Genomic DNA, 57,671 nt, shown 5'->3' on the forward strand with positions numbered 1-57,671 from the left:
AAATCATGTATCTTAGGATACATGATTTTTTTGTAAATTAGGTTCAGCACAATTTTGCACACTTAAGTGTGTACTTCTTGGTCTTTTTTAAAACGCTTACAAAAAATATAATAAAGATACAAAAAAACATTACTTAAATAAAGAGAGGTCTTTAGTTATGGAAAACTTCCTAGCTCCCCTTAATTGGTTCTCGCAAAATATCTTGCAGAATCCAGCCTTCTTCGTAGGTCTATTGGTACTCATTGGGTATCTTTTATTGAAGAAACCACTTCATGATGTCTTTGCTGGTTTTATCAAAGCGACCGTTGGATATTTGATTTTGAACGTAGGTGCAGGAGGATTGGTTAATACATTCCGTCCAATCTTAGTTGCTCTTGCTAAAAAATTTAATTTAGAAGCTGCTGTTATTGATCCTTACTTTGGTTTAGCATCAGCAAATGCTAAGTTAGAAACAATGGGCTTTATCAGTGTTGCAACAACAGCACTCTTGATTGGTTTTGGGATTAACATCCTCTTGGTTGCTCTTCGTAAAGTAACTAAAGTCCGTACTCTTTTTATTACTGGTCATATCATGGTACAACAAGCTGCAACAATTTCAGTATTTGTACTGCTCTTGATTCCACAACTTCGTAATGGTTTTGGTGCATGGGCTGTTGGTATCATTTGTGGTCTATATTGGGCGGTAAGTTCTAATATGACCGTTGAAGCAACTCAACGCCTTACAGGTGGTGGCGGATTTGCCATCGGACACCAACAACAATTTGCAATTTGGTTTGTTGATAAAGTTGCGCCATTCTTCGGTAAAAAAGAAGAAAATCTTGATAATTTAAAATTACCAACATTCTTAAATATTTTCCATGATACAGTTGTTGCATCAGCAACATTGATGCTAGTTTTCTTTGGAGGAATCTTAGCTGTCCTTGGTCCAGACATTATGTCTAATGTTAAATTAATTGGACCTGGTGCATTTGTACCAACTAAGCAAGCTTTCTTCATGTACATCCTTCAAACATCATTGACATTCTCAGTTTACCTTTTCATTTTGATGCAAGGTGTACGCATGTTCGTTACAGAATTGACAAATGCTTTCCAAGGTATCTCAAACAAACTTCTTCCAGGATCATTCCCAGCGGTTGACGTTGCAGCTTCATATGGTTTTGGTTCTTCAAATGCAGTTCTTTCAGGATTTGCTTTTGGTTTGATTGGTCAATTAATTACAATCGCTCTACTTGTTGTCTTCAAAAATCCAATCTTGATTATCACAGGATTCGTTCCAGTATTCTTTGATAATGCGGCAATCGCCGTTTATGCAGATAAACGTGGTGGCTGGAAAGCAGCAGTAGCTCTATCATTTATCTCAGGTATTATTCAGGTGGCACTTGGTGCTGTTGCTGTAGGTCTTTTAGGACTTGCAGGTGGTTATCATGGAAATATCGACTTTGAATTCCCATGGTTAGCATTTGGTTACATCTTCAAGTATTTAGGTATCGCTGGTTACGTGATTGTATGTCTCTTCTTCTTAGCTATTCCACAACTTCAATTTATGAAATCTAAAGATAAAGAAGCATACTATCGTGGTGATGCGCCTGCAGAATAATAGAAATTTATAACGGAGGAAATAAAAATGGTTAAAGTTCTTACAGCATGCGGAAACGGCATGGGATCATCAATGGTTATCAAAATGAAAGTCGAAAATGCGCTTCGTCAATTAGGCGTTAGCAACTTTGAGTCAGCATCTTGTTCAGTCGGAGAAGCAAAAGGTTTAGCTGCAAACTACGATATCGTGGTTGCTTCAAACCACCTTATCCATGAATTAGACGGACGTACAAAAGGTCATTTAGTAGGTCTTGATAACCTTATGGATGACAATGAAATAAAAACAAAACTACAAGAAATTTTGTAAGTTAATAGACAAAGGGAGTGAGACAAAAGTTTCTCTCCCATATCTTTAGACTTTTAAGGAGAAATCATGAATTTAAAACAAGCCTTTATCGAAAATGACTCAATTCGTCTTAAATTATCTGCAAGCGATTGGAAAGAAGCAATCAAATTATCAATTGATCCATTGATTGAAAGTGGTGCTGTTGATGCAGAATATTACGATGCCATTATTGAATCTACAGAGGAATTTGGTCCGTACTACATTCTTATGCCGGGTATGGCGATGCCTCATGCACGTCCAGAAGCAGGCGTAAAACGTGATGCATTTTCATTAATTACATTAACAGAGCCAGTAGTCTTTCCAGATGGCAAAGAAGTCTCAGTATTGTTAGCACTTGCTGCAACAAGTTCAGCTATTCATACTTCTGTTGCTATCCCTCAAATTATTGCCCTTTTTGAATTTGAAAATTCAATTCAGCGCTTGACGGAATGCCAAGAAGCAAAAGAAGTCCTTGCAATGGTAGAGGAATCAAAAAACAGCCCATATTTAGAAGGTTTAGATTTAGAAAGCTAATCAATAAACTGATATTAATAGAAAGGATAGGACCTATAAAAAATCTCTGTGATAAGAAACTCTTTGCCACAAATAAAATGAGTATTTTTATCAGGTCCTTAGAATAAACAACATGACAAAACGTTTACCAAATTTACAAGTTGCACTTGACCACTCAGATTTACAAGGAGCTATCAAAGCTGCCGTATCAGTAGGACATGAAGTTGATGTTATTGAAGCTGGAACTGTTTGCCTTCTTCAAGTAGGTAGTGAATTAGTTGAGGTCCTTCGCAGTCTCTTCCCTGATAAAATAATTGTTGCTGATACAAAATGTGCTGATGCTGGTGGGACTGTTGCTAAAAATAATGCTGTTCGCGGTGCAGACTGGATGACTTGTATCTGTTGTGCTACTATTCCAACAATGGAAGCAGCCTTAAAAGCTATCAAAGAAGAACGCGGCGATCGTGGAGAAATTCAAATCGAACTATATGGTGATTGGACTTATGAGCAAGCTCAACAATGGTTGGATGCAGGTATTTCACAAGCCATTTATCACCAATCTCGTGATGCGCTTCTTGCTGGCGAAACATGGGGAGAAAAAGACCTTAATAAGGTTAAAAAATTGATTGATATGGGCTTCCGAGTTTCTGTAACTGGTGGTTTATCAACTGATACTCTTCAATTATTTGAAGGTGTTGATGTTTTTACTTTTATTGCGGGTCGTGGTATTACAGAGGCAGATGATCCAGCCGCAGCAGCACGTGCATTTAAGGATGAAATTAAACGTATTTGGGGGTAATGTATGACACGTCCAATAGGAATTTACGAGAAGGCAACACCAAAACATTTTAACTGGTTAGAACGCCTACAATTTGCTAAAGAATTGGGATTTGATTTTGTAGAATTATCCATTGATGAGTCAGATGAACGTTTGGCACGTTTGGAGTGGTCAAAAGAAGAACGCCTTGAGTTGGTCAAAGCTATTTTTGAGACAGGAGTTCGTGTTCCAACAATTACATTTAGTGGTCATCGTCGTTTCCCAATGGGATCTAATGATCCTGAGAAAGAAGTGCGTGCGATGGATATGATGAAAAAATGTATCGTCTTTGCTCAAGATATTGGTATTCGTAATATTCAATTAGCAGGATATGATGTGTACTATGAAGAAAAATCTCCAGAGACACGTGCTCGCTTTATTAAGAATCTTCGTCAAGCTTGTACTTGGGCCGAAGAAGCACAAGTTATTCTGTCTATTGAGATTATGGATGACCCATTTATGAATTCCATTGAGAAATATTTGGCTGTGGAAAAAGAGATTGATTCTCCTTATCTCTTTGTCTACCCAGATACTGGAAATGTATCAGCATGGCATAATGATCTTTGGAGTGAATTTTATAATGGACATCGCTCAATTGCAGCGCTTCATATTAAAGATACCTATGCTGTTACCGAAACGTCTAAAGGTCAATTCCGTGATGTTCCATTTGGTCAAGGGTGTGTTGATTGGGAAGAAATGTTTGCTGTCATTAAGAAAACAAATTATAATGGTCCATTCTTGATTGAAATGTGGTCGGAGAACTGTGAGACTGTAGAGGAAACACGTGCAGCCATTAAAGAGGCGCAAGATTTTCTTTACCCATTAATGGAGAAAGCAGGAGTGAAATAATATGGCAAAATCATTGCAAGAAATGCGTGAACGTGTGTGTGAAGCTAATAAATCACTACCAGTTCATGGTTTAGTTAAATTTACTTGGGGTAACGTTTCTGAAGTTGACCGCGAAGCAGGATTGATTGTTATCAAACCTTCAGGAGTTGACTATGACCAATTGACACCTGAAAATATGGTTGTCACAGACTTAGAGGGAAATATAGTGGATGGGGATTTGAATCCATCATCTGATCTTCCAACTCATGTTCAACTTTATAAAGCATGGCCAGAAGTCGGTGGTATTGTTCATACTCATTCAACAGAAGCAGTTGGCTGGGCACAAGCGGGTCGCGATATTCCATTTTATGGAACAACACATGCAGATTATTTTTATGGGCCAGTACCATGTGCTAGGTCACTTAGTGAAGATGAAGTTAACACTGCTTATGAAAAAGAAACAGGTAGTGTTATTATAGAGGAATTTGAACGTCGGAATTTAGATCCAATGGCTGTTCCTGGTATTGTTGTACGTAATCATGGACCATTTACTTGGGGGAAAGATCCAGCACAAGCAGTTTATCACTCAGTCGTTCTTGAAGAAGTTGCCAAGATGAATCGTTTCACTGAACAAATTAATCCACGTGTTGAACCAGCTCCAAAATATATTATGGATAAACACTATTTACGTAAGCATGGACCAAATGCTTATTATGGTCAAAAAGGACAAGAACATTAAGGAGAATAATATGAAATACTTTTTAGATACTGCCGATGTTTCTGAAATTCGTCGTCTTAATCGTTTAGGAATCGTTGATGGTGTTACTACCAATCCTACTATTATTTCACGTGAGGGGCGTGACTTTAAAGAAGTTATTAACGAAATTTGCCAAATCGTTGATGGTCCAGTTAGTGCAGAAGTGACAGGTTTAACTTGTGATGAAATGGTTACCGAAGCTAGAGAAATCGCTAAGTGGTCACCAAATGTTGTTGTTAAAATTCCAATGACTGAAGAAGGTTTAGCAGCAGTTTCACAATTATCAAAAGAAGGTATAAAGACAAATGTGACATTAATATTTACTGTGGCTCAAGGGCTTTCGGCAATGAAAGCTGGTGCAACCTTTATTAGTCCTTTTGTGGGTCGTCTTGAAGATATTGGAACAGATGCTTATGCTTTGATTCGTGACCTTCGTCACATTATTGATTTTTATGGTTTCCAATCTGAGATTATTGCTGCTAGCATTCGTGGATTGGCGCATGTGGAGGGCGTCGCTAAATGCGGTGCGCACATTGCCACTATTCCAGATAAAACATTTGCATCACTATTTACTCACCCGCTTACTGATAAAGGGATTGAAACTTTCTTAAAAGATTGGGATAGTTTCAAGAAGAAGTAGTGTTACGATAAAGCAAACTCTTAATTATACTAGTGAAAGACAAACTTTGATAATGGGTTTGTCTTTTTTTTATAATCTTCTCCAATAAGAACACTTATTTTCATTTTTCTTATTAAATGATATAATACGGATAAATTAAGTCTAATTAGAATAAGGAAATAGAGATGTTTGAGAAGGTAACCATTAGTGATATTGCAAATTTAGTAGGTGTGTCAAAAGCTACAGTTTCCTATTATCTCAATGGGAACTATAAGAAAATGTCTCTGCAAACGAAAGAAAAAATCCGTTTAGCTATTAAGGAGACTGGTTATCAACCAAGTAAGATTGCTCAAAGTTTAGTTACAAAAAATACCCGTACTATTGGGGTCGTTATTGCTGATATTACTAATCCCTTTATTTCGTCTGTGATGAAGGGAATACATGATACTTGTCAACAATTTGGTTACTCGGTTAACTTTACTAACTCGGATAATGATATTGACATTGAGTTGGAAAATTTAAACCGTTTAAATCAGCAAAACGTTTCAGGAATTATTTTAGATTCTGTAGATCCTAATCATTCATTTATAGAAACTTTGAGTAATGATCGTCTTGTCATGGTTGATAGACAAGCTAAAGATATTAAGGTAGATACTGTAGTATCCGACAATAAAGAATCGACTCAAATATTTCTTGAAAAAATGCAAGAAGCTGGGTATCATGACATCTATTTTGTCACTTATCCCATTGAAGGGATTTCAACCCGTGAGCTTCGTTACGAAGGTTTTAAAGAAGTGGTCAGTTCAAATCCTGATAAGTTGATTATTATCACTGAAGATGGTAGTACACAGAGAATTCTTGATATTATTGAACATTCAGAGCAAAAACCAGGGTTCTTAATGATGAACGGTCCAACTCTTTTGAATTTTATGAAAAAATTAAATCAATCAACGGTCAGCTACCCTGAGGATTATGGTCTTGGGAGTTATGAAGATTTAGAATGGATGCAGGTACTTACACCAAACGTTTCCTGTATAAAACAGGATTCATATGGCATTGGTTGCCTGGCTGCCCAATGTTTAATTGAAAAAATTAGTCAAGGAAACGAACCAACTACTGCAAGGTTACTAGAAGTAAAAAATCAAATCGTTATTCGTCAATCTTTTTAAAAATGTTTGCGAGAGCAAGCATTTTTTTATAAAAAAGCAAAAAACACTATGTAAACGCTTGCTTTTATAAAAAATGATAGTATAATAGAATTATAAATGAGTTAACCGTTTAACTTAAGAATAGGTAAGCTTTTAACGAACCATCTCTAACTCTCTTAACTCAAATGTTTTTATTTTTTTGAACCATTAGTTAAACGGTTAACTCAAGTTTTATCTTCACCAAAGGAGGATAGAATGAAGATTAATAAACTATTGTCAGACAGACTTGAAGCTTGTTATTCAGTTTGTCGTTTGCAAAATCAAGACTATGATTTTTTATTAGTAGCTTCAGAGGTTGATCAAGCCTGCTTTGCTTATGATTTGAATAGCGATTTAGCAAAAATTGTTGTTTGGGAAGATGTGGGAGGTACCATGAGTATTATTCCAATTCCCGGAACCATGGATTTTTTGGCAACCCAGAAATTTTACCCAGGGTTTAAGGCCAAAGATTGTCAGGTTGTTTATGCAAGTTTTCAAGGAGATCATTGGGACATTTGTAACGCATTTGATTTTCCGTATTTACATCGCTTTGATCTCATTAAAGGTAAAGAAAATCAACTTTACTTTATAGGTTGTACAATTGCTAACAGTAAAGCCTACACTGAGGATTGGAGTGATAAAGGCCGAATTTTTGTTGCTCGTTTTAATACTCAAAACCATACATTGGAAGGATTGCAACAATTGCCTCAAACTTTATTAAAAAATCATGGATACTATGCCATTCAGGATGAAGGATATTCATTGATTACTTCAGTAGAAGGGGTATTCAAACTCACTTATCCAGAATTTTCTACTACAGGCGACTGGCAATTAGAACGGCTTTTCGATGAGGAGACAAGCGATGTGGTGAAAGTGGATATTAATCAGAATGGCAAGGATGAGTATATGATTATCCAAGGTTTTCATGGAGATCGTTTACGTATCTTCACAGAAGATTTCGGTCGAGAATTATTCCATTATCCAGAAAAAACCCCATTTGGTCACGCTATTTGGAGTGGTCGTTTACTTAATCAGACTTGTTTTGTATTCGGGTGGCGATCAGAAAAAGCAGAATTAAGGCTTTTTCACTTTGTAGATGGGCACTTGGTTTCAGAATTAGTAGATGCAAAAGCAGCTTCTAGTAATGTCTTAGCTTTTGAAAAAGATGGAAATGCTTATCTTTTCTCAGCCAATAACGGACGTGGCGAAGTTGCTCTTTATCAATTAGTAAAATAAATTTAAGAAGGAGACAATATGGACAAGAAAAAAATCTTAGTAACGGGTATTGTGCCTAAAGAAGGTCTAAGAAAGCTTATGGACCGATTTGATGTTACTTATTCAGAAGATCGCCCATTTTCACGTGACTATGTGTTAGAGCATTTATCTGAATATGACGGATGGTTACTCATGGGACAAAAAGGCGATAAAGAGATGATTGATGCAGGTGAAAACTTACAAATTATTTCTTTAAATGCGGTTGGTTTTGATCATGTAGATACTGCGTATGCTAAAGAAAAAGGAATTGTAGTCTCTAATTCCCCTCAAGCAGTACGAGTTCCGACAGCGGAAATGACTTTTGCTTTAATTTTAGCTGTCAGTAAGCGCCTTGCATTTTATGATAGTATTGTAAGAAGTGGAGAGTGGATTGATCCGAGCGAACAACGTTATCAAGGTTTGACTTTGCAAGGTTCAACATTAGGTATTTACGGAATGGGACGCATCGGTTTGACAGTCGCAAATTTTGCTAAAGCATTTGGGATGACTGTTGTTTACAATGATGTTTATCGACTTCCTGAAGATAAGGAAAAAGAGCTTGGTGTAACCTATCTCGAATTTGATCAGCTTATTGAAACAGCTGATGTCATAACCATCCACGCCCCAGCATTACCATCAACAATCCACAAATTCAATAAAGATGTTTTTGCTAAGATGAAAAGTCGAAGCTACTTAATCAACGCTGCTAGAGGCCCAATCGTTTCTGAAGAAGCACTTATTGAAGCTCTGAAAGAAGGTGAAATCGCGGGTGCGGGATTAGATGTTTTTGAGAATGAACCACAGGTATCTGAAGGCTTGAGAAGTCTTGATAATGTTATTATGAGTCCACATGCTGGGACAGGTACTATTGAGGGACGTAGAACTTTGGCTGAAGAAGCAGCTGACAACATCATTGCCTTCTTTGATGGCAAGCCACAAAATATTGTCAATAAATAATTGGCTAGTGAGCGCAGAGCCATCTTTTGAAAAAATGGGACCTCCCATTTTTTTACGGGTAAATGTAAGCGCTTAATAATTTAATAAAGGTGAACTTATGCTAGAAGCTTTACATAAATTCTTTGAAGTTTTTGGTGCAGCAACTGTTGTACCCGCTATGATTTTTATTGTCAGCCTTTTTCTAAAGGTCAATCCAAGGCGAGCTTTCTTTAGCGCCTTACGAGCTGGTGTTGGACTCACAGGCTTTGGTTGGATTATATCAGCTTTTGCTCCTATGGTGACTAAGTATATCCAGCAGATGGTTAAAACTACTGGGCTCCATTTACCAATTGTAGATATTGGTTGGCAGGCTGGTTCTCTCACCGCCTTTTCTTCTGAGATTGGCCTCTCTTTCTTTGTTTTTGGCTTGCTAATTGAATTGGGGCTTTTCTTGCTCGGGATTACCCGAGTATTTGTCCCATCTAATCTTTGGAATAACTTTGGCTATATGATTTGGGGTACAATGGCCTATGCAGCAACAGGTAATTTTATATTGTCTTTCGCATTTATGGTTTTTGTCTTACTCTATTCATTAGTGATGTCAGAAGTATTGGCAGATCGATGGTCGGAGTATTACGGTGTTAAAAATGCAACGATCAACTCGATTCATAATATTGAAACCCTTATTCCAGCTCTTATTCTTGATCCTCTTTGGAACCTACTTGGTGTCAATAAGGTAAAGTTGAACCCAGAATCATTAAAGACTAAGTTAGGGTTATTTGGTGAGCCAATGACACTTGGTTTTATACTTGGTGTGATTATTGGTGTATTAGGTAGTTTACGTAACCTTGCAAGTATTGATACTTGGGGAGGTATACTTGGTTTTGCAGTTGCTCTTGCAGCGGTTATGACTATTTTTCCTTTGATTACGGGGGTATTTGCTAGTGCTTTTGCTCCTCTTGCTGAAGCAGTTGAACGCAATAAGAAAAAAGAAAGTCAAGCTGAGCAAGGAGCACTGGATAAAAAACGTTGGTTTATTGCAGTTGATGACGGTGTTGGTTTTGGTGAACCAGCAACTATTATCGCAGGTCTCATTTTAGTACCAATAATGGTTGTTATTTCCTTGATTTTACCTGGAAATGAAGCTTTACCAGTCGTTGATCTTATTGCTATTCCTTTTATGATTGAAGCTATGATAGCTGTGTCAAAAGGAAATATTCTTAAAGCTATTTTGAATGGAATCATATGGTTTTCACTAGGTCTTTATGCTGCTAGTGCCCTAGGTCCAATCTACACAGAAGCTGTTAAGCATTTTGGAACTGCTTTACCAGCAGGGGTAACTTTGATTATGAGCTTTAATCTCCTAGCTCATCCTTTGACAGCTCTAGTCTTCTTTGCTTGGATATCTGGGAATCCACTCTATATTGGTGTGACAGTTATTATCTATCTTGCTTTCTTGTTCTTGCTTCGTACTCGTCGTGAATCTATTTACGCATACCTTAAAACTATGGCTGATAAGAATAGCGGATATGAAGGTAGTTGTGAAAAAATCTTTATTGCTGAAGATTAAAAATCTGTTGGAGGAATACTCATGAAAAAAATTGATGGACATGCTCATATTGTTGATACAATTGCAGGATTTAATGGTAAAGGACGTCTTAATGCCCTTGGAAACGGTTATGCTATTTGGGATGATGGTGATTTAATTAAGCTCATCCCAGACGAATACGGTGACAAAGCATTTACAGCTGAAGCTTTTTTGAAGTATATGGACGCTAATGGTGTAGATAAAGCAGTCATTTTGCAAGGTCATCTTAATGGTTATCAAAATTATTATACGCATTTAGCTATTAAACGTTATCCAGAACGTTTTACAGGCGCATTCTCTGTTGATCCATTTGCAGATAATGCAATGCAAATTGTAAAACGTCATGTTGAAGTCCTTGGTTTTCGAGCTATTAAGTTTGAAATTAGTCAAGGAGGGGGTATCCATGGATACCGTGGACAAAAAACGCCTTTCCGTCTTGATACAGACCCACATGTGAGTCGTATTTTGACTTATCTGTTAGACTATCCAGGATTTGTAGTTACAGTTGATTATGGCAATTGGGATCAAATTAGTCACCAACCTGATGCTATTGCTAATTTAGCTCGCCTTTATACGAGTCTCGATTTTGTTGTTTGTCACCTCTCTTTTCCGCATGTTGAGCATTCAAATCGATTGCGTGCTGAACTTAATATGTGGAAAAACTTCAACAATATCTATACTGATATTTCAGCTATTCAAGATATTGATGCCCCAGATAGTTTTCCTTTTCCAAAATCAGAACAAAATGTACGTATTGCTAAAGAAGTTCTTGGGGCTAAGCGTATCATTTGGGGAACTGATTCTCCATGGTCAGCGACCTTCAATACTTACGAAGAATTAGCTACTTGGCTAGAGAATGTTGATATTTTCAGTCAAGAGGAACTAGAAGATGTTATGTACAATAATGCTGAGCGTGTTTACTTTAAAGAAGACCATGTAAAGGCTAACAGAGCAGGTATAGATGATACAACCAAAGAGCTCAATCTCTATTAGAAGAGTTTTCAAGGTACAAGAGTTTCTTGTACCTCCTTTTTAAATCAACAATGAGGAGACAAATTATGACTTATTACCTTAGTATTGACTACGGTGGTACAAATACCAAGGCGCTTATTTTTGACAAATTAGGACACCAAATCGCTGTTTCGAGTTTTGAAACTTTAAAAAATGAGGCTCAATCTGGTCATCGTCAAGTAAACCTTGTTAAAACGTGGAATGCTATAACTTCTGCTATTAGGGAAGTTATTCAAATCTCAAAACTCAGCCCTAAGCAGATTAGTGCAGTAGCATGTATTGGACATGGGAAAGGTCTTTATCTGCTAGATAATAAGTTGGAGCCACTTGAACAAGGAATTTTATCTACAGATAATCGTGCCAAAGATTTGGCGCAATATTTCGAATCTAAACTTGATAATATTTGGGAGTTGACTCGGCAACATATTTTCCCTTCACAAAGTCCAGTTATTTTACGTTGGCTTAAAGATTATCAGTCCGAAACCTATAAATCAATAGGGGCGGTCCTTTCTGCAAAGGACTTTATTCGGTATAAGCTTACAGGAAAAGTACAGCAAGAATATGGTGACGCTTCAGGTAATCATTGGATAAATTTCCAAACAGGAACTTATGATCCAGCTATTTTAGATTTTTTTGGCATTAGAGAGATAGAAAACTCACTTCCTGAACTTATAGATAGTGCAGATTTAGTTCCTGGGGGAATTAGTTCTCAAGCAGCAAAAGAGACTGGTCTTGTAGAAGGGACCCCCGTTATTGGAGGGCTTTTTGACATCGATGCTTGTGCTCTTGGATCAGGTGTTTTAGAGTCAGATACTTTTAGTGTTATTTCGGGAACTTGGAATATTAATACTTATCCAAGTTTAAAACCAGCAAAGCAAGATAGTGGTCTTATGACTTCCTATTTTCCAGATCGTCGTTATCTCTTAGAGGCAAGTAGCCCTACTTCTGCAGGGAATCTTGATTTTATGTTAAAAATGCTCATGCATCAAGAAATTGATAACGCTAAATCTAGTGGAGGTTCTATCTATGATAATTTAGAAGAATTTCTCACTCATACTGATGCTACACATCATGGACTTATTTTCTTTCCGTTTCTTTACGGTAGTAACACATCACAAGATGCTAGCGCTTGCTTTTTTGGGCTAACAACTAAATCGACGAAATCTCAGATGATACGTGCGGTATATGAAGGTATTGCGTTTGCACATAAGCAGCATATCACTGATTTAATAAAAAGTAGGGGCAGTGTGCCAAAAATAATTCGTTTCTCTGGCGGAGCTACCAACTCACCAGCATGGATGCAAATGTTTTCTGATATCTTAAACCTTCCTATTGAAACAGTAGAAGGCACAGAATTAGGAGGGTTAGGAGGAGCTATTTTAGCACGTCATGCTTTAGATAAGATTTCGTTAAAGGAAGCAGTCCAAGATATGGTTCGTGTAAAAGCTATTTATAAACCTCAATTATCCGAAGTAAAGGGGTACGAAAAAAAATATCACGCTTACCAAAAATTATTGGAAACACTGGATCCTATTTGGTCGGAACTCGGTCATCTGAATAAGTAGGGATATCAAAGGAGTTGTTATGAAACAAGAAGATATTATTATCAATAGTATTGTATTCAAAAAACAGTTAGACAAAGGCTTTACACAAGTTCAGCTCATTAAGTTAGTAAAGGATTTAGGATTTTCACGATTTGAGATACGTCAAGAATTGCTTCAAGATCCAGATAGAGAGCTACCCGCTTTAAAAGCAGAGGCTGACTTTTATGATATCAATCTTTACTATAGTGCTAATGAAGACCTTATCAAAGGAGGGAAAGTTAATCCTTATCTTAATAAAGGCCTTAAAGAAGCATCACAGTTAGGAGCTCCTTTCATTAAGCTAAATGTTGGACAAACCAGAAACTTAAGTAAAGAAGAGTTAGAACCTCTTAAAGAGATATTGAAAAGCCAAGCTATTGGTATAAAGGTGGAAAATAATCAAGACCCTAAAGCAGCTACAGTGGAGAATTGCCAATATTTTATGACTCTAGTGAAAGAATTACAAATACCAATAAGTTTTGTTTTTGATACTGCTAATTGGGCCTTTATCAACCAAGACCTATACCAAGCGGTAAATAACTTAGCTTGTGATACCACCTACCTTCACTGTAAAAATTTTATACAGGTAGCTGGAAAGCCCCACCTCTCGAAGAGCCTCTTCGAAGGAGAGATTAATCTGACTGATTTGTTAAAGAGTTTCTCTAATTGTGAGTATCTAGCTCTAGAATACCCCACAGAGTTGGAGATATTAAAAAGGGATGTTCAACGTTTAATCTCTATCAGTAATAGTCAAAACTTTTAATGAAAAGGCTTTAAAAAGATGTTATAATAAGTCTGTATGAATTCGAGTAGAAAAGAGGTATATTCTTGATTATTCTCGATAAAAAAAGTTATGACCTCCTCTTTTACCTATTGAAATTAGAGGAACCTGAAACAGTTATGGCAATTGCCAACGCACTTAATCAGTCTAGACGTAAAGTGTATTATCACTTAGAGAAGATAAACGATGCACTGCCTAGCGATGTGCCTCAGATTGTTAGTTATCCACGTGTAGGAATCTTGCTAACAGAAAAACAAAAAGCAGCCTGTCGTCTTTTATTAGATGAAGTGACTGATTATAGTTACGTCATGAAAAGTAGTGAGAGGTTGCAGCTGTCTTTAGTATCTATCGTAGTAGCTAAGGACCGCATAACGATTGATAGGTTGATGCAACTAAACGATGTTTCTCGAAATACTATCTTAAACGATTTAAACGAATTAAGAAGTGAGTTAGCAGAGAAAGAATATAATTTACAGTTACAATCAACAAAATGTCGTGGTTATTTTTTAGATGGTCACCCATTGTCCATTATTCAGTACTTATATAAGCTCTTAGATGATATCTACCATAATGGAAGTAGTAGTTTTATAGACCTTTTTAATCATAAACTGTCTCAAGCTTTTGGTGCCAGCGCTTATTTTTCTAAAGAGGTTCTTGATTATTTTCACCATTATCTCTTCATTTCTCAACGAAGTCTAGGTAAGAAAATCAACAGTCAAGATGGTCAGTTTATGATTCAGATTTTGCCTTTTATACTAATGGCTTATCGAAAGATGCGATTAAGTCCTGAAGTACAGACCTCTCTTAATAGTGATTTTAGCTTGGTTTGGCAACGTAAGGAATATGAGATTGCTAAAGAGTTGGCTGATGAGCTGGAAGAAAATTTTCAGTTATCACTGGATGAGATTGAAGTGGGACTAGTGGCCATGCTTATGCTTAGTTTCCGCAAGGACCGTGACAATCATTTAGAGAGTCAAGATTATGATGATATGCGAGCTACTCTAACCAGTTTTTTGAAAGAATTGGAAGAACGATATCACCTTCACTTTGTTCATAAAAAGGACTTACTAAGACAACTTCTCACTCACTGTAAGGCACTCTTATATCGTAAACGTTATGGTATTTTTTCTGTTAATCCTTTAACAGAGCATATTAAAGACAAATATGAAGAACTTTTTGCCATAACCTCGTCTTCTGTAAAGCTTTTAGAGAAAGCTTGGCAAATCAAATTGACCGATGATGATGTAGCATATCTAACGATTCATTTAGGAGGGGAACTTCGTAATAGTCAACAATCTCCTAATAAACTTAAGTTAGTTATTGTATCTGATGAAGGAATAGCGATTCAGAAACTTCTTTTAAAGCAATGTCAACGCTACTTAACAAACAGTGATATAGAAGCTGTTTTTACAACCGAACAGTATCAAAGTGTGAGTGATCTTATGCATGTAGATATGGTTGTCTCTACTAGTGACGCTTTAGAATCTCGTTTTCCGATGTTAGTAGTTCACCCTGTTTTGACAGATGATGATATTATTCGCTTGATTCGCTTTTCTAAAAAAGGTAACTGTGCAAATAGTAATCAATTTACCAATGAACTTGAAAAAACGATTGCTCAATATGTCAAGGAAGATAGTGAACGCTACGTGCTGAAATCTAAGATTGAGAAACTTATTCATCAAGAATTGCTCCAAGACGTCCTTCCCCTTCAAAGTACAGTTTGTTAAAATATAATTTTATGGTAGCCTCTCAGCTTTTCTGAAGACAGAAAAAGAAGCTGGGGCTTTTTTGGTGCTTTTAAACAATGTGCTAGATATTTAATCGCAATGAGTTCCTCTATGATATGATAATTAAAGTTGAGAAAGCTAGTACTTTTAATGGTAGTACTTTTTATTTGTGCTTATTTTAATTAAAATTATGAGTCTAATTTGGAACAGACAGCCCAGTTTTGAACACATAAATGTGTGACACTTGGTCTTTTTTTCAAAAGTATTTGAACTTATACTAGTAGATGTAAGAAACAATTAATCAGGAGGAAATAAAATGCCTAACGTTAAAGATATTACTAGAGAATCATGGATTTTATCAACATTCCCAGAATGGGGAACATGGTTAAACGAAGAAATTGAAGAAGAAGTTGTTGCTGAGGGCAACTTTGCAATGTGGTGGTTAGGAAACTGTGGTGTTTGGATTAAAACACCAGGTGGTGCTAATGTTGTTATGGACCTATGGTCAAACCGCGGTAAATCAACAAAAAAAGTAAAAGATATGGTTCGTGGACACCAAATGGCTAATATGGCAGGTGTTCGTAAACTCCAACCAAACTTACGCGCACAACCAATGGTTATTGATCCATTTGCTATTAATGAATTGGATTACTATCTTGTTTCACATTTCCACAGTGACCACATTGATATCAACACTGCGGCAGCCATTATTAATAATCATAACTTAGACCATGTTAAATTTGTTGGGCCATATGAATGTGGTGAAATTTGGAAAAAATGGGGAGTTCCAGAAGAACGAATCATCGTGATTAAACCAGGTGAATCATTTGAGTTTAAAGACATCAAAGTTACTGCTGTTGAATCATTTGACCGTACTTGCTTGGTGACACTTCCAGTAGATGGTGCAGAAGAACATGATGGAGAACTTGCTGGTTTAGCCGTGACTGATGAAGAAATGGCTCGTAAAGCAGTTAACTATATTTTTGAAACACCAGGTGGAACAATCTACCATGGAGCTGACTCACATTTTTCAAATTATTTTGCTAAACATGGTAAAGACTACAAGATTGACGTAGCTATTAACAACTATGGTGATAACCCAGTTGGTATTCAGGATAAAATGACTTCAATCGATGTTCTTCGTATGGCAGAAAATCTCCGTGCCAAAGTCATTATTCCTGTACACTACGATATCTGGTCTAACTTCATGGCTTCTACAGACGAAATCTTACAATTGTGGAAAATGCGTAAAGAACGCCTTCAATATGACTTCCATCCATTTATTTGGGAAGTTGGAGGTAAATACACTTATCCACAAGATAAAGATAGAATTGAATACCATCACCCACGTGGTTTTGATGATTGCTTCGAACAAGAATCAAATATTCAATTTAAAGCACTTCTATAATGGCTAATGAGAGACTGTATGTCGCATGATATGCAGTTTTTCAATTTTAAAATATGTTACTAAAATCACAATTAAGATTAGGAGAAATAATGTCAGAATTTGATACAAAATCATATTTAGAAAAACTTGATGCATGGTGGAGAGCAGCTAATTATATTTCTGCAGCACAAATGTATCTAAAGGATAATCCTCTCTTGAGACGAGAGCTGGTTGAAAACGACTTAAAGGTTCATCCAATTGGTCACTGGGGCACTGTACCTGGACAAAACTTTATCTATGCTCACTTAAATCGCGCTATTAATAAATACGATTTAGACATGTTCTATATTGAAGGTCCAGGTCATGGTGGTCAAGTTATGGTATCTAATTCATATTTAGATGGTTCATATACTGAATTAAACCCAAATATTGAGCAAACAGAGGATGGCTTTAAGCAGTTATGTAAAATCTTCTCTTTCCCAGGTGGAATTGCATCCCATGCTGCACCAGAAACACCAGGGTCAATTCATGAAGGCGGTGAACTTGGTTACGCACTTTCTCATGCGACAGGTGCCATCCTAGACAATCCAGATGTTATTGCTGCGACTGTTATTGGTGATGGTGAAGGTGAAACAGGACCACTTATGGCTGGTTGGCTATCTAATACCTTTATCAATCCAGTAAATGATGGTGCTGTTCTACCAATCTTCTATTTAAATGGTGGTAAAATCCATAACCCAACTATCTTTGAACGTAAGACAGATGAAGAATTATCTCAGTTTTTTGAAGGATTAGGTTGGAAACCTATTTTTGCAGATGTTGTTGAACTCTCTGAGGATCATGCGGCTGCTCATGCTTTGTTTGCAGAAAAATTAGATCAAGCTATTCAAGAGATTAAAACCATTCAATCAGAAGCACGACAAAAACCGGCAGAAGAAGCTATCCAAGCAAAATTCCCTGTCTTGGTTGCACGTATTCCTAAGGGTTGGACTGGTCCAAAGGCTTGGGAAGGAACACCAATTGAAGGTGGCTTCCGCGCTCACCAAGTACCAATTCCAGTAGATGCCCACCATATGGAACATGTTGATTCTCTTTTGTCATGGCTTCAATCATACCGTCCAGAAGAATTATTTGATGAAAGTGGTAAAATCGTTGATGAGATTGCTGCTATTTCACCAAAAGGTGATCGTCGCATGTCCATGAATCCAATAACCAATGCTGGTATTGTTAAAGCAATGGATACAGCAGATTGGAAGAAGTTTGCTCTTGATATTAATGTTCCAGGTCAAATTATGGCACAAGATATGATTGAATTTGGAAAATATGCAGCAGATTTGGTAGATGCTAATCCAGATAATTTCCGTATTTTTGGTCCAGATGAAACGAAATCAAATCGTCTTCAAGAAGTGTTTACACGTACTAGCCGTCAATGGCTTGGTCGTCGTAAACCAGATTATGACGAAGCTTTAAGTCCAGCTGGACGTGTTATTGATTCCCAATTGTCTGAACATCAAGCAGAAGGTTTCTTAGAAGGTTATGTTTTAACTGGTCGTCACGGCTTCTTTGCTTCATACGAATCATTCCTTCGCGTTGTAGATTCAATGGTAACACAACATTTCAAATGGTTACGTAAATCAAAAACACACACAACATGGCGTAAAAATTATCCAGCGCTTAACCTAATTGCAGCTTCAACTGTTTTCCAACAAGATCATAATGGTTACACTCACCAAGATCCAGGTATTTTAACTCATTTAGCTGAAAAAACACCTGAATACATTCGTGAATATTTACCAGCAGATACTAACTCACTTCTAGCTGTTATGGATAAAGCGTTTAAAGCTGAAGATAAAATTAATTTAATTGTGACATCTAAGCACCCTCGTCCACAATTTTACTCTATTGCTGAAGCAGAAGAGTTAGTGGCAGAAGGATATAAGGTGATTGACTGGGCTTCAAATGTGTCGCTTAATCAAGAGCCAGATGTTGTCTTTGCTGCGGCGGGAACAGAACCTAACTTAGAAGCTTTGGCAGCAATTAGCATTCTTCATAAGGCTTTCCCAGAACTTAAGATTAGATTTGTTAATGTATTAGACATCCTAAAACTTCGTCATCCTTCACAAGATGCTCGCGGTTTATCAGATGAAGAGTTTAACAAAGTCTTTACCACAGATAAACCTGTTATTTTTGCTTTCCATGGTTATGAAGATATGATTCGAGATATTTTCTTTAGTCGTCACAATCATAATTTGCATACGCATGGTTACCGTGAAAATGGTGACATCACAACACCATTTGATATGCGCGTGATGTCAGAATTGGACCGATTCCATCTGGCACAGGATGCAGCTCTTGCTTCTTTAGGACATGAAGCGCAAGCCTTCAGTGATGAAATGAATCAAATGGTTGCTTATCACAAAGACTATATTCGTGAACACGGAGACGATATTCCAGAAGTACAAAATTGGAAATGGAAAAATATCAAGTAGTCACTTTTTTCAGGCCTATACTTACAAACAAAAACACTTTTAGATTTTTTCTAAGGGTGTTTTGTTATTTCATAGAAGAATGACCGCTTTTTCAAAAGCGTTAAGTGGTCACTTTTAAAGTTGTAATATTAATACTAATAAGTCTTTAAATAATTCAATAATGCCATAACAATAATGGTGTGGGCTAATTAAAATATCTCTAAGCAAAGGTGTTGACATAAAGAGACCATACATGATATTATAGTTATGTTCTGTTTCGGCAGTTTATTTTTTTGAGTAAAAAAGTGACTACCCTTTTACGATAACTTAACGTCACTTTATAGATAAGACACATAACCTTAAAAATAAGATACGAAATTTTTAGTAGGAGATAAGAATGACAAATATTTTAGAAGTGAAGAATTTAACCAAAATTTTTGGGAAAAAGCAAAAAGCTGCTCTTGAAATGGTTAAGCAAGGAAAAAGTAAGACAGAAATTCTTGAAAAAACAGGAGCGACTGTAGGTGTCTATGATGCGAGTTTTGAAATAAAAGAAGGCGAAATTTTCGTTATCATGGGACTTTCTGGTTCAGGAAAATCAACTTTAGTTCGGATGTTAAACCGTTTGATTGACCCATCATCAGGAAATATCTATTTAGATGGTAAAGATATTGCAAAGATGAATGTAGAAGATTTACGTAACATTCGTCGTCACGATATCAACATGGTTTTCCAAAATTTTGGTCTTTTCCCACATCGTACAATTTTAGAAAATACAGAGTTTGGGTTAGAGATGCGTGGTGTTTCTAAGGAAGAACGTACAACGTTAGCTGAAAAAGCTTTGGACAATGCAGGTCTATTACCGTTTAAAGATCAGTACCCCAGTCAATTATCAGGAGGAATGCAACAGCGTGTTGGTTTAGCACGTGCCCTTGCTAACAGCCCTAAAATCCTTCTGATGGATGAGGCCTTCTCAGCTTTAGACCCATTAATTCGTCGTGAAATGCAAGATGAGCTTCTTGACCTTCAAGACACGAATAAACAAACTATTATTTTTATCAGCCATGATTTGAATGAAGCGTTACGTATTGGTGATCGTATTGCTCTGATGAAAGATGGAGAAATCATGCAGATTGGTACAGGAGAAGAGATTTTGACTAATCCGGCTAATGATTTTGTTCGTGAGTTTGTTGAAGACGTTGATCGCTCAAAAGTGTTAACTGCTCAAAATATTATGATAAAACCTTTAACAACTGTTTTAGAAATTGATGGCCCACAAGTTGCTTTAACAAGAATGCATCGTGAGGAAGTCTCAATGTTAATGGCAACGAATCGTCGTCGCCAACTTTTGGGATCCCTAACTGCAGATGCTGCAATTGAAGCTCGTAAGAAAGGTTTGCCGCTTTCTGAAGTGATTGATAAAGATGTTGTAACGGTCTCAAAAGATACAGTTATTACAGATATCATGCCTTTAATTTATGATTCATCTGCTCCGATAGCCGTTACTGATGATAATGATAGACTCCTAGGGGTTATCATTAGAGGACGTGTGATCGAAGCACTTGCTAACGTTCAAGATGAAACAGTAGTAGAATCGCCAAAAGAAACGGTAGAAGCTTAATAGAGAGGACAAATCATTTTGGAAAATTTATTACAACATAAGTTACCGGTCGCACCATTTGTAGAGTCAACGACCAATTGGATTACGAAAACTTTTTCTGGTTTATTTGACTTTATCCAGACAATCGGTAATGCATTGATGGATTGGATGACAAAAACATTACTATTCATTAATCCTTTACTTTTTATTGTACTAATTACAATTGCTGTATTTTTCTTAGCTAAGAAAAAATGGCAATTACCGACATTTACTTTCATTGGTTTGCTATTTATCTATAACCAAGGGCTGTGGGAGCAGTTGATTAACACTTTTAACTTGGTTTTAGTAGCAAGTTTAATTTCTATTATTATTGGTGTACCACTAGGTATTTGGATGGCAAAAAGTGATAAAGTTAAACAAGTTGTTAATCCAATCCTTGACTTTATGCAAACTATGCCAGCATTCGTTTACCTTATTCCTGCAGTAGCTTTTTTTGGTATCGGTATGGTACCAGGTGTCTTCGCCTCTGTTGTATTTGCTTTGCCTCCAACAGTGCGCTTTACTAACTTGGCTATTCGTGAAATCCCACTTGAGTTAATAGAAGCATCTGATTCATTTGGTTCAACAGCTAAGCAAAAATTATTCAAAGTTGAACTACCACTTGCTAAGAACACTATTATGGCAGGAATCAATCAAACTATGATGTTGGCTCTTTCTATGGTGGTTACAGGATCTATGATCGGTGCACCTGGACTTGGTCGTGAGGTGTTATCGGCGCTTCAACATGCTGATATTGGTACAGGATTTGTTAGTGGTCTATCGCTAGTTATTTTAGCAATCGTGTTAGACCGTGTTAGTCAATTCTTTAATTCCAAACCGGGTGAGAAGCAAGCTAAAACATCAAAAGTTAAAAAATGGGTAGGTTTAGGGGCCCTGGCTCTCTTCATTCTAGCAGCTCTTGGTCGCATTGTTGTTAATATGACTTCAGGAAATGAAGCCAAAGGTCAAAAAGTGAAAATAGCTTATGTCCAATGGGATTCAGAAGTTGCTTCAACCAACGTTATTTCTGAAGTTTTAAAATCTAAAGGATATGATGTTGAATTGACACCACTTGACAATGCGGTCATGTGGCAAACAGTCGCCAATGGGAATGCTGATTTTACAACAAGTGCTTGGTTACCAAAGACCCACGGGCAATATTTTAATAAATACAAAAATAGTTTAGATGACTTAGGTCCTCACGTTGAGAACGTCAAAATAGGTTTAGTTGTTCCTAAATACATGAACGTAAATAGTATTGAAGAATTATCAAATCAAGCAGATAAACAAATTACAGGTATCGAACCAGGTGCAGGTATTATGAAGTCTGCTAAACAATCCCTTAAAGATTATCCAAATCTTTCAAGTTGGAAGTTGTTATCAGCATCAACAGGAGCTATGACAACAACCTTAGGGAAGGCTATCAAAAACAAAGATCAAGTGGTCATTACAGGTTGGTCACCTCACTGGATGTTTGCTAAGTATGATTTAAAATACCTTAAAGATCCTAAGAAATCATTTGGTGGTGAAGAACATATCAATACAATAGCACGCAAGAATTTGAAAAAAGATATGCCAAAAGTATATAAAATTATCGATAAGTTCAAGTGGACTAAAGAAGATATGGAATCTATCATGTTAGATATGGATAAAGGTATGGAGCCTGCTAAAGCAGCTCAAAAATGGATTAAAAACCACAAAAAAGAAGTTTCAGAGTGGACTAAATAGTATAGAAAAGAAACACGTCTCTTTTAGAGCGTGTTTTTTAATGTGACTTCAGTCGTTTTAGCTATTTAATATAAGTTTTATATTATTTTAATATATCAAAAGTGAGAGAATGAAAGAAATGGCAGGTTATAAAGTATTACTAAGTAAAATTTTCTTTAATTCAAGGTTGTTTTTTTTATTATAAAATTTTACAATGGAAGTTATGAGTATATTTAGAAACAATTCCATATTATCCAGGAGGATTGTATGAAAAAAGAAAGTATATCTATTAAAGATATCTTGTGGTTTATTATTCCGTCGTTATTTGGAGTATTATTATTAATGACCCCATTTAAATATAATGGTATGACAACAGTAGCTGTCTCTGTAATCTCTAAGACAATTAATCAATGGATTAACGCTGTTTTTCCTATACATTATATTATTTTACTAATCATTTTTATTTCATGTGTGTTAGCACTTTGTTATCGTCTGTTTAGACCTAGCTTTATTGAAAAAAATGACTTGCTAAAAGAAATTTCTGACATTACCATTTTCTGGCTGATTATTCGTTTGATCGGTTTGGCACTTGGTCTGATGACGGTTTTACATATTGGTCCTGAAATGGTATGGGGGAAAGAGACAGGCGGCCTTATCCTTTTTGATTTGATTGGTGGTTTGTTTACCATTTTCCTTGCTGCGGGTTTTATTCTTCCATTTTTGACAGAATTTGGTCTACTGGAGTTTGTTGGTGTCTTCTTAACCCCCATTATGCGTCCATTCTTTCAGCTACCTGGTCGGTCAGCAGTTAATTGTGTAGCCTCATTTGTAGGTGATGGTACTATTGGAATTGCTTTGACCGATAAGCAGTATGTTGAGGGTTATTATACCAGTAGAGAAGCTGCAACGATTTCCACTACTTTTTCAGCAGTATCAATCACTTTTTGTCTTGTTGTTTTGCAGAATGTTGGCTTAACTGATTATTTTGGCCATTTTTATCTAACAGTCATCATTAGCAGTGTTGTCTGTGCATTCATTATCCCTTATATCCCTCCCTTATCTCGTCAATCAAATAGTTATTACACTAAACCAAAGAAAGAAACATCTGAGGTAATTCCGGATGGTTATAACAAGATAGAGTGGGGACTTAAGCTTGCCATCGATAAATCAAAAGCAAATGGAAACATGAAGACTTTTGTCAATAATGCCTCTAAGACAGTACTTAGTTTATGGTTTGGCGTTATGCCAACAATTATGACTGTCGGAACAATAGCTTTGATTATTTCAGTATCAACACCTATTTTTAAAATTTTAGGTACACCATTCCTTCCATTCCTTGAACTTTTAGGGATTCCAGAAGCAGATATTGCGAGTCAAACCATGATTGTTGGTTTTTCAGATATGGTTGTTCCTTCGATAATGGCGGCTGAAATTCACAGTGAGATGACAAGGTTTATCGTCGCAACAGTTTCTATTGTGCAATTAATTTATATGTCTGAGACTGGTGCAGTGATATTAGGTTCCAAGATCCCTATCAACATTCTAGAATTATTTATCATTTTTATAGAGAGAACAATTATTTCATTACCTATTATTGTTTTGATGGCACATCTTTTCTTTTAGTTGGAGAAAATAGAGAAGCATTTCTTGCTAACAAATGGAACTATTTACTGAAAAAAGACAAATGAACTTGAAAGTATTTCTTGACAAGAGCCCTAAAATTGTTATAAAATAGTATGGTATGTTTAGTAACTGATCAAAATAGCCGGCTAAACGAATACGAAAATCTATCAGGAGGTATTCAACGTGAAACGTACTTATCAACCAAGTAAAATCCGTCGCCAACGTAAACACGGATTCCGTCACCGTATGTCAACTAAAAACGGACGTCGCGTGCTTGCTAGCCGCCGTCGTAAAGGACGTAAAGTGTTATCAGCTTAATATAGATAGCAAAATAATATCAAGCCAACAGGTACTCGAGTCTGGTGGCTTTTTTGGTACCTTCATAACGATAAAGGTTTTTGTGAGAGTAGTTTGAGTATATTATAGATAAAGTTAATGAAAAGTGAGTTTATAATGCGGAAATTCGTAGACAAATAGCCCCTATTTTTGTTAAAATATGAGGAGATTTCTTATTGAGAAATATCTTTATAGCGAGTGATATTTTATTTTTTAGACGCTTGTATTATTGAAGTAGTTTAGTGACTTAGGAAATACTTTCATTAATATCGTTTTTTCAAGGTTATTTCAATTTTGCTAGTTTATACTATAATATATAAGGTAAGGTGACTAGAAAATGAGACTTCTTGTAGTTGAGGATGAAAAAAGTATAGCAGAGGCTATTCAGGCTTTATTGGCAGATAAAGGTTATTCTGTTGATTTAGTATTTGATGGAGATGACGGGTTAGAATACATTTTGACAGGTCTCTATGATTTAGTCTTGTTGGATATTATGTTACCCAAACGCTCAGGATTATCTGTTTTAAAAAGAGTGAGGGAAGCTGGTTTAGAAACCCCAATAATCTTTTTAACTGCAAAATCACAGACTTATGATAAAGTTAATGGTTTAGATTTAGGGGCAGATGATTATATCACAAAACCCTTTGAAGCAGATGAATTGCTAGCTAGAATTAGGTTGAGAACCAGACAATCTTCTCTGATCAGAACAAATCAATTGCGGCTTGGAAATATAAGGCTTAACACAGATTCACATGAGCTAGAATCTAAAGAAAGTAGTGTAAAATTATCCAATAAAGAATTTCTCTTGATGGAAGTTTTTATGCGAAATGCAAAGCAGATTATTCCTAAAAATCAGTTGATTTCTAAGGTTTGGGGACCTTCAGACAATTCAGAATATAACCAGTTAGAAGTATTTATTTCTTTTTTGCGAAAAAAATTGCGCTTTTTAAAAGCAGACATTGAAATAATAACCACTAAGGGCTTTGGATATTCCTTGGAGGAGATGACATAATGTTTAGTGATTTACGCAAAAAATTTGTCTTTTTGACCATGTCAATCCTCATTGTCGTTGTTCTCTTTCTCTTTGCAGTGAGTAATCGCTACAATCAATATTGGGATGAATATGATGCATATAGGATTGTTAAATTAGTTGCCAAAAATGATTATTTAGGAATACCAGGCGATGAACCGATTGCTTTGGTGACTATAGATAACCAAAAGATGGTTAAGATTCAAAGCAATAATACTGATTTGACAAATGATGTTATCGAAAAATCTAGTTTGAAGCTCCTTGAGCAAGGAAAGAAGTCACGAAAATGGAAGTCTTTTATATATTCCATAAAAGAATATAAAGATAAAACTTACACCATAGCTATTATGGATTTGGCTAGTTATGAAGTCCCTTATGCAAGGCGTTTTCTAATTCTTGTTTTTACTATTTTTGGATTTTGTTTATTAGCAGCTGTAAGTCTTTATCTTTCTCGATTTATCGTAGGGCCTGTAGAGACAGAAATGACTCGCGAAAAACAGTTCGTTTCAGATGCGAGTCATGAGCTGAAGACCCCTATTGCAGCTATACGAGCCAACGTTCAGGTTCTGGAACAGCAAATTCCAGGAAATCGTTATCTGGATCATGTTGTTTCGGAGACTAAGCGGATGGAGTTTTTAATTGAAGATTTGCTTAATTTGTCTAGACTTGATGAAAAACGCTCCAAGGTAAATTTCAAAAAGTTAAACTTATCTGTCTTATGTCAAGAAGTACTTCTAACATATGAAAGTTTGGCATATGAAGAAGAAAAGTGTTTAAATGATACGATTGAAGATGATGTCTGGATTGTTGGAGAAGAGAGTCAAATTAAGCAAATTTTAATAATTCTTTTGGATAATGCTATTAGGCATTCTTTGTCAAAATCAGAAATCCAGTTTAGTCTTAAACAGGCTCGAAGAAAAGCTATTCTGACAATATCAAATCCAAGTGCTATCTATTCCAAAGAGGTTATGGATAATCTCTTTGAGCGTTTTTATCAAGCTAAAGATGATCATGCAGATTCTCTCAGTTTTGGTCTAGGCTTATCTATTGCTAAGGCAATCGTGGAACGCCATAAGGGGAGAATTAGAGCATATCAAGAAAAAGACCAATTACGTCTTGAAGTCCAGTTACCAATTGATGGATTTTGGACCAATACCATGATTAATTAAAGGAAGAATGATGAAACCATATTTATCTTTTATTGGTAGAACGTTATTATACTTCGGTATTTTATTGTTACTAATTTACTTTTTTGCATACCTTGGTCGCGGACAAGGCAGTTTTATTTATAATGAATTCTAGGAGATGGTACAAATGATACATGATATGATTAAAACAATTGAGCATTTTGCTGAGACACAAGCTGATTTTCCAGTGTATGATATTTTAGGGGAAGTCCATACTTATGGACAACTTAAAGTAGACTCTGACTCTCTAGCTGCTCATATTGATAGCCTAGGTCTTGTTGAAAAATCACCTGTCTTAGTATTCGGTGGTCAAGAATATGAAATGTTGGCGACATTTGTTGCTTTAACAAAGTCAGGACATGCTTATATACCGGTTGACCAACACTCTGCTTTGGATAGAATACAGGCTATTATGACAGTTGCTCAACCAAGCCTTATCATTTCAATTGGTGAATTTCCTCTTGAAGTTGATAATGTCCCAATTCTAGACGTTTCTCAAGTTTCAGCTATTTTTGAAGAAAAGACTCCTTATGAGGTAACACATTCTGTTAAAGGTGATGATAATTACTATATTATTTTCACTTCAGGGACTACTGGTTTACCAAAAGGTGTGCAAATTTCACATGACAATTTATTGAGCTTTACAAATTGGATGATTTCTGATGATGAGTTTTCAGTTCCTGAAAGACCGCAAATGTTGGCGCAACCGCCATATTCATTTGACTTATCAGTTATGTATTGGGCACCAACACTAGCTATGGGAGGCACCCTGTTTGCCCTACCAAAAACAGTGGTTAATGATTTCAAAAAACTATTCGCTACCATTAATGAATTGCCAATACAGGTTTGGACTTCGACACCATCATTTGCTGATATGGCGCTACTATCTAACGATTTCAATTCAGAGACCTTGCCACAGTTAACACATTTTTATTTTGATGGGGAAGAGTTAACTGTCAAGACTGCACAAAAACTTCGTCAACGTTTTCCAAAAGCTCGTATCGTTAATGCATATGGGCCAACAGAAGCAACAGTTGCTCTATCCGCAGTAGCAATTACTGATGAAATGTTAGAAACATGCAAACGCCTTCCAATTGGTTACACTAAAGATGACTCACCAACGTATGTAATTGATGAAGAAGGTCATAAATTACCAAACGGAGAGCAAGGTGAAATCATTATTGCTGGACCAGCAGTATCAAAAGGCTATCTTAACAATCCAGAAAAGACAGCTGAGGCATTTTTCCAATTCGAAGGTCTACCTGCTTACCATACCGGTGACTTAGGAAGCATGACCGATGAAGGTCTTCTGCTTTACGGTGGGCGTATGGATTTCCAAATTAAATTTAACGGCTATCGTATTGAATTAGAAGATGTTTCTCAAAACTTAAACAAATCGCAGTATGTAAAATCAGCAGTAGCAGTGCCACGTTATAACAAGGATCATAAAGTTCAAAACTTATTAGCCTATATTGTCTTAAAAGAAGGTGTAAGAGATGATTTTGAACGTGATTTGGATTTGACAAAAGCAATTAAGGAAGACTTAAAGGACATTATGATGGATTACATGATGCCATCTAAATTTATCTATCGAGAAGATTTACCTTTGACACCAAATGGGAAAATTGATATCAAAGGTCTTATGAGCGAGGTAAACAAGTGATACAGGCATTTTTAGAAAAACTTCCTCACTTGGATGTTTATGGGAATCCACAATATTTCTTCTACCTTATCTTAGCTGTTCTACCAATTTACATCGGCTTATTCTTTAAGAAGCGTTTTGCCTTATATGAGATTATTTTTAGTCTAAGTTTTATTGTAATGATGTTGACTGGTAGTACTTTTAATCAATTGAAGTCACTATTGGCATACGTTGTCGGACAATCTCTGCTAGTTTTTATCTATAAAGCTTACCGGAAACGATTTAATCATACTTTGGTCTTTTATGTAACGGTTTGTTTATCTATTTTTCCGCTATTTTTGGTAAAATTAATTCCAGCTATATCTGAGGATGGGCATCAGTCGCTTTTTGGGTTTCTAGGAATTTCTTACCTTACTTTTAGAGCTGTTGCTATGATTATTGAAATGAGAGACGGTGTCTTGAAAGAATTTACTTTATGGGAATTCTTAAGATTTTTACTCTTCTTTCCAACTTTCTCAAGTGGACCAATTGATCGTTTTAAACGATTCAATGAGGATTACATTAATATCCCAGATCGAAATGAACTCCTAGATATGTTAGGTCAAGCGATTCATTATTTGATGTTAGGTTTTCTCTATAAGTTTATTTTAGCCTATATTTTTGGAAGTCTGATTATGCCTCCTCTAAAAGAATTAGCGCTAGAACAGGGTGGTGTGTTTAATTGGCCAACACTTGGGGTTATGTATGCCTTTGGTTTTGATTTGTTCTTTGATTTTGCAGGTTACACAATGTTTGCGTTGGCTATTTCTAACCTAATGGGGATTAAGTCTCCGATTAACTTTGACAAACCTTTCAAATCACGCGACCTAAAAGAATTTTGGAATAGATGGCATATGAGCCTTTCTTTCTGGTTTAGAGACTTTGTTTTCATGAGGCTTGTTAAGCTTTTAGTTAAAAATAAAGTTTTTAAAAACCGTAATGTTACTTCAAGTGTAGCTTATATTATCAATATGCTTCTTATGGGATTCTGGCATGGGTTAACTTGGTACTATATAGCCTATGGTCTCTTTCATGGGATTGGCCTAGTTATTAATGACGCTTGGGTACGTAAGAAGAAAAATATTAATAAAGAAAGAAGATTGGCTAAAAAACCACTTTTACCAGAAAACAAATGGACTTATGCTTTGGGTGTCTTCATCACCTTTAATGTAGTTATGTTTTCTTTCTTGATTTTTTCAGGATTTTTAGATCTTTTGTGGTTCCCACAACCGCATAACAAATAATAAGGAGTATTATAATGGATATTAAATCAGAAGTATTAGCAATTATTGATGACCTATTTATGGAGGATGTTTCTTCTATGATGGATGAAGACTTATTTGACGCAGGAGTTCTAGACAGCATGGGTACTGTTGAACTAATTGTTGAGTTGGAAAGCCACTTTAATATTGATATTCCGATTGCGGAATTTGGTCGTAATGACTGGAACACAGCTAATAAAATTGTTGCTGGAGTAACGGAGCTCTGCAATGCTTAAACGTCTAGGTAAAGTATTTGGACCTCTAGTTTGTGCTTTACTATTGTTGGTAGGATTATATCTTGTTTTTCCTGTTTCTCAGCCTCATCATTTAGGTAAGGAAAAAAACAGTGCAGTAGCGTTGACGAAGGCAGGTTTTAAAAGCAGAGTTCAAAAAGTTAGAGCTTTCAGTGATCCTAAAGCCAATTTTGTCCCTTTCTTTGGTTCAAGTGAGTGGCTAAGATTTGATGCAATGCATCCATCAGTTTTAGCAGAGGCTTACAATAGACCTTATATCCCATATCTTTTAGGTCAAAAAGGGGCGGCTTCTCTGACACAATACTATGGCATTCAACAGATTAAAGGGCAAATCAAAAATAAAAAAGCTATCTATGTTATTTCTCCGCAATGGTTTGTTCGCAAGGGAGCCAACAAAGGTGCTTTTCAAAACTATTTCAGCAACGATCAAACCATTCGATTTTTGCAAAATCAAACAGGGACAACCTACGATAGGTATGCTGCTCGTCGATTGTTAAAATTATATCCTGAAGCTTCTATGTCAGATTTGATAGAAAAAGTTGCAGATGGCCAAAAACTATCAAATAAAGACAAACAAAGACTAAAGTTTAATGATTGGGTATTTGAGAAGACAGATGCTATTTTTAGCTATCTACCACTAGGAAAAACTTATAATCAGGCAATAATGCCTCATGTTGGTAAATTACCGAAAGCATTCTCATATAATCATTTATCGCGTATTGCATCACAAGATGCTAAAGTAGCAACGAGATCAAATCAATTTGGTATTGATGATCGCTTTTACCAAACAAGAATTAAAAAGCACTTAAAAAAATTGAAAGGGTCACAACGACATTTCAATTATACTAAGTCACCAGAATTTAATGATTTACAGTTGGTTCTTAATGAATTCTCAAAACAAAATACAGATGTCCTTTTTGTCATACCACCAGTAAATAAAAAGTGGACAGACTACACAGGGCTTGATCAAAAAATGTATCAAAAATCTGTAGAAAAAATAAAACACCAACTTCAAAGTCAAGGTTTCAATCATATCGCTGACCTTTCTCGAGATGGAGGTAAGCCATACTTTATGCAAGATACAATCCATTTAGGTTGGAATGGTTGGTTAGAGCTAGATAAGCATATCAATCCATTTTTAACAGAGGAAAACAGCAAGCCGAATTATCACATTAATAATAAATTTTTGAAGAAATCTTGGGCAAAATATACAGGACGTCCAAGTGATTACAAGTAAATAGTAGAGTCAGATGATTTATAGCATTAGAGCTATTAATCATCTTTTTTAATATCTTTGTATTTGGTAATCCTAAGATAACTAATCCATGTTTTATAGTTTTTCGTTTATAATGAGAATAAATTTATGATAAACTAGATATCAAATGAGTGTTATATGATAAAAGGAGGAGAGATGAAGTCAATAAAATTACTTAGTTTTATTGTAATAATCCTTTTAGGGCTTGGTTTCACTGTAGGAGGTTTAAAAGTGACTGAAAACAATAAACAACAAGAATTATGGGAAATAGCTAATAGCAAAGACGCTAAAAATGCTTATCAAAAGTGGATTTATGCAGAAGATAAAGACGCTTTCAAAGAGAATGCTGTTATTAAGTCGTATGATATTGACAAAGAAAGTATCAAAAAAAATCCTATGGGAGGGATTTCGGTAAGGTTAATCATTAATAAAGATCCTAACTTATATATTACTTGTAATTTGGATAAGGATAATCAAGGGCGTTTGGTCAGTCAAAGTAGCCATCAATCTCCCCAGTTAACTCATTTATTGGAAAGTAGAGGTCATTAATGGAAAAAGTCTTGACTGATTTAGATAGGGTAAATATAGCGAAGCAAGAGTATGAATTAGGTAGCCAACTTGATACACTAGTCAAAATAATGAGCCAAGATAAGGTACTCCCCATCGGTAAAGTTGCTCACGTTCAAGATGGAGGCAAAGAAACCGGGGAACAAATTTATACCATCACTCCAAATGGAACTTTAGACAAGCCAGAGGATGTTAAGGAAGTTACGGTTTTATTTAAGGGGTCAACAGCACCGTTTGGAGGGGATGATTGGAAAACAGACTGGTTTAAAAATGATATTCCAATAGCTAGTAAACTATTATTAAAGAAATTTGGTTCACAAAGTGTATCTCATAAACAAGGTACAAAGCAGTTAGAACAATCAGCTCATCTACTAAAAGAAGTTATGAATAAATATCCTAACGCAAAAATTTCGGTCTACGGACACTCGTTAGGGTCAATGAATGCACAGTACGCTATTGCAGAATTGGATGATAATCAAATTTACCGAGTTCAAGGAGCTTGGATATATAACGGTCCAAACCTTTATAGTATTTTGACAGATAAACAAAAAGAACAGGTTGATAAAATAAAAGGGGTGGTCAATAATTACGTTGATTCCAAGGATAAAATTGGAATAGGTTATCCTAAAGAAGGAAGCGATAATGCTGTCGGAATTGTTAAAATAGTTGACAGCAAAGCTGTTTCAGGAGGTAGCTGGGTTGCTAATTTTACCAATCAACACATTTGGGGAGGCTACCAGTACAATCAAGATGGTTCTTTAAAATTAGCAGAAGATAAATTTGCTTACAAAGAAAACTATTCAGTAGTTCATACGAATGTGAATCAAAGAATGCATGCTATTAAAGCGAAACTTAGTAGCTTTAATAGTGCGGGAAAAGAAGTTAGTAAGAATCAAGCTATTTTCCTAGATAGTCAACAAGCAAAAGTGATTTCTAGTGGTTTGGTAACGATATCAAAAGAAGCAGTTGAAGAAGTTAAAAAAGTTGAGCAAAAAGCAGTTGCTAAAGCAGAAGAGCTTTATCAATCTTTAAAAGTAGCTCCTACAGGAGTTACTGAACTAAGTCCTCAAGAATTGGAAGAAGCGTATGCTCAGTCAGGTGTTAGCTATGCGAGCATTGTCGGAGAAGCTCAAACCTTTTTCTCAAATAAAACTCAAGCGGCAGAAAGCATTTCTCACGCTTACGTTGAATTAGAAAACCAAATTAATAAAGGGGTTGAAGCTATGTTGCAACAAGATAGTAACTTGTCAGGGGAGTTTAAACAATGGCACTGATTGATATCATTGAAAAACAATTAGCGGATACTCAGAGAAAAATATCAGATTTAGATGATGCCTATCACCATAGTTGTTGCCAGTTTGAAGAAAAATTAGACGATCTCTCAGTAAGAAAAAATAAGATTACTAATATGCTTCAAGAAACTTACGACGCTGTTGAATATGATTTGAGATATAGTAATGATAGCTCAGATATGATGACGCTCAATCGTATTTTAGATTTTTATCATGACGACTTAGAGCAAGCTTACCATAAAGAGTACTATGCCTTGTCCGTTCAAGAAGAAGAATATAGAGCTAACTATATTCGGCAACGTTCAGAACATGAACTAACCTTTGAAGAGTTGCAAAGGGAAAAGAAAAGAGAATTAATGAAGTAGGAGAAATTATTGAGTTTAATGTGGAATGTCCTGACTGGTAAGGAGTCAGTAAGGACTTTAAAAAAACAATTGGATAAAGAATTGATACATAGCGTGTACGCGCCACGCAAGAGATCTAAGTTTCACGATATTATTACGTCGCATCATAAAGAAATAGACGAAGTAGCCATCAACACAAAGACAGCTATTCATAAAGTTGCTAATCAATTGGACGAGGCAATAAAAGGAGAATTTCGTTCAAAGGTTGAGGAGGCTATTGAAAGCAATCAGCAAAAATATAATCATTTATAGTCTAGTTTCTCTACCATTAGCTAGACACTTGTAGAGGATTTTTACAGCAAGTATTCAAAAGTCAGAGCAAAAATGTTTTGACTTTTTTTGATTTACTCTTTCTGATCAGAATGCTTCAGTCTTATGTTATAATAATAAAGATTAATGCTTGTAGCTACGATAAGCAAAGAAAGAACAATGATATGATAAAAATATTTGATACCCATACCCACCTTAACGTGGAAAATTTTGAAGGAAAGATAGACGAGGAAATTAATTTAGCTAGCGAACTCGGTGTTACAAAAATGAATGTTGTCGGCTTTGACCAAGATACCATTTCAAAATCTTTGGAATTATCTTCCCAATATGCACAGGTATATAGCACAATAGGATGGCATCCAACTGAAGCTGGTTCTTATGATGATAATATTGAGTCAATGATTATCAGTCATTTAGAAAATCCCAAGGTTATTGCACTTGGTGAAATTGGTCTGGATTATTATTGGATGGAAGATCCCAAAGATGTTCAGATCGAGGTGTTTAAACGTCAAATTGAACTTTCAAAGAAATATAACCTTCCTTTTGTGGTTCATACACGTGATGCGTTAGAAGACACTTATGAAGTCATTAAGGAATCTGGAGTTGGGCCTTTTGGTGGTATAATGCACTCTTTTTCGGGCTCGTTAGAAATGGCTCAAAAATTTATTGATTTAGGGATGATGATTTCCTTTTCTGGTGTTGTGACCTTTAAGAAGGCATTAGATGTACAAGAAGCTGCACGAGAGTTGCCATTAGATAAGATATTAGTGGAAACAGATGCTCCTTATTTGGCTCCTGTACCTAAAAGAGGTCGAGAAAACAAAACCGCTTATACGAGATATGTCGTTGAAAAAATAGCAGAGCTACGAGGCATAACTGTGGAAGAGGTAGCGGAGGCTACATACCAAAATGCAGTAAGGATATTTAGACTTGATGAAAAAATTGATATTCAAGAAGTGATCGTTGTCGAAGGGAAAGATGATACTGCTAATCTGCGACGCTTTTACAATGTTGATACCTATGAAACTAGAGGTTCAGCAATTGATGAAGATGATTTAGAGCGTATCGAACGTTTGCACAATTTGCGGGGAGTTATCATCTTTACCGACCCAGATTACAATGGCGAACGTATCCGTAAAATCATCATGAAGGCCATTCCGACAGTCCGCCATGCCTTCCTCAGTCGAGATGAGGCAAAGCCAGGTTCAAAGACCAAGGGACGTTCTCTGGGAGTCGAGCATGCCAGCTTTGAGGATTTGCAGAAGGCACTCTCAAAAGTGACCCAGTATTTCGATGATGAAGATAACTTTGATATCACCCAAGCAGACCTCATTCGTTGGAGATTCATTACTGCTAGCGATAGCCGAAAACGCCGTGAGTACCTTGGAAATCAACTCCGTATCGGCTATTCCAACGGCAAACAACTCCTCAAACGCCTCAGACTCTTCGGAGTGACCAAGGCGGAAGTTGAGGAAGTGATGGAAGGGTATGGAGGGTAAGTGATGGAGATATCACCAGCATATAGAATGGAACTGGTAAAACAGATTGAAGAAGAGTTGTTATCTAGATATCAATCTTATGATGAATCAGAGAAATATTTGACACTTTGGCAAATTGATTATGATAATTTCAATTCTAATTTTTACATTTATAGGAGAGAATATGACTCGCAGTATCCAGAAGCCATTGATTTGTTGAAGACGCTAACCTTCATTGCAAAAGAGGATTCAGAATTACTGGTAAAAATTGCAATTGACCTAGGTATCGAAACGCCTGATTTTATACCTTCAATCCCGACGTTTCGTAACAAACTAAAAGATGATTATAAAAATGCTTCAACGAGCTTTGAAAAGGCTTTTCAAAACATAGAGAAAGATCCTGCTGAATCAGTTGGGAATGCAAATTCTGTTCTTGAAAGTATTATAAAAGAAATTCTATCTGATGAAAGATTTTTACATATTGAATCACAAAAGAAAACAAGTAAAAATCTTGTAAAAGAAATTATTAAGGTATTTGAGTTAAATCCAGGCGGTCCCGAACTCCCTGAAGAAATGAAGGCTATAGCAAGTTCCCTAACAACCGTTGCTAAATCGATTGAAGATTTAAGAAGTGACAAAACGTTGCACCATGGTCAAGTAACCCAAAAATATTTGATTGACCAGCCTTTATATGCTTATTTTGTAGTAAATGCTTGTGCAACTGTTGGATTATTCTTAATAGATTTTTATGAAAATAAATTCCCAAAGCCTGTGCCTAAACTTGAAATAACAGACGACGATTTACCATTTTAATTAGAAAGAAAATAAACATGCACATAGCAGATAAAACCGTTACCCGCGCTATTTTGGAGCGTCATGGGTTTACATTTAAGAAATCATTCGGTCAGAACTTTTTGACTGATACTAATATTTTACAGAAGATTGTTGACACGGCAGAGATTGACAAGGGTGTCAACGTGATTGAGATTGGTCCTGGTATCGGGGCTTTGACAGAGTTTTTGGCTGAGAATGCAGCTGAGGTTATGGCTTTTGAGATTGATGATCGTCTCATTCCTATCCTTGCTGATACGCTCCGCGATTTTGACAATGTCCAAGTGGTCAATAAGGATATCCTCAAGGCTGATTTGCAGACGCAAATTCAAGCCTTCAAGAATCCTGACCTGCCTATCAAGGTAGTAGCAAACTTACCTTACTACATCACAACACCAATCCTTATGCACTTGATTGAGAGTAAGATTCCTTTTGCGGAGTTTGTAGTCATGATGCAAAAAGAAGTGGCAGATCGTATTTCAGCTATGCCAAATACTAAAGCATACGGTTCTTTGTCAATCGCAGTGCAGTATTATATGACTGCCAAAGTATCATTTATCGTTCCGAGAACTGTTTTTGTTCCTGCTCCAAATGTAGATTCAGCTATTTTGAAAATGGTCCGTAGAGATCAACCAGTAGTGAGTGTTCAAGATGAGGATTTCTTTTTCAGAGTGTCAAAAGTAGCCTTCGTACATCGTCGTAAAACACTTTGGAATAATCTAACGAGTCATTTTGGAAAATCAGAAGATACTAAAGCAAAATTGGAAAAAGCATTAGAAATAGCAAAAATTAAGCCATCTATTCGCGGAGAAGCCTTATCTATCCCTGATTTTGCAAGTTTAGCAGATGCCTTGAAAGAGGTTGGGATATAAACTATGTTGGTTGACAAGAAGTGGCGTTTTGAAGATAGTGCAAGTTATTTCGCTTGTCCTAAATGTCAAAATCCCTTGATAAAAGAAAGTAACAGCCTCAAATGCTCTGATAATCATTGTTTTGATTTATCCAAATTTGGATATGTTAATCTTCTTGGAGGAAAGAAGGTAGATGAACATTATGATAAAAAATCATTTGAAAATCGGCAGCTTGTCTTAGAAAACGGGTATTATAATCATATTTTAGAAGCTATTTCAAAGGTTTTGGAAAATAATTCTCAGTTTCATTCGGTTTTAGATATTGGTTGTGGAGAGGGCTTTTATTCTCGTCAATTAGTTAACAAGCATGAGAAGACTTTCTTGGCTTTTGATATTTCTAAAGATTCGATTCAATTAGCTGCTAAAAGTGATCAGTCTAGGCTTGTGAAATGGTTTGTTTCTGATTTAGCTAACCTTCCTATTCAAGACTCATCAATTGATATCATTTTAGACATTTTTTCTCCTGCAAATTATAAAGAATTTAGGCGGGTGCTGAGTGATGATGGTATCCTTGTAAAGGTTGTTCCTGTAGCTGAACATGTTCAAGAATTGCGAGAAAAAGCTAGTCAATACTTGAAACAGAAAGATTACTCTAATCAAAAAATTCTAGATCACTTTAGAGAAAATTTTGAAATTATTTCTGAGCAGAAAGTTGTTCAAAGCTATAACTGTTCTCAACAAGAACGTCAAGCTTTCATTGATATGACACCGCTGTTATTCAGCGTAGATAAAACGACTATTGATTGGGCAAGTATATCAGAAATTACAGTAGGTGCCTTAATAGTAATTGGAAAAAAGCGCAGTGTATCTAAATAAGATCACTGCTTTTATGTTGGGAATTCATAAAATTGGGGTTGTTTGAGAGAAATCAAACACCTGCAAATAGTTTCTATTTAGCTTATCTTTGAGAGTAGAGCTTATTTCTCATTTTATGATATAATAGTGGTATTCTAAACAATTAAGGAGAACAATTGCAAGGTAGAATTGTCAAGTCGCTAGCAGGTTTTTATTATGTAGAATCTGACGGTGTTGTTTATCAGACACGTGCGCGTGGAAACTTTAGAAAAAAAGGTCAAATTCCCTACGTTGGGGATTGGGTGGAATTTTCTTCGCAAGATCAATCAGAAGGATATATTCTATCAATTGAAGAGCGTAAAAATATCCTCGTACGACCACCTATTGTTAATATTGACCAAGCTGTCGTTATCATGTCTGCTAAAGAACCTGATTTTAACGCTAACTTATTAGACCGGTTCTTAGTACTTCTAGAATATAAGATGATTCAGCCTATCATTTACATTTCTAAGTTGGATTTGTTAGACGATTTGGTTGTTATTGATGATATTCGCGAACATTATCAGAATATAGGCTACGTTTTCTGTTATTCTCAAGAGGAACTCTTGCCTCTGTTAGCAGATAAAGTGACTGTTTTTATGGGGCAGACAGGTGTCGGAAAATCAACGCTTCTCAACAAAATTGCTCCTGAGTTGAAACTTGAAACTGGTGAAATTTCGGATAGTTTAGGCCGTGGCCGACACACCACAAGAGCAGTTAGTTTCTATAACGTTCATAAAGGAAAAATTGCAGACACTCCTGGTTTTTCTTCTTTGGACTATGAAGTGGACAATGCAGAGGACTTAAACGAATCCTTTCCAGAGCTTCGTAGACTTAGTCATTTTTGTAAATTCCGCTCGTGTACGCATACACATGAGCCTAAATGTGCTGTAAAAGAAGCCTTAACTCAAGGTCAGTTATGGCAAGTCCGCTATGATAACTACCTCCAATTTTTAAGTGAAATTGAGAACCGTCGTGAAACATATAAGAAAGTTATTAAAAGAAAGTAGGTTTCTATGTCAACCAATAAAATTGCCCCATCGATATTAGCAGCAGACTATGCTAATTTTGCTAACGAATTGAAACGTATTGAAGAGACAACAGCAGAATACGTTCATATTGATATCATGGATGGTCAATTTGTCCCTAATATTAGTTTTGGTGCGGATGTTGTATCCAGCATGCGTAAACACAGTAAACTTGTTTTTGATTGTCATCTGATGGTTGTTGATCCAGAACGTTATATTGAGGCCTTTGCTCAAGCTGGTGCTGATATCATGACCATTCATGTTGAAGCAACGAAACACATACATGGTGCACTTCAAAAGATAAAAGAGGCAGGAATGAAAGCAGGTGTGGTTATTAACCCAGGAACACCCGTAGAATCTCTTATTCCTATCTTAGATTTGGTTGACCAGATTTTAATTATGACTGTTAATCCTGGCTTTGGTGGACAAGCCTTTATTCCAGAAATGATGTCAAAAGTAAAGACAGTTGCAGCATGGCGCAAAGAGTACGGTCATTATTATGATATTGAAGTTGATGGCGGTATAGATAATACTACAATTAAGGCAGCAGCAGAGGCTGGTGCAAATGTCTTTGTTGCAGGTTCTTATCTCTTTAAAGCAAGTGATTTACCTGCACAAGTAGAAACCTTAAGGGTGGCGCTCGATGACTAAAATTGCTTTATTTGCTGGCGGTGACTTAACTTATTTTGAATATGATTTTGACTATTTTGTCGGAATTGACCGTGGAAGCCTATTTTTATTAAAAAATGGGCTTTCTTTGGACATGGCAGTGGGTGATTTTGATTCTATAACAGAAGATGAACTGCTTTATATCAAACACTATTGTAGCAATATCGTTTCTGCTAGTGCAGAAAAAAATGATACAGATACAGAATTAGCTTTAAAAACTATTTTCAAAGAATTTCCAGAAGCTCAAGTGACCGTATTTGGAGCATTTGGTGGCAGGATTGACCATATGATGTCTAATATCTTTTTACCAAGTGACACAGATTTAGAACCATTTATGTCACAAATCAGACTCAAAGATGAACAAAACATAGTGACTTATCTACCATCCGGGAAAAATCAAGTCTCAAGGATTGAAGGGATGTCCTATGTCTCGTTCATGCCTGAGAGTGAGTCTACTTTGCAGATTTCTGGGGCTAAATATGAATTGAACAAAAGTAATTATTTTAAGAAAAAAATGTATTCCAGTAATGAATTTATGACTTCGCCAATTGAAGTAGAGCTCAAAGATGGTTACTTAATCATTATTTATAGTAAGGATAGAGGTTAATATGCTTGTCATCATTTTGATCATTGTACTAGCTAGTCTGACAGTGACGATAATTTCTTACCAAAAAAATGACGGAATTAACAAAGTCCGTTGAAAAACAACTTGAAGATAATGCTGATAATCTATCAGACCAACTGACATACCAGATAGAAGCGGCGCAAAAAGATCAAATTCTAACGTTGACTAATCAGCTAAACCGTATGCAACAGGAAATTTATCAGTTGCTTACCGATATGCGTACAGAATTAAATCAGCATTTAACGGAGAGTCGAGATCGATCAGACAAACGCTTGGAATTGATTAACTCCAATTTATCTCAGTCAGTTCAGAAAATACAAGATTCCAATGAAAAACGCTTGGATCAAATGCGCCAAACTGTTGAGGAAAAGCTAGAAAAAACGCTACAAACGCGTTTGCAAACTTCTTTTGAAACTGTATCGCGTCAACTAGAGAGTGTCAATCAAGGTCTTGGGGAGATGAAAACTGTTGCCCAAGATGTTGGTACACTGAACAAAGTCTTGTCAAATACTAAGACAAGGGGAATATTAGGGGAGTTACAACTCGGCCAAATTATAGAAGATATTATGACAGTTAGTCAATATGAGAGAGAATTTCCTACGGTGTCTGGCTCTTCTGAGCGTGTTGAATATGCTATTAAATTACCAGGAAATGGTCAGGGAGATTATATCTATTTGCCTATTGACTCTAAGTTTCCTCTAGAAGATTATTACCGATTGGAAGATGCTTATGAATTGGGTGACAAGGTTCAAATAGAACTCTATCGTAAATCTTTACTGACAAGTATTCGTAAATTTGCAAAAGATATAAACAATAAGTACTTAAATCCTCCTGAAACGACAAATTTTGGTATCATGTTCTTACCAACTGAAGGGCTCTATTCTGAAGTGGTAAGAAATGCAACATTCTTTGATAGTCTAAGACGTGATGAAAATATTGTAGTAGCTGGACCGTCAACCTTATCTGCTTTACTAAATTCATTATCTGTTGGCTTTAAAACCTTAAATATTCAAAAGAATGCTAATGATATTAGTAAAATTTTAGGGAATGTCAAGGTTGAATTTGGAAAATTTGGTGGCATGTTATCAAAAGCTCAAAAACAATTAAATACAGCAAGTAAAAGTATTGATAGTTTACTCACAACGCGGACAAACGCTATTATCAGAGCCTTAAATACAGTTGAAGAACATCAAGATCAAGCAACCACTAGCTTGTTAAACCTTCCTATAACAGAAGAAGAGGAAATTAATGAAAATTAACCAAATGAAAAAAGACGAGCTTTTTGAGGGGTTTTACCTTATAAAGAAAGCAGAAGTTCGTAAAACGCGTGCAGGTAAAGATTTTATTGCCTTTACCTTTCAAGATGATACTGGCGAAATTTCAGGAAATATGTGGGATGCACAGACCTATAATGTAGAAGAGTTTGTAGCCGGTAAAATTGTTCATATGAAAGGGCGTCGTGAAGTTTATAATGGAACTCCCCAAGTCAACCAAATTACATTAAGAAACATCAAAGATGGTGAACCTAATGATCCTAGAGATTTTAAAGAAAAACCTCCAATCAATGTTGACAACGTGAGAGAGTACATGGAACAAATGCTCTTTAAAATTGAAAATGCAACCTGGCAGCGTGTGGTAAGAGCACTTTATCGTAAATACAATAAGGAATTTTTTACCTATCCAGCCGCCAAAACAAACCACCACGCCTTTGAATCAGGATTGGCATATCACACGGCAACGATGGTTCGTTTGGCAGATAGTATTGGAGATATCTATCCAGAACTTAATAAAAGTTTGATGTTTGCTGGTATTATGCTACATGATTTAGCCAAGGTCATTGAGTTATCGGGTCCTGATAATACAGAATATACTATTCGAGGTAACCTTATCGGTCATATTTCACTTATTGATGAGGAATTAACAAAAATACTAGCAGAGCTTAATATTGATGATACAAAAGAAGAGGTTACAGTGTTACGCCATGTTATTCTGAGTCACCATGGACAATTAGAATATGGAAGCCCGGTTCGTCCTAGAATCATGGAGGCAGAAATTATCCATATGATCGATAACATTGATGCAAATATGATGATGATGACAACAGCTTTAAATCGTGTCAACGAAGGTGAAATGACAAATCGCATTTTTGCCATGGATAACCGTTCTTTTTATAAACCGAACATTAAATAATTTAGGTAGAATAACTAAGACCTAAAATAAAATGTTCGTTTTTAGCATTTGTTATGTTATACTATATGTAAAGAATGCTATGAATAAGGAGAAAATATGAAATTAAGACGTAGCGAACGCATGGTTGTTATTTCAAATTACCTAATAAATAATCCCTATACATTAACTAGTTTAAATACATTTGCTAGTAAATACGGTGCCGCGAAATCTTCGATTTCAGAAGATATTGCTATTATCAAAAAAGCTTTTGAACAAGCTCAAATCGGAGATATTAAAACTGTGACTGGTGCAAGTGGAGGTGTTATCTTTACACCAACTATTGCTGAAGCAGAAGCGAAAGAAATCGTTGAAGAATTAAGACAGCGTTTATCTGAAAACGATCGTATTCTTCCGGGAGGTTACATTTATCTTTCAGATCTACTCAGTACACCAAAAATGTTACAAAGTATTGGTCGCATTATAGCGAACGCTTACAGAGGTCAAAAAATTGATGCTGTCATGACGGTTGCAACAAAAGGTGTTCCTTTAGCAAACGCAGTAGCAAATGTTTTAGATGTTCCTTTTGTTATTGTGAGACGTGATTTGAAGATTACGGAAGGTTCTACTGTGTCAGTAAACTACGCTAGTGGTTCAAGTGGCCGTATTGAAAAAATGTTTCTTTCTAAGCGTAGCTTAAAACCTAACAGTCGAGTTTTAATAGTTGATGATTTCTTGAAAGGTGGAGGTACTGTTTCGGGGATGATTAGTTTACTCTCAGAATTCGATAGCACATTAGTAGGTGTCGCTGTATTTGCAGAAAATGCTCAGGAACAACGTGAGAAGATGACCTATAAATCTCTTCTGAGAGTATCTGAAATTGATGTAAAAAATAATAGAGTCTCTGTAGAAGCGGGGAATATATTTGATTAAAGAGTCAAGGTGACATCCTTGATTCTTTTTGCTTGTAAAAGTAATAAAAGCTTGACACATCATGTGTAAAATGATACTATGATAAACGGTACTTTTACTTTTGGTCTCTCAAAAGTGTACAGAGACGTGCTGACAATTGTTGCAAAAGTACACGCAGATATAGGCTGTCACCAAGTGCTATATCAACCAAAAATAAAAAACTTACAGGAGAAATGTAGATGCCTACAATTAACCAGTTGGTACGTAAACCACGTAAATCTAAAGTTGAAAAATCAGATTCACCTGCTTTGAATATTGGTTACAACAGTCACAGAAAAGTTCACACTAAATTATCTGCACCACAAAAACGTGGTGTTGCAACTCGTGTTGGAACTATGACACCTAAAAAACCTAACTCTGCCCTTCGTAAATTTGCTCGTGTACGTTTGAGCAACCTTATTGAAGTTACTGCTTACATTCCAGGTATCGGACATAACTTGCAAGAACACAGTGTTGTGCTTATCCGTGGTGGACGTGTAAAAGACCTTCCAGGGGTACGTTACCATATCGTTCGTGGTGCACTTGATACTGCAGGTGTAGCTGATCGTAAACAAGGCCGTTCTAAATACGGTGCTAAACGTCCTAAAGGGTAATTAGAAGGGGGATAAGAGAAAATGAGTCGTAAAAATCAAGCGCCTAAACGCGAAGTATTACCAGATCCATTGTATAACTCAAAAATCGTTACACGTCTTATCAACCGTGTAATGCTTGATGGTAAACGTGGTACTGCTGCAACTATCGTATATGATGCTTTTGAAGCAATTAAAGAAGCTACTGGAACAGATGCTCTTGAAGTATTCGAAACAGCTATGGAAAACATCATGCCTGTACTTGAGGTACGCGCACGCCGTGTTGGTGGATCAAACTACCAAGTTCCTGTTGAAGTTCGTCCAGAACGTCGTACAACTTTAGGACTTCGTTGGTTGGTTAACGCATCACGTGCTCGTGGTGAACACACTATGAAAGATCGTCTTGCAAAAGAAATCATGGATGCTGCAAACAACACAGGAGCATCAGTTAAGAAACGTGAAGATACTCACAAAATGGCTGAAGCTAACCGTGCCTTTGCACACTTCCGTTGGTAAGATTACTCTCTTTTTGAGACTTATCATAGCTACTAAACAAATTGTTTGGTAGATAGCAATGTTAGCAATTAGAACGGGTAGGTCCTGCCTATCCGTTTTTTATAAATAGTGTTATAATAAAGAAGTAAATAATTTAAAATATAGGAGAAACCAAATGGCTCGCGAATTTTCACTTGAAAAAACTCGTAATATCGGTATCATGGCTCACGTCGATGCTGGTAAAACAACAACAACTGAGCGTATTCTTTACTATACTGGTAAAATCCACAAAATCGGTGAAACACACGAAGGTGCTTCACAAATGGACTGGATGGAACAAGAACAAGAACGTGGTATCACAATTACATCAGCTGCAACAACAGCACAATGGGATGGTCACCGTGTTAACATCATCGATACACCAGGACACGTGGACTTCACAATTGAAGTTCAACGTTCACTTCGCGTACTTGATGGTGCGGTAACAGTTCTTGATGCTCAATCAGGTGTAGAACCTCAAACTGAAACAGTTTGGCGTCAAGCAACAGAATACGGAGTTCCACGTATCGTTTTTGCTAATAAAATGGATAAAATCGGTGCTGACTTCCTCTATTCAGTACAATCACTTCATGACCGTCTTCAAGCGAATGCACACCCAATTCAATTGCCAATTGGTTCAGAAGACGATTTCCGTGGTATCATTGACTTAATCAAAATGAAAGCTGAAATCTATACTAATGACCTTGGTACAGATATCCTTGAAGAAGATATTCCAGCAGAGTATGTTGATCAAGCAAATGAATACCGTGAAAAATTAGTAGAAGCAGTTGCTGATACTGATGAAGATTTGATGATGAAATACCTTGAAGGTGAAGAAATCACTAACGAAGAGTTGATGGCTGCTATTCGTAAAGCAACTATCAATGTTGAATTCTACCCTGTATTGTGTGGTTCAGCCTTCAAGAATAAAGGTGTTCAATTGATGCTTGATGCTGTTATTGATTACCTTCCAAGCCCACTTGATATTCCTGCAATCAAAGGTATTAACCCTGATACTGACGAAGAAGAAACACGTCCTGCTTCAGATGAAGAGCCATTTGCAGCGCTTGCCTTCAAGATCATGACAGATCCTTTCGTGGGTCGCTTAACATTCTTCCGTGTGTACTCAGGTGTTCTTAATTCAGGTTCATACGTGTTGAATACATCTAAAGGTAAACGTGAACGTATCGGACGTATCTTACAAATGCACGCAAATAGTCGTCAAGAAATTGAAACTGTTTATGCTGGGGATATCGCAGCAGCTGTTGGTTTGAAAGATACAACTACAGGTGATTCATTGACTGATGAAAAATCAAAGGTTATTCTTGAATCAATTGAAGTTCCAGAACCAGTTATCCAATTGATGGTTGAGCCAAAATCTAAAGCTGACCAAGATAAAATGGGTATCGCCCTTCAAAAACTTGCTGAAGAAGACCCAACGTTCCGCGTTGAAACTAACGTTGAAACTGGTGAAACAGTTATCTCAGGAATGGGTGAACTTCACCTTGATGTCCTTGTTGACCGTATGAAACGTGAATTCAAAGTTGAAGCAAACGTTGGTGCACCTCAAGTATCATACCGCGAAACATTCCGCGCTTCTACACAAGCACGTGGATTCTTCAAACGCCAATCTGGTGGTAAAGGTCAATTTGGTGATGTTTGGATTGAATTTACACCAAACGAAGAAGGTAAAGGATTCGAATTCGAAAATGCTATCGTCGGTGGTGTGGTTCCTCGTGAATTTATTCCAGCCGTTGAAAAAGGACTTGTAGAATCTATGGCAAACGGTGTTCTTGCTGGATATCCAATGGTTGACGTAAAAGCTAAACTTTACGATGGTTCATACCATGATGTTGACTCATCTGAGACAGCCTTCAAGATTGCTGCATCACTTGCACTTAAAGAAGCTGCTAAATCAGCGCAACCAGCTATCCTTGAGCCAATGATGCTTGTTACAATTACAGCTCCAGAAGACAATCTTGGTGACGTTATGGGTCACGTGACTGCACGTCGCGGTCGTGTTGATGGTATGGAAGCACGTGGTAATACACAAGTTGTTCGTGCCTTTGTTCCACTTGCTGAAATGTTTGGTTATGCAACAGTTCTTCGTTCTGCAACGCAAGGACGTGGTACATTCATGATGGTATTTGACCACTACGAAGATGTTCCTAAGTCAGTTCAAGAAGAAATCATCAAGAAAAACTCTGGTGAATAATTTCTGAAAACTTATGAAAGGTACTCGAAAGAGTATCTTTTTTTCTTTTTGAAAGTGGTAAATTCATTGCAATTTTTCTCGAAAAAAGATATAATAATTGTGTTGAAAGATTTTTGCACATATGTACAAGTTAATCTTTTCACATTGGTTAGGGGGATCCCTAAAATAAAATATTTGAGATTTTCATAAGGAGGAAATCACTAATGGTAGTTAAAGTTGGTATTAACGGTTTCGGTCGTATCGGTCGTCTTGCATTCCGTCGCATCCAAAACGTAGAAGGTGTTGAAGTTACTCGTATCAACGACCTTACAGATCCAAACATGCTTGCACACTTGTTGAAATATGACACAACTCAAGGTCGTTTCGACGGTACTGTTGAAGTTAAAGAAGGTGGATTCGAAGTTAACGGTCAATTTGTTAAAGTTTCTGCTGAACGCGAACCAGCAAACATTGACTGGGCTACTGATGGCGTAGAAATCGTTCTTGAAGCAACTGGTTTCTTTGCATCAAAAGAAAAAGCTGAACAACACATCCATGAAAATGGTGCTAAAAAAGTTGTTATCACAGCTCCTGGTGGAAACGACGTTAAAACAGTTGTTTTCAACACTAACCACGATATCCTTGATGGAACTGAAACAGTTATCTCAGGTGCTTCATGTACTACAAACTGTCTTGCTCCAATGGCTAAAGCTTTACAAGACAACTTTGGTGTTAAACAAGGTTTGATGACTACTATCCACGCATACACTGGTGACCAAATGATCCTTGACGGACCACACCGTGGTGGTGACCTTCGTCGTGCTCGTGCAGGTGCTGCAAACATCGTTCCTAACTCAACTGGTGCTGCAAAAGCTATCGGTCTTGTTATCCCAGAATTGAACGGTAAACTTGATGGTGCTGCACAACGTGTTCCTGTTCCAACTGGATCAGTAACTGAATTGGTTGCAACTCTTGGAAAAGACGTAACTGTTGAAGAAGTAAATGCAGCTATGAAAGCAGCAGCTAACGATTCATACGGTTATACTGAAGATCCAATCGTATCATCTGATATCGTTGGTATTTCATACGGTTCATTGTTTGATGCTACTCAAACTAAAGTTCAAACTGTTGACGGTAACCAATTGGTTAAAGTTGTTTCATGGTACGATAACGAAATGTCATACACTTCACAACTTGTTCGTACACTTGAATACTTTGCAAAAATTGCAAAATAATTTTTAATTAATATGATGTAAAAGAGGGATTTATCCCTCTTTTATTTTTATAAATAAAAAATAATACGAATGTTTTTTCATTTTATTATAGAAAATTATCAGAAAAGAAGTGAAAACTGAATTATATTGGCTATAAGTTAAAATAAGGTTTGATTTTGAAAGTAAGCAGTGGTATGATTTAATTGAAAAAATATAGAGGAGAAGTTTTATGAAGACTACAAAAGTTTTTTCAGTTTTATCGTTATCTGTTGCTGCATTTATGATGACAGCATGTCAGTCAAACCACAGCACTAAAAAAGCTGATATGTCTCCAGATAAGGTGGAGCAAAAGACGAAATTTAAAAATATTTCTCTAAGTTCTAATAAACTGTTGGCTAAGGAAAACACTATGTCTGTCCTTTGGTATCAAAATTCTGCAGAAGCCAAGGCTTTATATTTACAAGGTTATAATGTTGCTAAAATGAAGTTAGATGATTGGTTACAAAAGCCCAGTGAAAAACCATATTCAATTATCTTAGATTTAGATGAAACAGTTTTAGATAATAGCCCATATCAAGCAAAGAATATTAAAGATGGCTCTAGTTTCACGCCAGAGAGTTGGGATAAATGGGTGCAAAAGAAATCAGCTAAGGCTGTTGCGGGTGCCAAAGAATTTTTGAAGTATGCTAATGAAAAGGGAATAAAAATTTATTATGTCTCAGATCGTACAGATGCTCAAGTTGATGCGACTAAAGAAAATTTAGAGAAGGAAGGTATACCTGTTCAAGGGAAAGACCACTTGCTTTTCCTTAAAAAAGGAATGAAATCTAAAGAGAGTCGCCGTCAGGCAGTTCAAAAAGATACCAATTTAATTATGCTTTTTGGAGATAATTTAGTTGATTTTGCTGATTTTTCTAAATCATCTAGTACAGATAGAGAACAACTACTAACTAAACTTCAAAGTGAGTTTGGTAGTAAATTTATTGTTTTCCCAAATCCTATGTACGGTTCTTGGGAAAGTGCTATTTATCAAGGAAAACATCTGGATGTTCAAAAACAATTGAAAGAACGACAAAAAATGTTGCATTCGTATGATTAATAAGTATACGAATCATCTTGAAAACAACTAGGAAAATCTATGAAATCTATTTGTGAAAAAGTAATCAATAATTACAACTGTTCACAAAAATATGTTATAATAAATAATATCAAATTATATAAGGAGTTTTACTAATGGCTAAATTGACTGTTAAAGACGTTGATTTGAAAGGTAAAAAAGTCCTCGTTCGTGTTGACTTTAATGTGCCTTTGAAAGACGGCGTTATCACTAACGACAACCGTATCACTGCGGCTCTTCCAACAATCAAGTATATCATCGAACAAGGTGGTCGTGCTATCCTCTTCTCTCACCTTGGACGTGTTAAAGAAGAAGCTGACAAAGAAGGAAAATCACTTGCACCGGTAGCTGCTGATTTAGCTGCTAAACTTGGTCAAGATGTTGTATTCCCAGGTGTTACTCGTGGTGCAAAATTAGAAGAAGCAATCAATGCTTTGGAAGATGGACAAGTTCTTTTGGTTGAAAACACTCGTTTTGAAGATGTTGACGGTAAGAAAGAATCTAAGAATGACGAAGAACTTGGTAAATACTGGGCTTCACTTGGAGATGGAATCTTCGTTAACGATGCATTTGGTACAGCACACCGTGCTCATGCATCAAACGTAGGTATTTCAGCAAACGTTGAAAAAGCTGTAGCTGGTTTCCTTCTTGAAAACGAAATTGCTTACATCCAAGAAGCAGTTGAAACTCCAGAACGCCCATTCGTAGCTATTCTTGGTGGCTCAAAAGTTTCTGATAAGATTGGTGTTATCGAAAACCTTCTTGAAAAAGCTGATAAAGTTCTTATCGGTGGTGGTATGACTTACACATTCTACAAAGCTCAAGGTATCGAAATCGGTAACTCACTTGTAGAAGAAGACAAATTGGATGTTGCTAAAGACCTCCTTGAAAAATCAAACGGTAAATTGATCTTGCCAGTTGACTCAAAAGAAGCAAACGCATTTGCTGGTTATACTGAAGTTCGCGACACTGAAGGTGAAGCAGTTTCAGAAGGGTTCCTTGGTCTTGACATCGGTCCTAAATCAATCGCTAAATTTGATGAAGCACTTACTGGTGCTAAAACAGTTGTATGGAACGGACCTATGGGTGTTTTTGAAAACCCTGACTTCCAAGCTGGTACAATCGGTGTAATGGACGCTATCGTTAAACAACCAGGCGTTAAATCAATCATCGGTGGTGGTGATTCAGCAGCAGCTGCTATCAACCTTGGCCGTGCTGACAAATTCTCATGGATCTCTACTGGTGGTGGAGCAAGCATGGAATTGCTCGAAGGTAAAGTATTACCAGGTTTGGCAGCATTGACTGAAAAATAATAGTCATCATAATTTATATTAAAGGACATGCTGATGCATGTCTTTTTTTAGTTGATAATGTAGAGTTATTGAACTTTCCTTGACTTCATTTATCATTTACTAATTTTTAGATATAGTGGTATTTGGTTGACACTGCAATTTTCAAAAGTTTATGACGATTTCATATAAATTGGTTTATAAAAGATATACTAGTAATAAATAAAACGTTTACAAAAAGGGTTTTATGGATTGATATGTTAGAATATATAGTGAAGGGATGGGTATGAAAACGTTAAAAAAATTATTATCTAATTACAAATTTGATATTAAAAAGTTTAAATTGGGAATGAGAACATTTAAAACAGGCTTATCGGTCTTTTTAGTTTTATTGGTTTTTCATTTATTTGGTTGGAAAGGGCTTCAAATTGGTGCTCTAACTGCTGTATTTAGTTTAAGAGAAGACTTTGATAAAAGCGTGCACTTTGGTTTTTCTAGAATTATTGGTAATAGTATAGGTGGCTTACTCTCCTTAGTATTTTTTGCATTCAATGAGATATTTCATCAAGCTTTTTGGGTTACATTATTAATTGTTCCTATTTGTACCATGTTATGTATCATGATTAATGTTGCTTGTAACAATAAATCAGGTATTATTGGGGGGACAGCCGCATTACTTATTATAACTTTATCAATCCCAAGCAGAGAGACAATTCTATATGTTTTTGCACGTATTTTTGAAACTTTTTGTGGTGTTTTTATTGCAATGATGGTTAATACAGATATTGAAATACTTCGGAAAAAACTAAAAAATAACAAATTATAGTTTGATGTCATAAAATCTCACATGAGAGTTGACATCAAACTTTTTAAAGTTTATAATGGTTTAATGAAAGGAGGCCATCATGAAAGAAAGAGAACTTAGGCGTACAATGGCTGTATTCCCAATTGGAGCTGTTATGAAGTTGACAGATTTGACTGCCAGACAAATTCGCTATTATGAGGATCAAGGGTTAATCACACCTGAACGTACTGAAGGTAACCGCCGCATGTTTTCACTGAATGATATGGACCGCTTACTGGAAATAAAAGACTTCATTAGCGATGGTTTGCATATTTCTGATATTAAAAATGAATACATGCAAAGACAACATAAGTCCAAAGAGAAACAAAAGTCATTATCAGATGCCGAGGTTCGTCGACTTTTACAAGATGAGCTCCGTAATCAAGGGCGTTTTTCAAGTCCTTCACAGCACATTGGAAATATGCATTTGTAAACATGCAGTCAAGCTAGATATTAAGGAGACTATATGACTATCACAGCAGAAGATATTCGTCGCGAAGTTAAGGAAAAAAATGTTACCTTCCTCCGTTTGATGTTCACAGATATCTTAGGAGTAATGAAAAATGTCGAAATTCCGGCTACAGATGAACAATTAGACAAAGTTTTATCAAATAAAGCAATGTTTGATGGATCTTCTATTGAGGGCTTTGTTCGTATCAACGAATCTGATATGTATTTATATCCTGATTTAGATACTTGGATTGTCTTTCCTTGGGGAGATGAAAATGGAGCTGTTGCAGGTCTAATCTGTGATATCTATACAGCAGAAGGAGAACCTTTTGCCGGAGATCCACGTGGAAATCTTAAGCGTAATATGAAACGTATGCAAGAGATGGGCTATAAGTCATTTAACTTAGGACCAGAACCTGAATTTTTCCTATTTAAAATGGATGAAAATGGTAACCCAACACTTGATGTTAATGACAAAGGAGGCTACTTCGACTTAGCTCCAACAGACTTAGCAGATAATACACGTCGTGAAATTGTTAATGTCTTAACACAAATGGGCTTTGAAGTTGAAGCTAGTCATCATGAAGTAGCAGTTGGACAGCATGAAATTGACTTTAAATATGATGATGTTTTAAAAGCCTGTGACAATATTCAATTATTTAAATTGGTTGTTAAAACAATTGCTCGTAAGCATGGTTTATATGCTACTTTTATGGCAAAACCTAAGTTTGGTATCAATGGTTCAGGTATGCATTGTAATATGTCTCTTTTTGATAATGAAGGGAACAATGCTTTCTTTGATCCAGAAGATCCACGTGGAATGCAATTATCAGAGGATGCCTACTACTTTTTAGGTGGGTTAATGAAACACGCTTACAATTACACAGCTATCATTAATCCAACTGTTAATTCTTATAAACGTTTGGTACCAGGATACGAAGCACCAGTTTACATTGCTTGGGCAGGTCGCAATCGTTCGCCACTTATTCGTGTACCTGCATCTCGAGGTATGGGAACACGTCTAGAATTGCGCTCGGTTGACCCAACAGCAAATCCTTATCATGCTTTATCAGTACTTTTGGGATCAGGACTTGAGGGAATCGAGAATAAAATTGAAGCACCAGAACCAATTGAGACAAATATCTATGCTATGACTGTAGAAGAACGTCGTCAAGCAGGTATTGTTGATTTACCATCTACTCTTCATAATGCTCTTAAAGCACTTGAAGAAGATGAAGTGGTAAAAGCGGCCCTAGGAACTCATATCTATACTAATTTCTTAGATGCTAAGCGTATTGAATGGGCAAGTTATGCGACTTATGTTTCACAATGGGAAATTGATAATTACCTAGATTTATATTAATCATAAGAACGTTTATAACTAGTTTTAGGCTTTATTTTGTAAAGTCTAAAACTAGTTTTTTTGTAAATTATTGTAAAAAATTGCCTAAAACTTGTTACAGGTTTTCATTTATTTGTTATATGGATTTGATAAACTAGGAGTCATCAGATGGAGGAAAACATGAACATAAAACAATTAAAGTCTAAAACAATGCTTGGAACAGTGGCTTTGGTGTCCGCTTTTTCATTTGCTTCAACAAATGCAGATGCGAATACATATAACTATGCAGTAGATGTAGACTATCTAGCAAGTGCGGAGGAAATTGCTCAAGCACATCCAGCTAGTAATACGTTTCCACTAGGTCAATGCACATGGGGTGTAAAGGAGATGGCAACATGGGCAGGTAACTGGTGGGGAAACGGTGGTGATTGGGCTGCGAGCGCTGCATCAGCTGGTTATACAGTAGGAACACAACCTCGCGTGGGTTCTATCGTATGTTGGACTGATGGTAGTTATGGACATGTGGCTTATGTTACAGCTGTAGATCCTGTCACTAATAAAATTCAGGTTTTAGAATCTAATTATGCAGGTCATCAATGGATTGATAATTATCGTGGTTGGTTTGATCCACAAAATACAGTAACACCAGGGGTAGTCAGCTACATTTATCCGAATTAATCTATAAAGAACTCCTCACATAGACGGTATAAAAGTACGATACTGTTTGGATGGAGTTCTTTTATATTCTATAGTTATCCCAGAAGTAATTTGCTATATTAACTTATTTTGCTAATATAGGCAATTAAAAAGAACGGAGAAGGTATTTTCCGTTCTTTTGTTTATTTATCAGGGGTAAGGACCATAGGAATAATGATAGGCTCACGCTCAGTTTTTTCATATAAGAATGGTCGTAAGGCATTAACAATAGCTCCATTTACTGATTGGATACTTGCATCTTTATTTTTCAGTGCAATACGAATAGCATTGAATAAGATATGTTGGCTTTCGCGAATAAGGTCCCCAGATTCTCTCATATAGATAAAGCCTCGACTAAGAATGTCTGGTCCAGCTAAAATCATTTTTGAATCGAAATCAACGGTAGCAACGGCAAGGACAACACCATCTTCAGATAAGTCGTGGCGGTCACGTAGAACTGCCGCACCAATATCGCCAATACCATTCCCATCAACGTAGATATCTTGAGCATTGAAATGTCCAGCAATGCGAGCAGAGTCGCTCGTTAAAGCTAAAACATCACCGTTTTCCATAATGAAGATATTCTCTTTAGGAATACCTGTGTCAACTGCTAAACCAGCATGGACTTTTTGCATGCGATACTCACCGTGTACGGGCATGAAATACTTTGGTTTAATCAAGCGTAACATTAATTTTTGTTCTTGTTGACCACCATGGCCGGAGGTATGGATATTGTTAATTTTACCATGAATAACATCGACACCAGCTTCTTGAATGGTATTGATTAATTTATTGACACTTGTTGTATTACCAGGGATTGGGCTTGATGAGAAAATCACAGTATCACCAGGTTGCAAAGTAACTTGACGATGAGTACCGTTAGCGATACGAGCAAGTGCTGCCATAGACTCACCTTGACTACCTGTACACATAATTAAAACTTCACTAGCATGAAGATTTTTAAGTTCGCTTGGCTCAATGAAGGTACCTTTTGGAACTTTAATATAGCCAATTTCAATACCGTTAACAATTGCCTTTTCCATTGACCGTCCAAAAACAGCAATTTTACGACCAGTTTTAACAGCAGCTTCAGCAGCCTGTTGGAGTCGGAAGATGTTTGAAGCAAAAGAGGCGAAAATAATACGTCCCTCGATACCTTCGATAATCTTCATAATAGATTGCCCAACAATTTTTTCGGAATTAGTGAAGGTTGGAACTTCAGCATTTGTTGAGTCTGATAAAAGGCAGAGGACACCGTCTTCACCTAGAGCAGCCATACGATGTAAGTCAGCTGGCTCCCCAACAGGTGTAAAGTCAAATTTGAAGTCACCTGTACAAATAACCTTACCTTGAGGGGTATGAATAACAATACCTAATGGTTCAGGAATGGAGTGAGTAGTGCGGAAAAATGTAACGTTTAAGTTTTTAAAAGTCAGCTCTGTATTAGCGTGGATTTCGTATAATGTAGCGTCACGAAGTAAACCATGTTCTTCTAACTTACCTTTGATTAGAGCAAGAGCGAGAGGGCCTGCATAAATCGGTAAATTAGCTTGTTTTAATAGAAAAGGAATACCACCGATGTGGTCCTCGTGCCCATGAGTTATAACAAGGGCCTTGATACGGTCAATGTTTTCAACGATATATGAATAGTCTGGGATAACATAATCTATTCCCAAAAGATCATCTTCAGGGAATTTAATACCAGCGTCTACAATAATAATTTCGTCTTGATATTCGATACCGTAAGTATTTTTTCCGATTTCACCGAGACCACCAATCGCATAAACCCCAACTTCTTCGGGTTTTAAGTTGATATTTGACATAATAAGTTTATCATAATGGGTAGATTACTCTAGCTATTATGTTTAACTCCTTTCTAGAACTCAGTGAGCTCGAAAACACCAGTTTCTTTTTCATATTCAAGGTGTTTGTCTGAAAGTAACTCGATGAATTCGATATTGTAAGCTGTATTTTCTTCAACTAGTTTACGTGCAGCAATGCGACCTTCTAATTCATTAGCTGCATCAATAGTAACGTAAAGTGTTTTGGTTTGCTCACGACGTGGGTTGCGTTCTTTTGTTTCTTGATAGAAAACTTTATAAATCATAATAATCCTTTCTTATCTCTCGGTTTTTCTAACTATAAAAAAATGGGTCAATGCCGTTAAGTGAGACAATGACAAACCATTATTAAGTTTTTATAGAGTAATAGAATTAACCTTGATTCGTTGCAATTATCATGATTATATCATAAAATAAGAGGTAGAATCAAGTAAGGGAAGTTAAATGATGAAAGTTTTAGCCTTTGATACTTCAAGCAAAGCACTATCAGTGGCTGTACTAAACAATATGGAATGTTTAGCGACTGTCACTATCAATATCAAAAAGAATCATAGCATTAATTTGATGCCAGCCATTGATTTTTTAATGCAATCAATTGATTTAGAACCTCAAGATTTGGACCGTATCGTAGTAGCAGAGGGTCCAGGATCTTATACGGGCTTACGTGTAGCTGTTGCTACAGCAAAAATGCTAGCTTATACGCTTAAGATTGACTTAGTTGGAGTATCTAGCCTGTACGCTTTAACAAATGGATTTTCAGAAAATGATTTGTTGGTACCACTTATAGATGCACGACGTAACAATGTTTATGTTGGTTTCTATCAAAATGGTGATACTGTTAAACCAGACTGTCACACTTCTCTTGAAGAAGTCTTACAAGAGGTGGGGAATAAAGCCAATGTTCATTTTGTCGGAGAGGTTGCAGCATTTTTTGATCAGATTAAGAAAGCCTTACCACATGCTAAAATTACAGAAACTTTACCTTGTGCAGTGGCAATCGGACGCAAAGGACAAAAAATGGAAAGCGTTAATGTAGATGCGTTTGTTCCACGATACTTAAAACGTGTTGAAGCTGAGGAAAATTGGTTAAAAAACCACTGTGAAACGAATACAGAAGAATATATTAAGAGAGTTTGAGATGGAATCATCAGAACAAGCACTGGCTATATGGAGCGTACTATCTGATGTCTATGACAAATCTCCGTGGAGTTTATCGCAGATTTCAGAAGATTTAAAAAAAGATTCAACAGATTATTTTTTTGTTTATAATGACGGTGAAGTCATTGGTTTTTTGGCTCTTCAACAATTGGTAGGTGAAGTAGAAATCACTAATATTGCTGTTAAAAAAAATTATCAAGGTAAAGGTTATGCTTACCAGTTAATGTCAATGATCGCTGATATAGAGGTGCCAGTTTTTCTTGAGGTTCGTTATTCAAATATCGTAGCACAAAAACTTTATGAGAGGTGTGGTTTTGTAGTTTTAGGAAAGCGCAAAAATTATTATCATGATCCAATTGAAGATGCTATAGTGATGCGCAAGGGATAAATAGTTGATGATAGAAAGGATATGAATAGTCCTCAATACTAATGGAAAAGACGATATTGATGGATTAATATCATTATGAAAGATAGATATATTTTAGCAGTGGAAAGTTCATGTGATGAAACTAGTGTTGCTATTTTAAAAAATGATAAAGAGTTACTAGCTAATATTATTGCAAGTCAAGTTGAAAGTCACAAACGTTTTGGTGGTGTTGTTCCTGAAGTGGCAAGCCGTCATCACGTTGAAGTAGTAACAACCTGTTTTGAGGATGCTCTTCAAGAAGCAGGTATTGTTGCTAGCGATTTGGATGCTGTTGCTGTAACATATGGTCCGGGATTAGTAGGAGCCTTATTGGTAGGTATGGCTGCAGCAAAAGCTTTCGCTTGGGCAAATAAATTACCTCTAATTCCTGTAAACCACATGGCAGGTCATTTAATGGCAGCACGTGACGTTAAGGAACTTCAATACCCATTGTTAGCTTTGCTTGTCAGTGGAGGACATACAGAATTAGTATATGTTTCTGAACCGGGAGATTACAAAATAGTAGGAGAAACTCGGGATGATGCTGTTGGAGAAGCTTATGATAAAGTAGGCCGTGTTATGGGCTTAACTTATCCAGCAGGTCGCGAGATTGATCAGT

56 protein-coding genes and 2 pseudogenes (1 of these 58 running past the window's edge) are annotated in these 57,671 nt (G+C 36.3%); 56 read left to right on the top strand and 2 right to left on the bottom strand.

Features of this window, described 5'->3' with window-relative positions; genetic code table 11:
- Positions 1-157: 157 nt before the first annotated feature.
- From HMPREF9171_RS111020 to HMPREF9171_RS110775, 53 genes and pseudogenes are all read left to right on the top strand, one after another.
- A complete protein-coding gene (locus HMPREF9171_RS111020) occupies positions 158-1,597 on the top strand; it encodes a PTS sugar transporter subunit IIC (RefSeq protein WP_000427087.1) in 1,440 nt (479 codons plus the stop codon).
- Between the two features lie 27 nt (positions 1,598-1,624).
- On the top strand, positions 1,625-1,903 hold the full coding sequence (locus HMPREF9171_RS111015; protein WP_000241475.1) for a PTS sugar transporter subunit IIB: 279 nt from the start codon (positions 1,625-1,627) through the stop codon (positions 1,901-1,903).
- Positions 1,904-1,969: 66 nt separating this feature from the next.
- Positions 1,970-2,455, top strand: a complete 486-nt coding sequence (locus HMPREF9171_RS111010; RefSeq protein ID WP_001049920.1) for a PTS sugar transporter subunit IIA — start codon at positions 1,970-1,972, stop codon at positions 2,453-2,455.
- Positions 2,456-2,567: 112 nt separating this feature from the next.
- Positions 2,568-3,233 carry a 3-keto-L-gulonate-6-phosphate decarboxylase UlaD gene (locus tag HMPREF9171_RS111005; RefSeq protein ID WP_000166859.1) on the top strand — a complete coding sequence of 222 codons (666 nt, stop codon included), beginning with the start codon at positions 2,568-2,570 and terminating at the stop codon, positions 3,231-3,233.
- Positions 3,234-3,236: 3 nt separating this feature from the next.
- Complete coding sequence (locus tag HMPREF9171_RS111000) at positions 3,237-4,100, top strand: L-ribulose-5-phosphate 3-epimerase (RefSeq protein ID WP_000197819.1); 864 nt, start codon at positions 3,237-3,239, stop codon at positions 4,098-4,100.
- Position 4,101: 1 nt separating this feature from the next.
- Positions 4,102-4,818: an L-ribulose-5-phosphate 4-epimerase gene (locus HMPREF9171_RS110995; protein WP_001129977.1), complete on the top strand. Its 717-nt coding sequence runs from the start codon at positions 4,102-4,104 to the stop codon at positions 4,816-4,818.
- A 10-nt stretch (positions 4,819-4,828) separates the two neighbouring features.
- Entirely contained in the window at positions 4,829-5,476 is a 648-nt protein-coding gene (gene fsa, locus HMPREF9171_RS110990) for a fructose-6-phosphate aldolase (protein WP_000873297.1), read from the top strand.
- A gap of 164 nt (positions 5,477-5,640) precedes the next feature.
- The gene (locus HMPREF9171_RS110985) at positions 5,641-6,624 is read left to right on the top strand and encodes a LacI family DNA-binding transcriptional regulator (protein ID WP_000462137.1); all 984 of its coding nucleotides are present in this window, start codon (positions 5,641-5,643) and stop codon (positions 6,622-6,624) included.
- A gap of 234 nt (positions 6,625-6,858) precedes the next feature.
- Positions 6,859-7,878 (top strand): hypothetical protein, encoded by a 1,020-nt coding sequence (locus tag HMPREF9171_RS110980; protein WP_000700539.1) that lies wholly within the window; start codon positions 6,859-6,861, stop codon positions 7,876-7,878.
- An 18-nt stretch (positions 7,879-7,896) separates the two neighbouring features.
- Complete coding sequence (locus HMPREF9171_RS110975; RefSeq protein WP_000358405.1) at positions 7,897-8,853, top strand: NAD(P)-dependent oxidoreductase; 957 nt, start codon at positions 7,897-7,899, stop codon at positions 8,851-8,853.
- Positions 8,854-8,950: 97 nt separating this feature from the next.
- Positions 8,951-10,402 carry a PTS galactitol transporter subunit IIC gene (locus HMPREF9171_RS110970; protein WP_000888346.1) on the top strand — a complete coding sequence of 484 codons (1,452 nt, stop codon included), beginning with the start codon at positions 8,951-8,953 and terminating at the stop codon, positions 10,400-10,402.
- Positions 10,403-10,423: 21 nt separating this feature from the next.
- The gene (locus tag HMPREF9171_RS110965; RefSeq protein WP_000717729.1) at positions 10,424-11,413 is read left to right on the top strand and encodes an amidohydrolase family protein; all 990 of its coding nucleotides are present in this window, start codon (positions 10,424-10,426) and stop codon (positions 11,411-11,413) included.
- A gap of 65 nt (positions 11,414-11,478) precedes the next feature.
- Positions 11,479-12,996, top strand: coding sequence for an FGGY-family carbohydrate kinase (locus tag HMPREF9171_RS110960; RefSeq protein ID WP_000222916.1), 1,518 nt, complete (start codon positions 11,479-11,481; stop codon positions 12,994-12,996).
- A gap of 19 nt (positions 12,997-13,015) precedes the next feature.
- Entirely contained in the window at positions 13,016-13,777 is a 762-nt protein-coding gene (locus HMPREF9171_RS110955; RefSeq protein ID WP_000806819.1) for an IolE/MocC family protein, read from the top strand.
- 65 nt (positions 13,778-13,842) lie between these two features.
- Entirely contained in the window at positions 13,843-15,522 is a 1,680-nt protein-coding gene (locus HMPREF9171_RS110950) for a BglG family transcription antiterminator (protein ID WP_000584675.1), read from the top strand.
- Positions 15,523-15,838: 316 nt separating this feature from the next.
- Positions 15,839-16,930 carry an L-ascorbate 6-phosphate lactonase gene (gene ulaG / locus HMPREF9171_RS110945; RefSeq protein WP_001134213.1) on the top strand — a complete coding sequence of 364 codons (1,092 nt, stop codon included), beginning with the start codon at positions 15,839-15,841 and terminating at the stop codon, positions 16,928-16,930.
- An 89-nt stretch (positions 16,931-17,019) separates the two neighbouring features.
- A complete protein-coding gene (locus HMPREF9171_RS110940) occupies positions 17,020-19,398 on the top strand; it encodes a phosphoketolase family protein (protein ID WP_001288411.1) in 2,379 nt (792 codons plus the stop codon).
- A 376-nt stretch (positions 19,399-19,774) separates the two neighbouring features.
- On the top strand, positions 19,775-20,998 hold the full coding sequence (locus HMPREF9171_RS110935; RefSeq protein WP_000181804.1) for a quaternary amine ABC transporter ATP-binding protein: 1,224 nt from the start codon (positions 19,775-19,777) through the stop codon (positions 20,996-20,998).
- 18 nt (positions 20,999-21,016) lie between these two features.
- Positions 21,017-22,744 (top strand): ABC transporter permease/substrate binding protein, encoded by a 1,728-nt coding sequence (locus HMPREF9171_RS110930; protein ID WP_000429362.1) that lies wholly within the window; start codon positions 21,017-21,019, stop codon positions 22,742-22,744.
- Positions 22,745-22,990: 246 nt separating this feature from the next.
- The gene (locus HMPREF9171_RS110925) at positions 22,991-24,346 is read left to right on the top strand and encodes a YjiH family protein (RefSeq protein ID WP_000712231.1); all 1,356 of its coding nucleotides are present in this window, start codon (positions 22,991-22,993) and stop codon (positions 24,344-24,346) included.
- Between the two features lie 183 nt (positions 24,347-24,529).
- Positions 24,530-24,664, top strand: coding sequence for a 50S ribosomal protein L34 (gene rpmH, locus HMPREF9171_RS110920; RefSeq protein WP_000831903.1), 135 nt, complete (start codon positions 24,530-24,532; stop codon positions 24,662-24,664).
- A gap of 355 nt (positions 24,665-25,019) precedes the next feature.
- Positions 25,020-25,694 (top strand): two-component system response regulator DltR, encoded by a 675-nt coding sequence (gene dltR / locus HMPREF9171_RS110915; RefSeq protein WP_001238602.1) that lies wholly within the window; start codon positions 25,020-25,022, stop codon positions 25,692-25,694.
- A complete protein-coding gene (dltS, locus tag HMPREF9171_RS110910; protein WP_000490537.1) occupies positions 25,694-26,881 on the top strand; it encodes a two-component system sensor histidine kinase DltS in 1,188 nt (395 codons plus the stop codon). The genes dltR and dltS overlap by 1 nt, the downstream gene beginning before the upstream one ends.
- 10 nt (positions 26,882-26,891) lie before the next feature.
- Positions 26,892-27,014 (top strand): teichoic acid D-Ala incorporation-associated protein DltX, encoded by a 123-nt coding sequence (locus HMPREF9171_RS110905; RefSeq protein WP_000806141.1) that lies wholly within the window; start codon positions 26,892-26,894, stop codon positions 27,012-27,014.
- A gap of 12 nt (positions 27,015-27,026) precedes the next feature.
- Entirely contained in the window at positions 27,027-28,562 is a 1,536-nt protein-coding gene (gene dltA, locus HMPREF9171_RS110900; protein ID WP_000581010.1) for a D-alanine--poly(phosphoribitol) ligase subunit DltA, read from the top strand.
- Positions 28,559-29,824 carry a D-alanyl-lipoteichoic acid biosynthesis protein DltB gene (gene dltB / locus HMPREF9171_RS110895; protein ID WP_000613595.1) on the top strand — a complete coding sequence of 422 codons (1,266 nt, stop codon included), beginning with the start codon at positions 28,559-28,561 and terminating at the stop codon, positions 29,822-29,824. Before dltA ends, dltB begins: the two co-directional genes overlap by 4 nt.
- A 14-nt stretch (positions 29,825-29,838) precedes the next feature.
- Entirely contained in the window at positions 29,839-30,078 is a 240-nt protein-coding gene (gene dltC / locus HMPREF9171_RS110890) for a D-alanine--poly(phosphoribitol) ligase subunit DltC (protein WP_000351975.1), read from the top strand.
- Positions 30,071-31,333 (top strand): D-alanyl-lipoteichoic acid biosynthesis protein DltD, encoded by a 1,263-nt coding sequence (gene dltD, locus HMPREF9171_RS110885; protein ID WP_000919749.1) that lies wholly within the window; start codon positions 30,071-30,073, stop codon positions 31,331-31,333. Before dltC ends, dltD begins: the two co-directional genes overlap by 8 nt.
- 174 nt (positions 31,334-31,507) lie before the next feature.
- On the top strand, positions 31,508-31,900 hold the full coding sequence (locus tag HMPREF9171_RS110880) for a DUF1310 domain-containing protein (protein ID WP_000835882.1): 393 nt from the start codon (positions 31,508-31,510) through the stop codon (positions 31,898-31,900).
- Complete coding sequence (locus tag HMPREF9171_RS110875) at positions 31,900-33,192, top strand: Mbeg1-like protein (protein ID WP_000416821.1); 1,293 nt, start codon at positions 31,900-31,902, stop codon at positions 33,190-33,192. The genes HMPREF9171_RS110880 and HMPREF9171_RS110875 overlap by 1 nt, the downstream gene beginning before the upstream one ends.
- Positions 33,183-33,575, top strand: coding sequence for a hypothetical protein (locus HMPREF9171_RS110870; RefSeq protein ID WP_001173856.1), 393 nt, complete (start codon positions 33,183-33,185; stop codon positions 33,573-33,575). The genes HMPREF9171_RS110875 and HMPREF9171_RS110870 overlap by 10 nt, the downstream gene beginning before the upstream one ends.
- 9 nt (positions 33,576-33,584) lie before the next feature.
- Positions 33,585-33,866, top strand: a complete 282-nt coding sequence (locus HMPREF9171_RS110865) for a hypothetical protein (RefSeq protein ID WP_000055649.1) — start codon at positions 33,585-33,587, stop codon at positions 33,864-33,866.
- Positions 33,867-34,048: 182 nt separating this feature from the next.
- Positions 34,049-34,825, top strand: a pseudogene (locus HMPREF9171_RS1000000114060) (TatD family hydrolase); the annotation flags it as partial.
- 15 nt (positions 34,826-34,840) lie between these two features.
- Positions 34,841-35,383: a ribonuclease M5 gene (gene rnmV / locus HMPREF9171_RS1000000114065; RefSeq protein WP_228305697.1), complete on the top strand. Its 543-nt coding sequence runs from the start codon at positions 34,841-34,843 to the stop codon at positions 35,381-35,383.
- Positions 35,384-35,386: 3 nt separating this feature from the next.
- Positions 35,387-36,175: an abortive infection family protein gene (locus HMPREF9171_RS110860; RefSeq protein WP_000406290.1), complete on the top strand. Its 789-nt coding sequence runs from the start codon at positions 35,387-35,389 to the stop codon at positions 36,173-36,175.
- 17 nt (positions 36,176-36,192) lie between these two features.
- Positions 36,193-37,065, top strand: a complete 873-nt coding sequence (rsmA, locus tag HMPREF9171_RS110855; RefSeq protein ID WP_000546672.1) for a 16S rRNA (adenine(1518)-N(6)/adenine(1519)-N(6))-dimethyltransferase RsmA — start codon at positions 36,193-36,195, stop codon at positions 37,063-37,065.
- 3 nt (positions 37,066-37,068) lie between these two features.
- On the top strand, positions 37,069-37,920 hold the full coding sequence (locus HMPREF9171_RS110850) for a putative RNA methyltransferase (RefSeq protein ID WP_000959497.1): 852 nt from the start codon (positions 37,069-37,071) through the stop codon (positions 37,918-37,920).
- A 155-nt stretch (positions 37,921-38,075) separates the two neighbouring features.
- Complete coding sequence (gene rsgA / locus HMPREF9171_RS110845; protein ID WP_001162031.1) at positions 38,076-38,948, top strand: ribosome small subunit-dependent GTPase A; 873 nt, start codon at positions 38,076-38,078, stop codon at positions 38,946-38,948.
- Between the two features lie 6 nt (positions 38,949-38,954).
- Positions 38,955-39,617: a ribulose-phosphate 3-epimerase gene (gene rpe, locus HMPREF9171_RS110840; RefSeq protein ID WP_000106175.1), complete on the top strand. Its 663-nt coding sequence runs from the start codon at positions 38,955-38,957 to the stop codon at positions 39,615-39,617.
- A complete protein-coding gene (locus HMPREF9171_RS110835; protein WP_000160923.1) occupies positions 39,610-40,242 on the top strand; it encodes a thiamine diphosphokinase in 633 nt (210 codons plus the stop codon). Before rpe ends, HMPREF9171_RS110835 begins: the two co-directional genes overlap by 8 nt.
- A gap of 1 nt (position 40,243) precedes the next feature.
- Positions 40,244-41,519: pseudogene (locus HMPREF9171_RS08200) on the top strand (DNA recombination protein RmuC).
- A complete protein-coding gene (locus HMPREF9171_RS110830; RefSeq protein WP_000700694.1) occupies positions 41,509-42,450 on the top strand; it encodes a 3'-5' exoribonuclease YhaM family protein in 942 nt (313 codons plus the stop codon). The pseudogene HMPREF9171_RS08200 and the gene HMPREF9171_RS110830 overlap by 11 nt, the downstream one beginning before the upstream one ends.
- A 96-nt stretch (positions 42,451-42,546) precedes the next feature.
- On the top strand, positions 42,547-43,359 hold the full coding sequence (gene purR, locus HMPREF9171_RS110825) for a pur operon repressor (RefSeq protein WP_000776879.1): 813 nt from the start codon (positions 42,547-42,549) through the stop codon (positions 43,357-43,359).
- A 218-nt stretch (positions 43,360-43,577) separates the two neighbouring features.
- Entirely contained in the window at positions 43,578-43,991 is a 414-nt protein-coding gene (gene rpsL / locus HMPREF9171_RS110820) for a 30S ribosomal protein S12 (protein WP_001142328.1), read from the top strand.
- A gap of 21 nt (positions 43,992-44,012) precedes the next feature.
- Positions 44,013-44,483 carry a 30S ribosomal protein S7 gene (gene rpsG / locus HMPREF9171_RS110815; RefSeq protein WP_000087842.1) on the top strand — a complete coding sequence of 157 codons (471 nt, stop codon included), beginning with the start codon at positions 44,013-44,015 and terminating at the stop codon, positions 44,481-44,483.
- Positions 44,484-44,637: 154 nt separating this feature from the next.
- On the top strand, positions 44,638-46,716 hold the full coding sequence (gene fusA, locus HMPREF9171_RS110810; protein WP_000090323.1) for an elongation factor G: 2,079 nt from the start codon (positions 44,638-44,640) through the stop codon (positions 46,714-46,716).
- A gap of 203 nt (positions 46,717-46,919) precedes the next feature.
- A complete protein-coding gene (gene gap / locus HMPREF9171_RS110805; RefSeq protein WP_000260659.1) occupies positions 46,920-47,930 on the top strand; it encodes a type I glyceraldehyde-3-phosphate dehydrogenase in 1,011 nt (336 codons plus the stop codon).
- A gap of 208 nt (positions 47,931-48,138) precedes the next feature.
- Positions 48,139-49,008, top strand: a complete 870-nt coding sequence (locus HMPREF9171_RS110800; RefSeq protein ID WP_000858924.1) for a 5'-nucleotidase, lipoprotein e(P4) family — start codon at positions 48,139-48,141, stop codon at positions 49,006-49,008.
- Positions 49,009-49,142: 134 nt separating this feature from the next.
- A complete protein-coding gene (locus HMPREF9171_RS110795; protein ID WP_001096753.1) occupies positions 49,143-50,339 on the top strand; it encodes a phosphoglycerate kinase in 1,197 nt (398 codons plus the stop codon).
- 262 nt (positions 50,340-50,601) lie between these two features.
- On the top strand, positions 50,602-51,141 hold the full coding sequence (locus HMPREF9171_RS110790) for an FUSC family protein (protein WP_000854122.1): 540 nt from the start codon (positions 50,602-50,604) through the stop codon (positions 51,139-51,141).
- Between the two features lie 79 nt (positions 51,142-51,220).
- Complete coding sequence (locus HMPREF9171_RS110785) at positions 51,221-51,592, top strand: MerR family transcriptional regulator (protein ID WP_000664338.1); 372 nt, start codon at positions 51,221-51,223, stop codon at positions 51,590-51,592.
- A gap of 33 nt (positions 51,593-51,625) precedes the next feature.
- The gene (gene glnA, locus HMPREF9171_RS110780) at positions 51,626-52,972 is read left to right on the top strand and encodes a type I glutamate--ammonia ligase (RefSeq protein ID WP_000156224.1); all 1,347 of its coding nucleotides are present in this window, start codon (positions 51,626-51,628) and stop codon (positions 52,970-52,972) included.
- A gap of 147 nt (positions 52,973-53,119) precedes the next feature.
- Positions 53,120-53,629 carry a CHAP domain-containing protein gene (locus tag HMPREF9171_RS110775; RefSeq protein WP_000392202.1) on the top strand — a complete coding sequence of 170 codons (510 nt, stop codon included), beginning with the start codon at positions 53,120-53,122 and terminating at the stop codon, positions 53,627-53,629.
- A gap of 161 nt (positions 53,630-53,790) precedes the next feature.
- Here the strand turns inward: HMPREF9171_RS110775 and rnjA are convergent, their stop codons facing one another.
- Positions 53,791-55,470: a ribonuclease J1 gene (gene rnjA / locus HMPREF9171_RS110770; protein WP_000065491.1), complete on the bottom strand. Its 1,680-nt coding sequence runs from the start codon at positions 55,468-55,470 to the stop codon at positions 53,791-53,793.
- Between the two features lie 53 nt (positions 55,471-55,523).
- Positions 55,524-55,754, bottom strand: coding sequence for a DNA-directed RNA polymerase subunit epsilon (gene rpoY, locus HMPREF9171_RS110765; protein WP_000639570.1), 231 nt, complete (start codon positions 55,752-55,754; stop codon positions 55,524-55,526).
- A gap of 178 nt (positions 55,755-55,932) precedes the next feature.
- On the opposite strand from rpoY, the gene tsaB reads away from it, so the two are divergent.
- The 3 genes from tsaB to tsaD form a co-directional block, all read left to right on the top strand.
- Entirely contained in the window at positions 55,933-56,625 is a 693-nt protein-coding gene (gene tsaB, locus HMPREF9171_RS110760; protein WP_000978603.1) for a tRNA (adenosine(37)-N6)-threonylcarbamoyltransferase complex dimerization subunit type 1 TsaB, read from the top strand.
- A gap of 1 nt (position 56,626) precedes the next feature.
- The gene (gene rimI / locus HMPREF9171_RS110755) at positions 56,627-57,034 is read left to right on the top strand and encodes a ribosomal protein S18-alanine N-acetyltransferase (protein ID WP_000445943.1); all 408 of its coding nucleotides are present in this window, start codon (positions 56,627-56,629) and stop codon (positions 57,032-57,034) included.
- Between the two features lie 75 nt (positions 57,035-57,109).
- Positions 57,110-57,671: the 5' portion of a tRNA (adenosine(37)-N6)-threonylcarbamoyltransferase complex transferase subunit TsaD gene (tsaD, locus tag HMPREF9171_RS110750; RefSeq protein WP_000655091.1), read on the top strand. It continues 449 nt past the right edge of the window; 562 of the gene's 1,011 nt are visible here — the first part of the coding sequence; the start codon lies at positions 57,110-57,112; its stop codon lies beyond the right edge, outside the window.

Origin of the sequence: Streptococcus agalactiae ATCC 13813, assembly GCF_000186445.1 — a bacterium.
In the GTDB taxonomy this organism is placed as follows: Bacteria; Bacillota; Bacilli; order Lactobacillales; family Streptococcaceae; genus Streptococcus; species Streptococcus agalactiae.

Excerpts from the sequence above, each read along its gene's own strand:
- HMPREF9171_RS111020 (WP_000427087.1), top strand. The coding sequence starts at position 158 with ATGGAAAACTTCCTAGCTCCCCTTAATTGGTTCTCGCAAAATATCTTG.
- HMPREF9171_RS111015 (WP_000241475.1), top strand. The coding sequence starts at position 1,625 with ATGGTTAAAGTTCTTACAGCATGCGGAAACGGCATGGGATCATCAATG.
- HMPREF9171_RS111010 (WP_001049920.1), top strand. The coding sequence starts at position 1,970 with ATGAATTTAAAACAAGCCTTTATCGAAAATGACTCAATTCGTCTTAAA.
- HMPREF9171_RS111005 (WP_000166859.1), top strand. The coding sequence starts at position 2,568 with ATGACAAAACGTTTACCAAATTTACAAGTTGCACTTGACCACTCAGAT.
- HMPREF9171_RS111000 (WP_000197819.1), top strand. The coding sequence starts at position 3,237 with ATGACACGTCCAATAGGAATTTACGAGAAGGCAACACCAAAACATTTT.
- HMPREF9171_RS110995 (WP_001129977.1), top strand. The coding sequence starts at position 4,102 with ATGGCAAAATCATTGCAAGAAATGCGTGAACGTGTGTGTGAAGCTAAT.
- fsa (WP_000873297.1), top strand. The coding sequence starts at position 4,829 with ATGAAATACTTTTTAGATACTGCCGATGTTTCTGAAATTCGTCGTCTT.
- HMPREF9171_RS110985 (WP_000462137.1), top strand. The coding sequence starts at position 5,641 with ATGTTTGAGAAGGTAACCATTAGTGATATTGCAAATTTAGTAGGTGTG.
- HMPREF9171_RS110980 (WP_000700539.1), top strand. The coding sequence starts at position 6,859 with ATGAAGATTAATAAACTATTGTCAGACAGACTTGAAGCTTGTTATTCA.
- HMPREF9171_RS110975 (WP_000358405.1), top strand. The coding sequence starts at position 7,897 with ATGGACAAGAAAAAAATCTTAGTAACGGGTATTGTGCCTAAAGAAGGT.
- HMPREF9171_RS110970 (WP_000888346.1), top strand. The coding sequence starts at position 8,951 with ATGCTAGAAGCTTTACATAAATTCTTTGAAGTTTTTGGTGCAGCAACT.
- HMPREF9171_RS110965 (WP_000717729.1), top strand. The coding sequence starts at position 10,424 with ATGAAAAAAATTGATGGACATGCTCATATTGTTGATACAATTGCAGGA.
- HMPREF9171_RS110960 (WP_000222916.1), top strand. The coding sequence starts at position 11,479 with ATGACTTATTACCTTAGTATTGACTACGGTGGTACAAATACCAAGGCG.
- HMPREF9171_RS110955 (WP_000806819.1), top strand. The coding sequence starts at position 13,016 with ATGAAACAAGAAGATATTATTATCAATAGTATTGTATTCAAAAAACAG.
- ulaG (WP_001134213.1), top strand. The coding sequence starts at position 15,839 with ATGCCTAACGTTAAAGATATTACTAGAGAATCATGGATTTTATCAACA.
- HMPREF9171_RS110940 (WP_001288411.1), top strand. The coding sequence starts at position 17,020 with ATGTCAGAATTTGATACAAAATCATATTTAGAAAAACTTGATGCATGG.
- HMPREF9171_RS110935 (WP_000181804.1), top strand. The coding sequence starts at position 19,775 with ATGACAAATATTTTAGAAGTGAAGAATTTAACCAAAATTTTTGGGAAA.
- HMPREF9171_RS110925 (WP_000712231.1), top strand. The coding sequence starts at position 22,991 with ATGAAAAAAGAAAGTATATCTATTAAAGATATCTTGTGGTTTATTATT.
- dltR (WP_001238602.1), top strand. The coding sequence starts at position 25,020 with ATGAGACTTCTTGTAGTTGAGGATGAAAAAAGTATAGCAGAGGCTATT.
- dltS (WP_000490537.1), top strand. The coding sequence starts at position 25,694 with ATGTTTAGTGATTTACGCAAAAAATTTGTCTTTTTGACCATGTCAATC.
- HMPREF9171_RS110905 (WP_000806141.1), top strand. The coding sequence starts at position 26,892 with ATGAAACCATATTTATCTTTTATTGGTAGAACGTTATTATACTTCGGT.
- dltA (WP_000581010.1), top strand. The coding sequence starts at position 27,027 with ATGATACATGATATGATTAAAACAATTGAGCATTTTGCTGAGACACAA.
- dltC (WP_000351975.1), top strand. The coding sequence starts at position 29,839 with ATGGATATTAAATCAGAAGTATTAGCAATTATTGATGACCTATTTATG.
- dltD (WP_000919749.1), top strand. The coding sequence starts at position 30,071 with ATGCTTAAACGTCTAGGTAAAGTATTTGGACCTCTAGTTTGTGCTTTA.
- HMPREF9171_RS110880 (WP_000835882.1), top strand. The coding sequence starts at position 31,508 with ATGAAGTCAATAAAATTACTTAGTTTTATTGTAATAATCCTTTTAGGG.
- HMPREF9171_RS110875 (WP_000416821.1), top strand. The coding sequence starts at position 31,900 with ATGGAAAAAGTCTTGACTGATTTAGATAGGGTAAATATAGCGAAGCAA.
- HMPREF9171_RS110870 (WP_001173856.1), top strand. The coding sequence starts at position 33,183 with ATGGCACTGATTGATATCATTGAAAAACAATTAGCGGATACTCAGAGA.
- HMPREF9171_RS110860 (WP_000406290.1), top strand. The coding sequence starts at position 35,387 with ATGGAGATATCACCAGCATATAGAATGGAACTGGTAAAACAGATTGAA.
- rsmA (WP_000546672.1), top strand. The coding sequence starts at position 36,193 with ATGCACATAGCAGATAAAACCGTTACCCGCGCTATTTTGGAGCGTCAT.
- HMPREF9171_RS110850 (WP_000959497.1), top strand. The coding sequence starts at position 37,069 with ATGTTGGTTGACAAGAAGTGGCGTTTTGAAGATAGTGCAAGTTATTTC.
- rpe (WP_000106175.1), top strand. The coding sequence starts at position 38,955 with ATGTCAACCAATAAAATTGCCCCATCGATATTAGCAGCAGACTATGCT.
- HMPREF9171_RS110835 (WP_000160923.1), top strand. The coding sequence starts at position 39,610 with ATGACTAAAATTGCTTTATTTGCTGGCGGTGACTTAACTTATTTTGAA.
- HMPREF9171_RS110830 (WP_000700694.1), top strand. The coding sequence starts at position 41,509 with ATGAAAATTAACCAAATGAAAAAAGACGAGCTTTTTGAGGGGTTTTAC.
- purR (WP_000776879.1), top strand. The coding sequence starts at position 42,547 with ATGAAATTAAGACGTAGCGAACGCATGGTTGTTATTTCAAATTACCTA.
- rpsL (WP_001142328.1), top strand. The coding sequence starts at position 43,578 with ATGCCTACAATTAACCAGTTGGTACGTAAACCACGTAAATCTAAAGTT.
- rpsG (WP_000087842.1), top strand. The coding sequence starts at position 44,013 with ATGAGTCGTAAAAATCAAGCGCCTAAACGCGAAGTATTACCAGATCCA.
- fusA (WP_000090323.1), top strand. The coding sequence starts at position 44,638 with ATGGCTCGCGAATTTTCACTTGAAAAAACTCGTAATATCGGTATCATG.
- gap (WP_000260659.1), top strand. The coding sequence starts at position 46,920 with ATGGTAGTTAAAGTTGGTATTAACGGTTTCGGTCGTATCGGTCGTCTT.
- HMPREF9171_RS110800 (WP_000858924.1), top strand. The coding sequence starts at position 48,139 with ATGAAGACTACAAAAGTTTTTTCAGTTTTATCGTTATCTGTTGCTGCA.
- HMPREF9171_RS110795 (WP_001096753.1), top strand. The coding sequence starts at position 49,143 with ATGGCTAAATTGACTGTTAAAGACGTTGATTTGAAAGGTAAAAAAGTC.
- HMPREF9171_RS110790 (WP_000854122.1), top strand. The coding sequence starts at position 50,602 with ATGAAAACGTTAAAAAAATTATTATCTAATTACAAATTTGATATTAAA.
- HMPREF9171_RS110785 (WP_000664338.1), top strand. The coding sequence starts at position 51,221 with ATGAAAGAAAGAGAACTTAGGCGTACAATGGCTGTATTCCCAATTGGA.
- glnA (WP_000156224.1), top strand. The coding sequence starts at position 51,626 with ATGACTATCACAGCAGAAGATATTCGTCGCGAAGTTAAGGAAAAAAAT.
- HMPREF9171_RS110775 (WP_000392202.1), top strand. The coding sequence starts at position 53,120 with ATGGAGGAAAACATGAACATAAAACAATTAAAGTCTAAAACAATGCTT.
- rnjA (WP_000065491.1), bottom strand. The coding sequence starts at position 55,470 with ATGTCAAATATCAACTTAAAACCCGAAGAAGTTGGGGTTTATGCGATT.
- rpoY (WP_000639570.1), bottom strand. The coding sequence starts at position 55,754 with ATGATTTATAAAGTTTTCTATCAAGAAACAAAAGAACGCAACCCACGT.
- tsaB (WP_000978603.1), top strand. The coding sequence starts at position 55,933 with ATGATGAAAGTTTTAGCCTTTGATACTTCAAGCAAAGCACTATCAGTG.
- rimI (WP_000445943.1), top strand. The coding sequence starts at position 56,627 with ATGGAATCATCAGAACAAGCACTGGCTATATGGAGCGTACTATCTGAT.